Origin of the sequence: Limosilactobacillus reuteri subsp. reuteri (genome assembly GCF_000016825.1) — a bacterium.
Lineage (GTDB): Bacteria > Bacillota > Bacilli > Lactobacillales > Lactobacillaceae > Limosilactobacillus > Limosilactobacillus reuteri.
Window position 1 is genome coordinate 1,430,172 of sequence record NC_009513.1, and the last position, 57,671, is coordinate 1,487,842.

The window sequence follows — 57,671 nt, forward strand, 5'->3', positions numbered from 1 at the left end:
TAGTTTTTCAGCAAGTTCTTTACACTGACTCTCATCTTCTCCGCCACCATAAACATCCAATACAACAGATGAATTAGTCAAGCTAACGGCACGAAGTAACTCTTCTAAATTCTTTTGGCCTGTTAATTGGACCCGGCCAACATATAATAAATGCTTTTTACTACTATTCTCTTGAATATCTAATAATTGATGATGTTCTGCAGGATTATAAATTAAAAAAATTCTTTGAGAAGCAATTCCTAAATCAATCATCTGTTGTTTTATCGGAGAACTAATTGCTAAATGATAATCCGCAAACACAATATTATGTGGATCATAATCCATCTGATTAGCTATTGAAAAATGAAACCATGAAATTAACTTACAATTTTTATGAGTTACTTTTCTTAACTTAGCAAATAACTTAATAATGTTAGGACTAAGAATTATATAATTAGTATCTTTAGGACTCATTAAAAAAATCTTTATAAAGTAAGCTAAGCGATTTAGTCGACTACTATTCTTTGGATAAATTACTTTTATACTAGGATTTAATTTATGCAGCCATTCTTTATCTGGCGTCATATTCGATAAAACTAATCGGATGTCATTACCATTTTCAACTAAATTATTTAGTACTTTAACTAAAACTGTTTCTGTCCCACCACGACCAGTTATTTTATTGGTTATAAACGTTAACTTCATAATTAAGCTCTCTTTACTATTTTTTTATTAAAGCCTTGGCTTGCTTTAAGATTGGTGCTTTTAGCATGAATAAACAGATTACATACACAAAAATTCCTAATGCAACTTGAAGTGCTAAATTAATAATCGTCATACTCATGATTAGGTTTATTCGAGAAACAATAATGTACATAAAAAGTCCACTCAGTAGATACCGCCATATAGGAGCAAAAAGTGCCCGACGTCGAATTGTTCCTTTAATATAAAATAGCTGAACTGCTGTCACTGCAAACTCCGAAATAACTGTTGCAATTGCCGCACCATTAGCTCCATACAAAGAAATCAAGAATATATTGGCAACTATATTAACTACTGCTCCAATTGTTACTGAAATTGTATATTCATGTTCATGATGAATTGGCATTAGATACTGGGTACCAGTAACATTACTCCATGCAATCATCAGAATGGCTGGAGCTTCCCAAAAGATAACACCACCAGTCGGGCCATATTCACTACCTAAAAACCATGGAGCAAACTTATAGGCAATCGCCATCAGTCCAAACATCATTGGAGTTGAAATAGCTGTTACAAAGTCAAATGATTTATACAGGCTCTCACGGACTCCTTTTACATCACCAGAAGCAAACTTATTTGCAATATGTGGCAACATAACCGTCCCAGTTGCAGTAACAACCGCCAATACTAGTTTTACAATGTTATCTCCAAAATTAAATTGCGAAACTGCAGCTTGCGGAGCCATTCTCCCTAACATAATCCGATTCACAACTAAATAAATTTGTGTTGTAATCGTGGGAATAAATAATAACAATGCTGGATAAAAATGTTTAAGTGGGTGCCATTCACGAATGCTTACCCACTGAATATTATTTTTGAGATATGGCCATAGGGTAAAACTTCCAGCTAATTGGGCAAAACCTAATAAGAAAATATATTTAGCAAGGTCACTTTGATTACGCACTAATACAAAAATCAAGGCAATTGTTATCAGTTTGACGATTGTGTTTCGCGAAACAGTCTTTTTAAAATCCTCCATCCCCATAAAATACCAAGAAATATCAATTCCATAAGCAATTATCCATAATGCTTGTAGTAAAAAATAAGTCTTAAATGCACTACTAAATAAAAATACTGCTAATAAATAAGTAATTAAAACTATTGAACTAGTAGCTACTTGAAGTGAAATTATTCCCCAAAAAGTTTTTGATCTTTTAAATTTATCGTTTCGTTGGTAAGCTATTTCCCTATTACCATATAGAGAAATGCCAAGTTGACCTGCTAAATAGAAAAATGTTACCCATCCATTTGTATATGTATTGATTCCATTATTATTGGCACCAAGAACTCGAGATACATAAGGAGTTGTAATTACAGGAGCTAGCATTAACAATATTTGATAGCCTGCATTATACAAATAATTTTTGATAACCTTCATGTAACAACCTCATTTGACTTTTCTTAAACTAAAGTTTTATTTTACCACTGTATTTTACCAAACAAAAGACAGCCATGTTACACTTTAGTTTCTGATAAAATGTGCTACTTACTTTGATATATTATTTTATAGTTAAACTAGTATCTAAATAAGTAGCTTATACTAATGTTAAAGTACAAGCTACTTATCAAAATGCTTCATTCTATTTTTTAGCTTTTAAATAAACCCACGTAGTAGCCGAGAAAGATAGGATAAAACCTAATAAAAATCCAACAGCTGCTCCTAATAAAGTAAGCTTTTTAATTGACGGAGAACTATCACTTTTGGCTTCATCAGCCACAGCCTTAGAGAATAGGGAAATTTTATTTGCTGAGGTTACTCTTTGAGGAATCTTTTTAGCTGCTGCCTCAGCAACGGCATTTACAACAGCCGCAGAATCGTGTGCAGTATTAGCCTTCGCACTTACTCTAACAATTGTAGTTTGCATTATCGGTTCTGCATTTACCATTGATGAGATTTGTTCTGCATTGTATTTCTTTCGTAAGTCTTTTGATAAATACTTACGAGCAGCAGCAGCAGTATCATTACTTTCTATTATTTTTGCATATGTATTTCCGAGATTCATATCAGCTTGAAGTTCTTCATTTGCATTAGCACCATCATATGCTCTACTAGTCATAATATTTCTAACGGATTCATAGGTTGTATGCTGTTTATGCTTTGCATATAAATTGCCCCCTAATCCAAATATTATTGTTGTAATAAGGATAATGAATACGTTTTTCCAAACAACTTTTGAAATATTCTTTACGTTGAAATTTTTCTCACTCATTTATGCTTCTCCTCCTGAGTATTATAAAAATTAGGTATAGCGAATAATGCTAATAGAAATGGGTTGTAAATAATCTTAATTATATCTGGTTCAAACATAAAATTTAATGCTGCAACTAAAATAATTGCCGTTAAAATAAATGTTTGCCGAAATGTTGATCTTATCGCAATGTAGGTCATGCACCCAATTATAAGTACAAACGATAATATTCCCCATAATAAAATCATCCGAACATATGAGGAATCTATAAAGAAGTAATGGCTCACACCATCTATTTGATTAGCTAATTTCAGCCCTTTACTTCCACCATATGTATGCTCTACGATTGTCTGACCTAAAAGCTTAACATCGTAATTACTAAAAGCTTGATATCCCAAGCTCAATCTACCAGAAGTAATATCATTGATTTTTCTCATTATATGATTAGATGCATCATAGAAATAAGAAGTAAAAATTATTATAGAAGCTGAAATTGGTACTGCCATCCACCAAAAAGAGGCTAGTATCTCCGATAATTTATGGCCTCTAAATGCTCGCTGTGCAATAATCATTACAGGTATTACAATCATAGTAGCTATAAAGTCTAACTTAGTATTTGTAATCATCATAAAAATAACATCACCAACAAAGATAAAAAGATAATCAAACCATCTTAATTTATTAAATCTAAGATAACAATACGCTAATACCAAATAGAAATAGTGAGTTGCAAGGCTTGATGTATAAATTAAACCTAACGAATATCTCGGTGGTCTGGGTGCAGCACGATATATTAAATTCGGTATTACCCCTAATAGTGAGAAAATTGCCATTGCCAGCAACAACATTACGTTTAAATATAGATACCAAGTTATAATATCCTTAAAATTAACATTTTTTGCTCCAATAACAAAAGGCACTATTGTTAATAGCTGTAATTCATGCGCCATTCGCCAATTTATCATGCCTAATAGTATTAATATAGTAATTATAACTAATTCTTTTTTACTCCACCTATCCAGAACGTATATTTTAAATAAAAGTAATGGAAGTGCGAGATACGAACATAATCTTAAAAAACGGCCATTTAATGCTTCCGCTAGAGTTGTGTCTTGAATAAATGAAGACACAAAAAAAATCACAAAAGCAATAAAAAATATCTGACTACCGTTAATAGGAAAATTGTAGATATTTTGAGTATTTCTTTTAAGCAATTTATTATTTCCCTTCTTGAATGTAATAAAGCTATATCTATGTATTTTATTACATTGCAGTATTAAATCCTTACCAGACTAGGAATATTGCATGATACCGGTAATAGAACGTTTAATAAACGTTGCGTAATTCACTAAAAATGGCAATTCTACCAATCTTCTACGGATTAAAATTATTTAATATCAGTTAATAAAAGATACAATTCTTATAAATGCTCTAGCTAAATTCCTTATTAACAGCTGTCAATGCTGCATGTAATACTTGATCCATGTTGTAATAACGGTATTGTCCTAAGCGACCACCAAAAATAACATTATCAGCCTTTTCGTCAGCTAACTTGGTATATTGCTTGTAAAGATCGTTATTCCGTTGATTGTTAATCGGATAGTATGGTTCATCACCACGGTGCCAGTCAGCAGGGTATTCACGAGTGATGATCGTTTTATCCTTGTCACCCTTACCGAACTCAAAGTGTTTATGTTCAATAATCCGTGTGTATGGTGTTTCAGCATCGGTATAGTTAATTACCGCATTACCTTGATAGTTACCAACATTCTTTTCTTCAGTCTCAAAACGTAAACTTCGGTACTGTAACTCACCTAATTGATAATCAAAGAACAGATCAATCATACCGGTAAATACTATTTTCGGATAATCTTCAAGGTACTTAGCCTTTTGATTAAAGAAGTCAACACCAGTCTCAACATCAATTAAGTCGCTATCAAGCATCTTCTCAACGATCTGGGTGTAACCACCAATTGGAATTCCTTGGTAGGTGTCATTAAAGTAGTTATTGTCATATACCAAACGCACTGGGAGACGCCGAATAATAAAAGCAGGTAATTCCGTTGCTTTTTGTCCCCACTGTTTTTCAGTATAGCCTTTGATCAACTTTTCATAGATATCGCGACCAATAAGTGAAATAGCTTGTTCTTCAAGGTTCTTTGGTTCTTTACCAGCCATTTCTTGCCGTTGCTCATTAATCTTCGCCATTGCTTCTTCAGGTGTACGAACTCCCCACATCTCACTGAATGTATTCATATTAAATGGGAGGTTATACATTTCGCCCTTGTAATTAGCTACTGGGCTATTCGTATACCGATTGAATTCTGCAAACTGGTTTACATAATCCCACACTTCCTTATTAGACGTATGGAAAATATGGGCCCCATATTGATGCACTTGAATGCCATCTACCTCCTTAGTGTAGATATTACCAGCAATATGGTCTCGCTTTTCAATCACTTTCACACGCTTACCACGTTTAGCAGCTTCATAGGCAAAAGTTGCCCCAAAAAGGCCCGCGCCTACTACTAAATAATCATATTTTTGCATAACTATCTCCTTATTAACTAACTTTCTAATATGCACCCTCACTCTTAAAGATACTAATAATATTCTTAAACATTATCTTCATATCAAATCCGAGTGAAGCCTCATCAACATATTCCAATTCAACATCACAACGTTCGGGATAAGGAATATTACTGCGACCACTTGATTGCCATAGTCCCATTGCTCCTGGCTTTACTGACAAAAACTTATCAACTCGGTCACCATACTCAGCCAACTCTGCCTTAACAACTGGTCGGGGCCCAATAATACTCATATCGCCACGCAAGATATTGATAAACTGTGGAATTTCATCAATTGATGTCTTGCGCAGCCATTCTCCCAAACGCGTAATTCGGGGGTCTTCTTCTGGTTCTAACTTATAGTTATTTGCCACATATTTAGCATAAAGTTCAGGATCATTTTCCAAAATTTTATCTGCATTCTCAACCATAGACCGGAATTTGTAGATTTTAAATGGCTTCCCATGCCAGCCGATCCGTTCCTGCTTATAAAACAGTGGTCCCTTATTATCACCAAAACGGTTCATTATAAAAACAGCTAAAAACACTGGGCTAAAGCAAACTAATGCTCCTGATGATAGCACAACATCAAAGAACCTCTTCCAGAAAAGGTAGCTCTTAGATTGTTGTTTAATTTTTACCTTCTCACTCATGATTCTCAACCCTACTTTTTCTCTTTAATAATATATATCGGTCGTTTCTTTGTCTGCATATATATCCGACCAATGTAGCGACCTACTATTCCGAGGCAAAGTAACTGGATACCGCCGAGGAATAAAATAATACAAACCATTGACGCCCAGCCAAAAGCACTACTAGCAGGCTCAATAATCTTTCTTATTATAACAATAATCATCCCGATAATGGAGATGAATGCCGTTAATCCACCAGCCCAGGTCGCAATTGCCAAGGGAGCTTCAGAAAAATCAGTAATCCCGTCAATCGCATACTTAAATAACTTCCAGGTCGACCAATCTGTTGTCCCAGCAACTCGTTCAACATTTTTATAGGGAAGATACTTAGTTTTAAAACCAACCCAGTTAAAAATACCTTTTGAGAACCGGTTATATTCAGTTAACGATAACACTGCATCCACCATCTGGCGCGTCATCATCCGGTAGTCCCGGGCTCCAGAGACAATTTTAGTATCAGAAATCTTATTGATAACATTATAGAATTGGTTAGAAAGGAAAGACTTAAACTTCGCCTCACCCTTTCGATCTGTCCGCCGCATCCCCACACAATCATATTCACCAGTGGAAATAGCCTTATACATCTCTGGTAAATATTCTGGTGGATCCTGTAAATCAGCGTCCATCACAACGACATAATCACCCGTTGCGGCCTGTAATCCCGCGTAAAGCCCTGCTTCTTTACCAAAATTCCGTGAAAAAGAAACATAATGAACCTGTTCTGGATCCTGTTCATGAAGCTTCCGTAGTTCTGCTAAAGTCCCATCACTTGATCCATCATTGACAAACCAATACTCAGTGTCCACTGGCATCTGCTTAACCACTTTTTCAACTGCCGGGTAAAAAAGCGGAATAGTTTCTTCCTCATTATAACAAGGAACAACTATTGACAATTTTGGCATTCTTGTCTCTCCAATCGTTAATGCTCACCATGACCGGTAACTTTACGTTTTAAGAACTTCACAATCTTTAATGGCCAGTTTTGCTTTTCAAGAAATACCCGGTTAACTTCCACTGTCTTGTATTGCGGATTAGTCAACAACCAAGTATCTAGTAAAAGCTCACTTAAAAAGCCAAAGACCCGTTGCTCATATGGTGTATAGTCAGAATAATCAACTTTTTTATCAACTTCGCCTAAAACATCAAACAGCCAGGTACAATATTCATCCAACGGCTGCTTCTTCATAATCATCATGTTGAAATAATGAGCCGATGTCTGTTTCATTACTTTTTCAAAAGCGGGTAAGTACTGAGGATATTTCTCCTTTAACACCTGCCGCGTAATTTCAAGCGGCTCGTGCTCATGAACATGGAGGTAATGTGATTCATTTGTTTCAATGTAGTAATGCCGCTTCTTTGGCAAGATTACATCGGCATCTGTCAATAACTCTTCAACCTGTTCATGATTGAGGATGGTCGAAAGATCCTTTGAGTGCCCCATCGTTAAGTAACGACGGTAGTGGACTAATCCTAACGCATCCACATCAAGATTTTTCCATCCCCAGTACAGAGCTGTTAACTCATTGTAGTGCGGATTCTTTTTTGAAATATTATCTCCGGTGTTATCACCCTGAAATGTACGATTAACAGTCGGGTGAATCTCTTTACCAACAAAAACTGGTAAATACATTGGATCATCTGGCATCCGATAATTTTTATGGACAGCCACTAAGATTTTAATATTCACTATTGTACTCCTAATTATTGTTTTTAAACATAATCATTAAAATAATACCAGTAATTCCCAATCTTGGAAAGTTATTATTGGAAATCCTGCGCATCTAACCAGCTTTGGACATCATCAAGATCAAAGCCTTTCCGATACATCGCCTGCTTAAAATGCTGCTCACGCTCGTATCCTTGATAACAACGAACACGACGCCATTGCTTTGCTGCTTCTTTTGCTAAAAGGTCGTTCTCTTGCTCCAGATCAGGTTGTGGAACAACTTCATCCTTAATCATTTCATACACACTACTAGAGAAGCCTTTTGTCATGAGTCCTTGTTGTACTTTTTGTTCTCGTCGCCGCTCTGGCTGGTTTCGATAACGGCGAAATAACTTTTCAGCTAACTTTTTTGCCAATTCTGCTTGAACTTCGGGAGTAAATTGCGTTAAAGCATCATCAATATCGTTTTCGCCAATCCCTTTTTGTCGTAAGTGTTGACGAATTACCCCAGGTCCCTTCAAGTCCGTATTAATCATCGTGCGGACATAAGAAGCCGCATAGGCATGATCATCAATTAACTGTTGCCCGCGCAGCTTTTTTAAGATTGACTCAACAAACTCTTCTGGCGTGTCAATTTCTTTTAGCTTCTTAACGATGTCGCTTTCCGTCCGCATCTGGTAAGAAAGGTAGTCAAGCATTCGTGAATAAGCCTTCGCTTGCTGGTCAGCAGTCGCAATGGCCGCAATTTGCTTTTCATCTAGCTCGGTTCCCTTCATCAAACGGAACTGAATCAAAACACTTTCTGCAACCGGAAAAGCATACTTACCATCAAGGTATATATTATATCGACCCTTCCGTTTTTGCGCCTCAATTTTCGAAATTTTTGCCATTTTTAAATTTCTCCTTAACACTCTCAATTTTTAATCGTTTATAAAGGTGTAAGCAGTGGCCACTACTTAACAAATCAAATTAAACAAAGGAAGTTTTTATCATGCAAATGGTTCGTAATTTCAAGTCCGCTAAAATTCAGCTTACCCTCACTAACAGTGAACATCCCAAGGGCGTTAAACATCCCTTTAACAACATTATTGAGGATGTCACTAATGAGCAGGTAGCACAATTTAGTGCGGCAATTGAAATGCTTACTGCTGAAAAATGCCTTGATACAGATATTATCGTTACTAGTCAAGTTGCAATGAACAACTAATCTCAAGGAGGAAATTAACTTATGCGTACATTAAGCTTAACTTTCAAAGGTAGTCTTGGTAAAAAGCATTCATTAAAGTTGAACTATGCCAGTGGTGATCTTGATGCCGAAACCGTTCGGAAGGCAATGCAAGAGATTGCACAAACCCACCTCTTCACTAAGGAAGGCGAAGATATTTATCAGCAACCTCTTTCTGCGAAATACGTTGATACTGTTTCTACCGTTATCTTTAACGATGAACAAAAGTAATTAAATATCAAGTTCTAAAGATCTTCAACATTTGGAGGCTAGGAAATTTCCTAGCCTCCATTTTTGTTTTTTCTTTCTACCAGTTGCCAAAAGTGTTTCTTGGCATGCAATTCACCTTCATGACATTCTTGCAAAGCAGCATTTAGCGCCGCCCCCAGCATGATAATATAGCCAGAAAAGTCAAGCCATACCATCATTGCAATAAAAGCTCCAATTGTCTTGTAGGAAATTACCCCGTGACCAAATAATAAGGTATAGAACGAGAATAAACGTGATAATCCCATCCAAAGCAATGAAGCCAAGAATGAACCAGCAAGTGCATAGCGCAACCGGACCTTCGCATTAGGAACAAAGTAATACAAGAGTGTAAGAGCAATAAACAAGACGCCAAATGTTACCGGCCACCTTAATGAGCTAAAGATAGCAATGTAATCACGCCGGAAATTAAAAATTGGCTGAATACTCTTAAGAACCTGCTCCCCAAAACCGTATAAAATAATGATGATAAAGATAATTACTAAGAGGACAATCATCCAAACAAATGAGACGATTCGGTTCATCACCGGATTCTGATTTTCCGCAATCCCATAGGCATGGTTAACGCTGCGTTGAAAAGCGGCAATTCCCTGACTGGTCGACCAGAGAGCAATCAAGGCCCCGGTTGTCAGAACACCACCACTCCCCCGTCGTAAGAAATCATAGATCAACGGCTGGATAAAATCATAGACCGATTCAGGAATTGCAGTTGAGAGGTAGGCTAAAATCGTCTTAGCGTCAATTCCAATCATCGGCAATAAATTTCCTACTACCATCACGGCAGGAAAAATAGATAGCAAGGTATAGTAAGCTAGAACAGCAGCAGAACTTGAAATCTGGGCCATTGTAATATGTTGAATTAATAACGCAATAAAAGTCTTGCCCTTGCCCGATTCCTTGTCCATAATAACCTCCGAAAATATTTTATAGGTTTAATTATAACAAACTGCACACAGGACAAATATTACATTAAAGTAAAAAAGAAACGGACATAAGCAGATTCCTTGTCCATAATAACCTCCGAAAATATTTTATAGGTTTAATTATAACAAACTGCACACAGGACAAATATTACATTAAAGTAAAAAAGAAACGGACATAAGCAGATTCCTTTCATAAAAAACAGATAATACAGTATAACAATAAGCCTCCAGCGCTGGTAAAACCAAATGCTGGAGGCTTATTGTTGCTTACAGGAACTCGAAAACAAAGTCACACGCTTCCTTTTCACTTCCCTTATTCAGCAATATTATGACGCTTTGCGGAGATTTGATAGAAAACCAATGCAACGATTGCAAAGAAGATTGGTCCCGCAAGTGTCCAGAAAGCTGTTTGATAATCTTTTTGTAATAGTGGTTGAACAAACGTAAAGACGATTCCGACAATTAAAATCAATTCAACGAAACATACTAATACATCTGTCCAGAAACGGTTCTTAAAGACAACGAATGGCCGGTCAAGGTTCTTCTTCGCCTTAAAGAATGGGAAAGCCCCGATCAAGAAAATATATGGGAAACAAGTTGAAACGTTCGCCATATCAGTCAAAATCAAGTAGAACTGTTGAGCAGCATTGCCACCAAAGGCAACCAAGAAAACAATAATTGAAACAATAATTGCTTGAAGCCACATTGCATTCGCAGGCATCCCCGCCTTATTAAGTTTCGTAAGCTTCTTTGGCCATAAGTCTGGATTAGATCCAAGAATGAAGGCCTTGATTGGGGAGTAAAGCAGGATAAACAATGCACCCAAGAAACCAAGAGTCTGTGCAAAGGCAACGATCCGCGTCATAATAAGTCCAAAAGTAAGGGCAGCACCGTGCGACCATCCAAGTGCATCCCCCATGGTAACCCCTAATTGATTAAAGACAACATAGGTAACATTACCAAGGTTAACGCTGCTCTTAGTCAAAGTTTGTTGATAATTTACTGACCAACCAAGCATAAAAATCATTAAAACATAAGTACCAATCGTAAAGATACTTGCAATGATCAATCCACGAGGGAAAGTCTTTTCAGGATTTTTCATACTATCAGTAACGGACCCTAATGATTCCATCCCACCGTAAGCAAAAATAGCATAAACAACAAATGAAATAATAGCAATTGGTGTCTGGAATTGTGGATTAGGCGATGTAATGAAAGTTGAAGCCCCATGAATTGATTGCTTTAAGATTCCCTTATCGGCGACTAAAACAATAACGCTGACAATAACAAAGATAATGTTAACAACAATTGTAAAAATACCACCAAGTGAACCAACTTTAGCAATGGCGGTCATTCCCCGTGAACTACACCAAGTTGTCCCAAGAATCAATAGAATTCCAAGGACCCCAATCAATTGAGTCGAGGTCAGACCAAATGCGTGCCATTGTTGGGTAGTATCCTTACCAAAAAGCAAGGCAGAAAAAGTAATCCAAATCCGTGATGCCGTTGATACCATCCATACAATCCAAGATGCTAACCATACGAAAGTACCGACAAAAGCGACTCGTTCACCAACTGAGCCGGCAAGCCAGGAATAAATTCCCCCTTTAGCATCCTTAAATGTGGAACCGTACTCTGCCATCATCAAGCCACAAGGAAAGAAGAAACAAATCCCTGCTAATGCGTACCAAATAATACTACCGTAACCCATTTGTAAGTAGGCGTTTGAAACATTCCCAAAACCAAAAATGGCGGTAATGATCATCGTCACTAGTCCAAAGGTAGTAATCATCTTTTTATTACTACTCTGTTCGTCCAAAATAATGCCTCCAAAGCTTTAGAATTCTTAAATAAAAATAAGAAATTATTTAATAATTATTAGTATAGTCGTCTTTTAAAAAAATAAAAGTCTTTTACAGAATTTCACATTACTTTTATACTATTTTTCGTATTTTTATACCAACTTAGTAATCTTTATTCGTTTGTTTGTATATTTTGGTATAAGTGATGTATACTATTTTCATTACTTAATAATTGTTTTCACATTTAATCTTAATGCTATGGATAGCGTTTTCCGACGTTGCTATAATTGAGTTAAGAAAATTTATGTGATTTTCACTCTAAGATATAAGATCGTGAGGTGGAGTAAATGAGTGAGAAAAAAGGTATTAATACTACAGAACTAACCCTTTTAATTGTGGGGTCGACAATTGGTTCAGGAGTATTTGGCATTACCAGTGATTTAGCTACTGCGGCGGCTCCTGGTCCAGCAATCATTGCCTGGATTATAGTAGGGATCGGCGTCTTGACTTTAGTCCTCTCCCTAACTAATCTTTCGCAAAAACGGCCAGACCTTGATTCAGGAATTTTCAGTTATGCGGCGGCTGCTTTTGGTCCGCTGGGCGAATTTATTTCTGGTTGGGCATATTGGCTTTCCGCCTGGCTCGGTAATATTGCTTTTGCGACGATTATGATGAGCGCTCTTGGAACGTTTTTCCCAAGCTTATTTGCTAATGGTCAAAACTTATTCTCAATTATTGTTGCAATTATTTTAACCTGGGTTTTGACATTCTTAGTAAATCGAGGGATCGAATCAGCGGCCTTTATTAATTCGATTGGGACGATCTGCAAGATTATTCCATTAGTCGTCTTTGTTATCTGTGTGATTCTTAGTTTTAAGGCTAAGATCTTTACTGCTGATTTCTGGGGCAATGTAACACAGAACCTTAGTTCAAAAATCGAAACCGGTTCAATCTATGACCAAGTAAAGGCCTCAATTATGGTAATGATGTGGCTATTTGTCGGTGTTGAAGGGGCCTCTGTCCTTTCTAGTCGTGCCAAAACGCGGACAGATGCTGAACGTGCTTCTATCTTCGGCTTAGTAAGTTTGCTTGTTATCTACATCGTGGTTTCCATTTTGCCATACGGGGTCATGACCCGGGCCCAGTTAGCAGCTGGTGGTCAACCGGCGCTCGGTGCTATCATGCAACACCTGGTTGGAACGTGGGGTGCCGCCCTGATCAGCATTGGATTAATCGTCTCAGTTTTAGTTTCATGGCTCTCGTGGACAATGCTCCCAGCCGAATCATTAATGCTAATGGCTGATGATGAAACCCTTCCAACATCATGGGGCAAGCTAAATGAAAAAAAAGCGCCAACACGGGCATTAGTAATTACTGGGATTCTTCAATCGATCTTCCTCTTCTCTTTGCTTTTCACTACCTATGCCTACAACTTTGCATATACGCTTTGTACGGCTGCGATTTTGATCTGTTACCTCCTTGTTGGTATTTACCAAATGATGTACAGTTGGCAGCACCAAGAATGGGGACAATTTGTTATTGGACTAATTGCCACCCTCTTTGAACTGATGGCGATGGTTCTCTCTGGCTGGAAAGAAATAATGGTTGTTTCAGTCGGTTTTATTCCCGGATTATTCTTCTATGTCCAAGCATGCAAGGAATTCCATCACCCAATCACAGTAAAGGAAAAATGGGCAATGGGGATTATCGCTGTCTTTGCGGTTATTTCCTTAGTATTAGTAATCAACGGAACAATTTCAATTAATTAAAGGAGGAAAAAGATTATGGTAGAAATAGCACATTTTGGTGTCGAAGCATGGCTAAATAAGTGGGAAAAGAGCGCAACTTATGATATTTCGCAGAGTACAATCGCTTCTTTGAGTATGCACGATCTCTTAAATTTAGATGGTAACAATGGCAAAGAGTTTTATGAGATGCTTGATAAGCAGCAAATGAACTACGGATGGATTGAAGGATCACCTGAGTTTAAAGAAGAAGTTGCTAAACTGTATCACCATGTTGATCCAGAAAATATCTTGCAAACAAATGGCGCCACTGGGGCAAACATTTTAGCCCTCTATGCCCTAATTAATCCCGGCGACCATGTAATTGCCGAATATCCTTCTTACCAACAACTCTACGATATTCCTAAATCATTAGGTGCAGATGTTGATTACTGGCATATTCATGAAGAAGACGATTGGTACCCACGAATTGATGACCTAAAAGCGATGGTTAAACCTAATACTAAAATGATTTGTCTAAACAACGCGAATAATCCAACGGGAACAGTTCTGGATAAAGAATTTCTCGAACAAGTTGTTGAAATTGCTAAGTCAGTCGATGCCTATGTTCTTGTTGATGAAGTCTACCTGCCCCTCGATCACCCCGAAAAGTTTGCCCAGATTATTGACCTTTATGATAAGGGAATCTCTACTAATTCTCTTTCAAAGACTTATTCGGTGCCAGGGGCTCGGATCGGTTGGACCGCGACTAACGCTGAAGTTGCCGATGTCTTCCGTAAATTCCGTGATTACACCATGATCTGTGGAGGAGTCTTTAACGACCAGCTAGCTACCTATGTCTTACGTCACCGTGATCAGGTTCTCGCCCGGAACCGGAAGTTAGTTCTTGGGAACCTCGCTGTTTATAAGGATTGGATTGACCATGAAGACCGAGCAAGTGTTATCATGCCACAAGCAGTCTCCACTTCCTTCCCAAAGCTTGATGTGCCGGTTGATATCCATACTTTCTGTGAAAACTTGCTTCATGACGAAGGAGTTCTCCTCGTGCCCGGCGATGCTTTTGATACTCCGGGTCACGTTCGCCTCGGCTACTGTGCACCAGAGGCAACCCTAAAAGAAGGCTTAAAGCGGCTTTCAAAGTATATGCATCAATATGATTAGCGTTAAAAAAAGGATGTTTGAAACATGCAAAAGTTTTCTAACATCCTTTTTACTGCTAGCGATTAATTTTCAAACTGCTTAGCAACCTTTTCTGCGATCTCACGGTAATGTTCCAAGTACTTAGCATAATTATCATCGTACATGTAATCAGCATCTGCTTCTGGATCTTGAGATGTCAAAATCTTCGGACCATCATTCGTAATAACTAAGGTATGCTCATATTGGCAACTCCAACCACCATCAGCAGTCTTGGCAAGCCAACCACTTGGATCACTGGTATCAGCTTCCCACGTACCGGTGTTAATCATTGGTTCAACAGTAATGGTCATCCCATTACGAAGACGGATTCCTTGACCGTGTTCGCCATAGTGAGGCACCATTGGATCTTCATGCATTGTTGGCTGAATACCATGACCAACAAATTCACGGACATCCCCATAGCCATTCTCATCTTCTGTGTAGTGTTGAATAACTGCCCCAATATCACCAATCCGGTTACCAGGAACACATTGGTCAATTCCCATAAACAGTGACTTCTTAGTAACATCCATTAACTTTTGGATTTCAGGAGAAACTTCTCCTACCGCATAGCTCCAGCAAGAATCACTGAAAGCACCGTCAACACTGACAACCGTATCAACCTTTACTAAATCGCCCTTCTTTAAGATTAACTTCTTACGAGGGAATCCGTGACAAATTTCATCATTCACACTAACACAGGTAGCATACTTGTATCCTTCAAAGCCAATTTGTTCAGCTTTAGCTCCAGCAGCCTTGAAGTACTTCCGAGCGAATTCTTCAATCTTCCAACTTGAGATGCCCGGCTTAATAATTTTACGAAGGCCAAGGTGCATTGCCGCTAAGGCTGCCCCGGCCTTTTCCATTGCATCGATTTCTCGAGGTGATTTTAAACTAATCATTTTCGCGATCTCCTTATTTACAATCTAACATAAATAGTATACCACTTGTCTGCCCTGATATCGCAAACCGTGCTATACTATATGAACGTTATAGATTTAATGGAGGTTATAAAATGGCAAAAGCACTTGTAGTATACGCAACCATTACCGGTAATAATGAAGACGTTGCGGATATCATTACTGACGCTCTTGAAGATTTAGGAGTAGAAGTCGATGAAGTTGAAATGACAATGGCTGATCCAGCTGACTTTGAAGAAGCTGATATTTGTGTGATCTGTCCTTATACTTACGATGAGGGAGCTCTTCCAGAAGAAGGAATTGACTTTTATGAAGACTTGCAAGAAGAACAACTAGCAGGCAAAGTTTATGGAGTTGCCGGCTCTGGTGATACTTTCTATGGGGATGACTTCTGTGTTGCCGTTGATAAATTTGGGGATGCTCTTGCCAGGACAGGGGCAACTAAGGGCGCTGAAAATGTTAAAATCAACCTCGCACCAGATGAAGAAGACATTCAAAAGCTCGATGCCTTCGCTAAGCAATTAGTAGAAAAGGCGGCTAAACTGAATGATTAAGGATCTGTGGGTAAAATATAAGTCAATCATCGCCTACCTTTTTTGGGGCGTTGTCACAACGGTGGTTAACTTAGCAGTATTCCAGATTTTGAGTTCTGGGATTCATTGGAATTATCAAGTAGCTAATGTTATTGCCTGGTTTCTATCGGTTTTAGTAGCTTACTTCACTAATAAAGTCTGGGTATTCGGATCACATTACACTACTGTTAGTGACTTTATTGTTGAGTTTCTTCGGTTCTATTTCTACCGAGGCCTCACACTTGTATTAGATATAATTATTATGTATGTTGGGGTTTCTTTATTAGGATTCAATGATCCTCTCCAACAATTTATCGTTAAATTTATTGATAATGTCATTGTGGTAATTGCTAATTATATTTTCTCAAAGTGGTTAATCTTCAAAGATAATCGCGATATTGCAGATAAATAAATGATAGGATTCGGACTGTAAACTTACAGTGCGAATTTTTTATTTATTTTGAGAATCCCAACTATAATAAATATTAAGAAGGGACTGACCTAAAATGATGAAAAAATTCCCACCAATTGAAAAAATACTAGAAGCTTATACAGCAATTGCTGACGGTCACGTTAAACTTGAAAACGATCAAGCACTCATAACCTCCTCTAATGAAGCGAAAACTTATACCGTCACCTTTCACGACAATACCTATACTTCAAATGACAATGCCTCATACTGGCAAGGCTATCTTGGATATCCCGGAATTGCTGTCCTAATGCTTCAAGGAAAGTTACCATATAATAAGGAATTAGCTCAACAATTTGCCGGGGTTGATTGGAATAAAATCAATCAAGAATATAAGCGTAATTATGCGTAAGCTGCTGATGCTGTTATGACTGCTAAAGGAATTGATAAGAAGAAAGCAGAGACGGAACTTCATCATGTTTACGATGCCCTAAAGCAATTACCAATTACCAATTATCGTTAAACGTGGAGCATTACGACCACCTAAAGCAAACTAAAGGTGAATAAGAGACTACTCTTTTACATAAAAAGCTCTCTTATTCACCTTTTTTATTGTTGTGATAAGTATTTTTCAACAATTTTAAGAATCTTTTCGCTTGCGTGCCCATCTCCAAATGGTACTTCCGCTAGTTCCATTTGCCGATACTTCTTCTCATCATTTAACAATTCAAAAACCGCTTGTTGAATCGTTGTCGGATCAGTACCAACAATTTTTACGCCCCCTAGGCTGACCGCTTCTTGACGTTCTGTTTCATCACGTAAAAGCAAAAGAGGGCGATGCAATGCTGGAGCTTCTTCCTGCAAACCGCCTGAATCAGTTAACAGAATCGAACTCCGGGCAGCAATATTTAAGAAATCATGATGATTTAATGGTGTAATAAGATGAATCCGGTCATGATCTCCTAAAATATCATTAGCCAGTGATTCTTCTTCTGGATGAGGATAGACAGGAAATATCAGGTCAAGATTGTTGTTAGTTTCCACAATATCACGCATTGTATGGAAAACACGCTTCATGGGGGCGCCAAGGTTATCTTTGCGCCGCATTGTCATTAATAAAATCCGATTATCTGCTGGGATGGACTGCAGTAAAGGATGCGTAAAATCTTCTTGTAAATTATGCTTCACGCTATCAATTGAAGTATTTCCAGTAACATAGATTCGTTTTGCTGGATGGTGCTCTTGCAACAAATTATCGCGGGCACTTGTCGTTGGCGCAAAATAAAGGTCTGCTAGATTATCTGTAAGGCGCCGATGCATTTCATCAGGGAATGGTGAATACCGTTCATAAGTACGCAAACCAGCTTCGACATGGCCGAGTGAAATATGATGATAAAAGCTAATTAAACTGGCAGCCAAACTTGTAGTAGCATCACCAGCGACAAGGATCATATCTGGTTGTCCAGCATTAATCACATTATTTAAGTTATGCAACAGTTGGCTCAATAGTTCAACTTCATTTGTGCTTGTTACGTTCGATGAATCAACACTGAAATCAATTTGAAAATCCAGATATGCCAACGTGTCGTTTAATAATTGGGAATTTCCCGTTGCAACAAGAACTGGTTGCCAGGTTGCTGGATTTTGTTGCATCAATCTAATGATCGGCGCCAGCTTCAAAACCTCAGCCCGTGTACCAAACAAAAACATAATCTTATATGGTGACTGCATTAATGATTCTCCCTTCAGCTTCTAATAAAAAAGACGTAATCACTAAACAAAGCAATCACGTCGACAGCGCATTATCAAATGGTCCCATCCGGATTTGAACCGGAATCGACCGCTTAGGAGGCGGATGTACTATCCAATTATACTATAGGACCAAACTAAAGAATATTATCGCATTTACGAAGGATTTCGTAAAGACGATAATTATTCTTTTTTAATTTTCGTTGTTTTTACGCCGATGTTTCAAACGAATTCCTTTATTTTTACGATTCTTTTTCTTTCGCCGTTTCTTGGGCTTAGAGAATCCACTGAGGGTTTGATTCATCTTTTTGTGGGTTTCACCACTTAATTGTTCTTTTTGTAAGTGACGACTAGCCTGCTTTTTAATTGGAACCACCCGTTGACCTTCTTCCGGTTTCTGATTGGTTAATTTATTATCACCAATGTAGAGCTTAGTTAGTTCATAATCACTGTCAGCAAGCAACTTCTTAAGGTCACGAATGTCATGATCATCACCTAAACTAAGTGCCAGTCCTGGTTCTCCTTGGCGTCCGGTACGGCCAACCCGGTGAATGTAGGTATTAAGCGATGTTGGCAAGTCAAAGTTAATAACGACAGGCAATTTAGGAATATCAATCCCCCGGGCTGCCAAATCCGTTGTCAATAATAACTTAATTTGCCGTTTCCGAAACATCCGCATTGCTTTTTCACGTTGTACTTGTTTCTGTCTACCACCCAAAGTATCTACCGCAACATGTTCGTGCCGCAACCGACTTGCAGCATAGTTAAGGGTGCGGGTACTGTTGAAGAAGACAAGCGCCCGAAAATCTTTAATACTCGTCAGCCGGCGTAAAGTTGCTGTTTTTTGCGCATTGGTTCGTGCACTTAAGTAACCATGTTCTACCGGTCCCTGAGAAGTATCCTCATCCCGCACATCAATAGTTTCAATATCGCGACCAAACATCACATTCAATTCATCCAGAACAGGAGATTTTGTAGCAGAAAAGAATGCTAGTTGAGTAGATAACGGGGTTGCACGCTCAATATCTTCTACGACAGCTAAAGTATCGTCCTGAAGCATGTCATCAGCTTCATCAATAACCATTGTCATTAGATGGCCGAGCTTTAAGTGGTGGTTATCAAGCATATGGAGTACCCGTCCAGGTGTCCCTACCACGACATCAGGGTGTTGGTGCAAATTCATAACTTGTCGCCGTAAATTTGCCCCTCCTGTCAGTGATTGAACGCTAACACCAATTAAGGTTGCCCATTCACGGATTACCTTGGTTGTTTGAATTGCCAATTCTTGTGAAGGTGCGAGAACCAATAATTGAGTCCCCTCGCCTGGCATAATCTTAGGCAAGAGTGGCAACGTAAAAGCTAGAGTCTTTCCAGAGCCAGTCGGTGCTATTCCAAGGACAGATTGGTCAGTTTTTAATGCCGGCGCAACTGCTTTTTGGATTGCTGTTGGTTGCTTGTATTTTTCATCAAAGTGTTTTTGAAATTGTTCGATCAAATTAAATCATCCTATTCTTGATCGTTATCAGATGGGAAAACTAGTTGAGCAGATTGACGAAGGGAGTACATAACTGAGTTGACCGTCTTAGATAATTCTAACCAATGCTTGTACTTCTTCATTTCCTCTTCATCATCAGGATTGTTAAAGAGGTCTGCGAAATCATTCATTTCATCAGTCATTGAATTTTCTTCAACTGGTGCTTCAATTGGGTGCGCATTTTGGTCAGCATCATAGTAAGTAACCTTTCGCGTATCAAAAATACTATCAAAGACTAAGGTATCCTTCAAGCCGTAAACTTCAGAATAGAGGTGAGAGTTGGCAGTCTTACCGAAGTTTAAAGTGACAGTAAATTTATCATAGTTAAGGATTGCAACCCCTTTACCATCAACCCCAGTTTTAGTAAGCGTTGGGAAGTAAACTACAGATTCTGGTTCACCATAAATAGTAACGGCACCATAAACAGCATATACACCGAGGTCCATTAATGCTCCCCCTGCATACTTAAGGGTAAAGATATTTGGATATGGTTCACTGCCATTAAGAACTTTGTCAAAACGCGATGAATATTTCATTACAGTGATGGTTGCGCCTTGAACGTAATGTTCCTTCATCTCATCAACTTTCTTCAAGGCAGCTTGATAAATCTTGGTATGGATATGACGGGCTGCTTCAACCAAACGAGCCTTAGGGTGGGCTGCTAATAATGATTCAATTGCACTGTATTCACTTGGATTTACGAAGGCTGGTTTTTCAACAATAATAAATTTATCATTTTCAATTGCTTTCCGTGCTTGTTGATAGTGCAAACTATTTGGTGAAGCAATATAAACAACATCAAAGTCGCCCTCTTCAAAGAACTTATCAATGTCATCATAAAATTCAGTTGCTCCATATGGCTTACCAAACTTCTCAGCATGCTCTAATGTTCGAGAATAGACAGCAGTCAATTCATATTTTCCAGTTGCCTTGGCCGCATCTAGCATCTGATCAGTAATAATATTTGTTCCAATAACACCAAGTTTTAGCATAAAATCAACTCTTCCTTTTCAAATATTTCTTTGCTTATATTTAATTTTAACAATTATTGCGCGTTTTTAACAGAAATGAAATCTTCTGATAATAGAAATGTGTGTATAATTAGTTATGTTATAAAATGACTTATCACTTAATTGAGGAGACTGATAAAATATGAGAAAAAAAGGAATGTTACTTTTCGGCGCGGGACTAATGGCTGGACTCACCAGTACTTTAGGGTTCAGTCGTGCGAAGAAAAGCAATAATACGATCTCGTTACCCATCTTTTATGCGGGCACATGGCAATATTATGATAAAGAACGAGATCGCTCTCATAAAATAACCATCTCTCCTGAATTAAAGCTCAGTATCGATAACCAAATCATTCCGGCAACGGTTCAACAAATCAAACCTGATAAGTTAGTTTTCCTTGATCGGTTTGGTTATCACATTACTATCCAGGCGAATGAGCAACGGCCAATTTCATTAACCGATGAAGCTGATGACCAAGTTTATACTATTCAACCATTAAAATAATGTTGGCGCTGCAAGACAGCGTTTTTTATTTTTAAATTATTTTTGAGTGCTGAGTGTACTGACGATGTGCCGGTGCCTTATAGTTTTGCATAAATGCCAAAATCTGGTCAAACTGGTCACTAAAACAGATACTATTTAGATAAGGATCTTCCACAAAGCCCGCCTTATTCATTTGCTTAAATAAATCGTTTAACGAATCATAAAAGCCATTAAAGTTGTAAAAAGCAACTGGCTTATGATTATCCCCAACTGTTGTCCATGAAGCGGCCTCGGTAATTTCCTCTAATGTCCCAAAGCCGCCGGGAAAAGCTAACAATCCATCCGCAAGATCCATCATCGTTTGCTTGCGAATATCCATATTAGGGACAATTCTTACATCTTTTAATTCGTTATAAATGGCTCCACGTTCAGCTAGCTCAGTAGTTATTACCCCGTGAACAACGCCGCCATTTTTTAAGACTGTCCGAGCAAGGGTTCCCATCAAGCCAAACGCACCAGCACCATAAACTAATTCAATATCGCGTTGGACCAGCCATTCACCAAATCGTTGTGCTTCATAATTAAATGCTGGATCATTTCCGTCACGCGCACCACAATAAACTGCAATTCGTTTAATCATACAACTACTCCCCTTTAATATTTTTTAGAGAATCTAATTGATGCTTAATTGTTGCTGCCGCACTCTTAATCTCCTCTTCTTCCAATGGGTAAAGCTTTAAGAGGAGGAGGTTGCCAATCCCTTGCCGACCAATTAACGCTGGAAAACTGATGTAAGTTGAATACTGCGGCTGATAAATTGCAACCGGCAACGCTAATTGTTCATCCGCAAAAATTGCCGTAATAATTCGGAGAGTCCAAGCAGTAACAGCACTAACATTATACCCTAATCCATCGAGAGTGTACCAATTACTAAGGTTCGCCTTAATTTTAAGCTGACTTTGATCTAAGTGATGACCATTGATTGCCGCAGTTAAGGGTTGTCCATTCACACGAACAGTTGACCAAGCAAATACCTGGTGACCATCGTGTTGACCATAGACAAAGCCAGTTACATTGGCAGCAGCGACCTTTGCGGCTTCTGCAATTGCCCGATAAAGGCGCGCAGTTTCAACAACCGTGCCAATCCCAATTACTTGCTTTTGCGGCAAGCCAACTTTTTGCTGGAGAACAGCAGTAATTGCCTCATTAGGATTAGTAAGGTTAATTAAGATCCCACTAAAATCACTCTTAAAAATCTTATTACCAACTTGTAAGGCCTGCTGATAGCTAGTCTCAAGCTCAGCCATTGGTTGTTGCTTCATCAAAGCACTCTTTCCAAAGGCGGTAATAAGGATATCCGCATCGGCTAAGGCAGCGTAATCTTGAATAATTATTTTTGTGTGGGTCGCTAAAACCGTTTGGGCATCATTTAAATCGGCCTGAATTGCAATAGCTAGTTGATCTTTTTCATCAATCAAAACTAATTCATCAACTTTTCCGTTCATTACTAATTGGTTGGCTAGCATTTCACCCACATGACCGAGGCCAATAATTCCAATCTTTCTCATTTTTAGCGCTTCTTTCTATTTCCCGGGAAATAACGAAAGTGAAAACAAGGTTATTACCCTACTTTAAAAAGATAGAGACTAGGAAATAATCTCCTCAGTCTCTTTTTTATTTTTCCTGAAAATCCTGAACTTCTGGGAAATCACTAAGAATTACATCACGGGCACCCTTTGAGAAATCAAAAGTTGCTTGAGCATTATAACTTTCTTGATGATCTCCTACATATAATACTACTTGCGTTGGTTGCAAGTCTATTTGGACACCTAACTCAATGGCAGCTTTAACCAATTGTTGAACATCGTCTGAGTAAACATCGCTGATTGCTTGCAATGGATGTTGGAAATTAATATTTTTCGTGTAACGATCATTGGCAATTTTTAACCCAAATGATAATAAATCACCATTTTCAAGTTGATCTGCTAACTGACCGCTAAGAGTTAGTGAAGGATCATCCACTCGTCGTTGTACAAACTTCAAAGCAAGCTGGTATTCTCGCGGAGCATTAAACTCAACAATAAAGTTTTGCAACTCTGCGATTAACTGCATTGCTTCTTCATGCATCCACGGCAATTGTTCCTTTGGCTTTTGTAAGGCCACTTCATTATTCCGCTTTTTTGCTTCCGCTAATCGTTCCTCCAAGTTATCAGGTAATGGTGAAAGAATACTATTTAAAAGCATTAATTCAAGGAAGTTAATCGTATCATCACTAATTCCTGTTCGCGACAACGGGTCAAGGTCAAAATTACGAAATTCAAGATAATCAATTCCTTTATGTAAAGCCCCATCAATATCATGCATATCATGGTTATGCCGCCGTAATCGTACTGGGCCAAAGAATTCCTTCATACTATAGTAAGTGCCATTGTCCATGAAGTGCTTTAGTTCTGCAAAATGCTGGTCGTATGAAGTATAGGTAACTTGCTCATTGGTAAAGTTATCATCCCCATAATCACTACAACGCAAACTTCGAACTGGCAGCTCCAAATCCTCTGGAATACTATGTGGCATATCTTCAGAAACCGGACTTGCTCCATATAAGTACGTAAATAACCATTGATAAAGGTAGAATTTTTGCGCTAATTTAAAGTAAAGATGATTTTGAAAATCAATGCGGTTTGGATACCGGTCTGCATAAAAGCGGTGATAAATCTCGTTGATTAATTCACCATCCAAACTAAAATTAACATGGACATCCCCTAAAATTTCTTGAACAATACCATATTTCTTTCCTAGGTAATCATGAGTCTCTTGGTCCCATTTCTTAGTAAATGCAGTTTGTAAATATTCAAGGTCATGCTGATAAGTCGGTCCTGGCGCCATACTTAACGGCCATAATCGTTCATCACTCCGTAAATGTGAGATAACAATCTGCTCTAACATTTTTAGTTGCCGAACTGCATTTTTAGCTCCAACAACTGGACCCGTTTCAAAGTCCATCATGTCATCCGTATAGCCTGAGTTCAAATAAATATTATATTGCCGCGAACGCAGATTTTCAGGATATGGATAACGACTTGCCCGCCCATTGGTCAAAATTCGGTGCTTCTTTGCCTCTAAACCAAACTGTGAAGAAAAAAGTTTGGCATTTAATGACGGTTCTTTTAAAGCTGCTTTAAGTTGATCATAATCGGTTCCCATCCAAGAATCCCTCCAATCAATCATTTTAATTTTATTCAAATTCAACCATAACACTTTTGAAACATAATAGACAATAATAACTTAATTATTTTACTGGATAATCACTTCAAAATAGATTAACGCTTTCTGTCCTTAATTATATCAATCTCCGCCACCAAGGAACACTAAATTGCTGATACGCTTTATTCTTAGCAAAGAAATGATTAATTCCGCTATTTTTACACTGATGTTCTTTTAATGAATTGACATAATCAGCATAAACCTTTATTCGTTGCGAATCCGGAACACCCCGCCACGCGATAACATCCTGCATATTTTTTACTAAGTCAGCATAATTACCGCCATCATCATAATCAATAGGTGCCTGCCAATATTTTTTAGCGATCCTTCGAAGCTGACTATCGGTCGGTTGAGTAATATCAAGACGCTGATGAGTATGCCGATATTTACCAGTTACATAATACTCTCCATAAGGAATTCCATAATTAAAAGATTCTGTATCAGCAATTTGCCGTAATTGATTGGTCGAATAATGCGTGGGATCTGAATCAACCCTTCCTTGGTTATCAAAGCGATAAATATTCCATTGACTAATAAACTTTCCTGTTTCGATATCAACAATAAATTCAATCATTCGGGCTGGATTAGCATACCGACGATACGAATTACGAACTAATTGAACTTTCATATTAGAGGGATAAGTAAATTTATGATGGTAACGATTATGATAATTAGCACCAGTCTTAAAGTCTAATTTAAAGTGATTATCGTGGGCATAGGAAAGCAATCGTTGAAAATCTGTCGCTTCTGATGAAAGAGAGGGACGCTGATATCGGCGAATAAAAGCGATGTTTTGCCGATCAAGATAACTGCGAAATAAATGAATTTTGCGTCCTAATAAATCTGCTTTTAGCCCTTTCTTCCCTGAATAAGCCGTCACAACTAAATCACGAAAATAAGGATAGAAAAAACTGGTGGGGGCTAACTGAGGTGAAAATTGATATACAGTTGGTGAAAATTGAAGAAATCCATAGTTATCAATATAAGCTTTTAAATGGTGATTAATAATTAAATCAAGCTGTTCACGAGCGTTGAGACCGCTTTGTTTCAAGGCTCTTATATAGTTAACGGAACCAATTTGATTTACTTCTATCATGTTATTTGTCATAAATATCGTTTAACGGTTCATGAACCATCGTAACATGCTCGCGCTCGGCTTCTATAAAATGGTCACCAACAGATGCAAAACCATATTTTTTATAAAAATCTTCAACATAGGCTTGAGCATGAATAATTATCTTAAAGTTGGGGAAATTCACTTTGATTCCACTTAATAAATGTTCAATAATCTTTCCACCTAAACCAATCCCGCGTGCTTGTGGAGCCACAACTACGCGGCCAAAAGTTACAACATCATTCTGAATAAAATAACGTGCATAAGCAACTACTTCACCATTAGTAGTCGCAAAAACATGGTGCGCAAGTGAGTCGCTATCATCCGGATCAGGATAGGAACTCTGTTGTTCTCCATTAAAAACTTGTGCTCGTAACTTAAGAATGGCAAAAAGTTCATTAACTGTTAGTTCAGTAAACTGTTTATCAAACCATTGCATAATTTATCCCTCCTATAATTTTATATATTATACAAAAACTAGTAAGTTAGCATAATTTTCCCGCAAAACAATTTTATTATTAAATTTATGGAATATAATAAAGGTAATGATTTATTTGTGAAGGGAGCGTTCAATAATGGATAATTTTTCACCAAATCGTCGAAACGTTGTTGATATTACCGACTTAAATAAGTTTTTAACAAAAATGTATGGTTTAATGACCCTAGCAGTATTGCTTTCTGCCTTAACTGCTTGGCTCGTAATGACTGTTTTCGCTCAGCAATTTACTGCTTTTATGGTCAATAACCGCTGGGGAATGTGGTTAATTATCCTCTTGCCAATCATCCTGACGTTGGGGATTAATTTTAATGCTACTCGCAGCCCTGGCCTTTGTCTGTTCCTATTAATTTTAACAGCAATCGTCTACGGAATTACCTTTGCTTTTATTGCAGGTGCTTATGCTGGCACTGATATTGCAACAGCTTTCGTTTCCTCAGCGAGTGTATTCTTAACAATGGCGATTATTGGTACTTTTTCTCATCGTGATTTTACGCGAATTGGTTCTTATGCCAGTGCAGCCTTAATTGGCTTGATCATCGCCATGCTGGTTAACTTTTTTGTCCAAAGCCCAATGATTAATTATCTGCTTTCGATCGTTGCCGTAATCATTTTTACAGCGTTAACTGCTTGGGATGCACAACGAATGAAAAATATCTATATCGAATGCAATGGTCAAGTCTCATCCAATGGACTGGCTGTTCTTGGCGCTTTACAGCTTTACCTTGATTTTATTAATCTCTTTATTAGCTTCTTAGACATTTTTGGATCAAGCAATGACAGATAAAAACATTAAATAACAAAAATGGTCAGTGAAAAAATGCTAGTTTTTTCCTGACTATTTTTTCTTAGTATATTTTTTCCACACTAATGCCTCTTTAATACACGGATAGTGACGAATAAGGATTAATGTATATGTACCAGTTGTAACCGTAAGTAATAGCCAAATTACCCAACCATTATCTGGCAAAAACTTAAAACGTTCTCGTAAGACTTCATCTAATAAGTCAAATAATAGTCCTTTAAATGTCATCTTTAGCCCTAAAAGGTGGTCTGTTGCAATTTCAACCATAAATACGAGGGCAAATCCATATAAATAGGCCCAACCACGCCGATATTTAAATATATGGTTACCATATTTATCTTTTTTCGCTGTTTTTACAATGCGAACACTAAAGGTTTGGAACCAGCCAAGCATGATGCCAATTAAAATTAGAACAATTGTAACTAGCAAATGCCATTCCTGTTGCTCCGTAAAGATCGAAATAATGGTCATGACTAATGCATAAATCGGAATAATTATAAAACTAGTCTTAGTCACAGTTTCGAATTGAAATGTTCCTTTAATGAAATTATATAAAATTAATAGGCAAAAAATTATTAAGAGAGTCATTAAACATCCCTCCTAATATAAATATAAGATAGATTTTAATAACTCTCCACTATTACACTTTTAATCGTCTAAAGTAATTCTTTTTTCAAAGCGAAACATTTCATTATTAGTATCATTCTGAGTTTCATAGTTAAGATCTGGATGGCTTTGGTTATAAAATTCTACAGCAGCAAAGCCACAACGGTTGATATAAAAATGAATATTTCGTTTATCAAAATACGGGGTACATGTCTCCCAAAGAACTGTTTGTGGATATTTCTGCTCTAATGCAGTCCAAATTTTATAACCAATTCCTTTATTTTGGTGTGCAGTATCAACGTATAAAAAGTCTAAATGATTGTGATGTGTTTGATCATCGATTTGTACAATTGCGCCACCCACAATCTCATGATCTACAACCGCTTTAAATCCGTGGGCATTATCACAAGTAAGAGATGCATAAATATCTTCAGTCGGTAATACATCTTCTAAGGAGCTATCCTGTACTTGAGCTGCTTGATTAAACGAATCTTTCATCGCAGGAACAAAAATTGGTAAATCTTTTTCATTAAGTGGCATAAGCTTAAAATCCATCGTTTTACCTCCTAAAATACATAAAACTAAACGACCAATAATTTAAGAAATCTTACCATTTGCTGTAAATTTTTGACCACTTATTACATATACAATATAAGCGGTGACAAATATAATATACTTAGATTAGAAAGGAAGTGGGAACTATGAAAGTAAACTGTCATATCGACCCTAATATTGAAGAGGAACATCTCGATTTATTTGTCCGTGAAATGAATCCCCAAATTAGCAACCTCCTAAAAAGTTTTACAAGTACCGAACCAGTATTATGGTGTTATGACGCAGATCAAATCATCCCCATTAAATTCTCGGATATCTTTGAATTAACTGTCGCTAAGACCGGTACTAAAATTTCAACAAAAGATCATACCTACTTTTATCGTGAACGGTTATCCCACTTCAAAAGCAATCTTCCGAATGACTTTATTGAAGCATCTTGCAGCACTATTTTTAATTATCATTACCTTGATCACCTTGAGTTATTAGATAATGGCTTGATAGATGCAATTTTAACGAATGGTAGCCATATTCAGATTTCACGACGAAAAATCAAAAATTTGAAAGCGAGGTTAGGACTATGAAAAAATATGTCAAATATACGATTGGTTTCTCAGGAATCGGGGTTCTAATTGGTCTAGCAATCTCTTTAGTCTTCAACTATCTTGATGGCAGTACCATCTACTACCCATCATCCCCTAATTTTGTTAACCAATTCGCTCATCCCCTTAACAGCGTAACTGTTTCTGTTATTTTATGGATGCTAATTGGCTGTGTTTTTGGGTTTGGCAGTTTAATTTTTGAACTTAAAAATTGGTCACTGCTAAAGAAAACGATCATTAATTTTTGTGCTTACTATGCTGGCTTTGCGCCATTAGCAATCCTATGTGGTTGGTTCCCGCTGACTTGGATTAATTTTGCTATTTTCACGCTTATTTTTATTGTAATTTATGCCATAATTTGGAGTCTTAATTGGTATTCGATAAAAAAAGAGATTCGCTCAATTAATCAGCAAATCAAAAAATAGATTTTTACTCACATTTGATTGTAATAAGCCTGGACTAATTCAACAAAGTTATTAATATTATAAGTTGTTCCAAATAACTTACGAGCCGCTGTCGACCAATAAGAAATCGGGTCTTCGTGATCAGTCCCACCAAGATAGTTTGAAATCATTGCATGGGTCCAAACAGTTCCCCCACCATCTTTGGTTCCCTTCGTCACAGGCAAATTATTCTGTTTTAAGATATAGGCTGTATAATAAGCAGCGTTGCCAAGCTGGTTCGCAAAAGATGCTGCGGTATATTCATGAGGCATTTCAAACTGGACAAAGTATGGATTAGCATATGGTCCTGCTCCTTCTGCCATATATTTTGTATCCGCAATATTAATAATTTGTTGATTATCAATAAATGTATGAACAAACACTCTAGTTGAACTATAATTTTGCTTCATGTAAGATACTTCACTACTAATCGTTGAATTTTCATTCCCAGTATCGTGAATTACGACCCCACGAGGATTTCCAGATGAAGTACTGTACCCGCGTTGTTCAAATATACTTAAAATTTGTTTAGTAATTTTAGCGTGTGGAAGACCAGATTGAGTAAGATAACTATTGATTTCGTTGTTCATTTTCAGCTCAATATCGGTGGCCCGAACAAAATAATTTTTTCCATTATAGTTAATCTGTGCGTAAGTATCATCGTTATCATTAGAAGTCAGATAGTAGCGATTGACCTTAACTAAGGCTTGATCAGGCAGGTTGACGCGTTGAATTGCTGAAAGTGAATTATATATTCTTGCGCTACTGCTTAACGTAGCCGTTTCACTAACAGCATATGAATTACTAACCTCCCGCGTATGATGAGAATAAAACCAACTCCCACCGATTATTGCCGCGACAATTATAATAAGTGATAGATATATTAAATTTTGTTTTTTCTTTCTCTTTGCCATACTAGTTATTGTAACGAATAAATTTGAATTTTGTAGGAAAAAACTAATTATTTATAAGTAAAGTTAAAAATCCCTTGCCGTCATCAATACTGAAAGCAAGGGATCATTTTTTATTTACCATCCATTAAGCAGCATCACTACAAAACATGCCATTTACGTGATTAACACCTATGCAAGTGGTATTGTTAAATAAAAATATTTATGACATTATATACTTACAAAAAATAAGCAAGAGGAAGGAGTGACTAATTATGAATGTCGAATTAGGAATCTCAACATTTGGTGAAACGACCCCACTCGAAAAAACAGACAAGGCAATTAGCCATGATGAACGGATTAGAAATCTTATTGAAGAAGTAGAATTGGCCGACCAAGTAGGAATTGATGCATATGCTATCGGTGAACATCACCGCAAAGACTTTGCAGTTTCAGCACCTGAAATCATTATAGCGATAGCAGCTGCAAAAACAAAACAGATTCATCTTTCAAGTGCCACTACTAATTTACCAACGATTGATCCAATTTGGGTTTTTGAGCAATATGCCACAATTGATGCAATGGCTCCTGGAAGAATTGAAATTATGGCTGGCCGCGGATCATTTACTGAAGCATTTGATTTATTTGGTTATGATCTTGATAATTATGATGAACTATGTCAACCACCACTGACTAAAATTAGTGGCTTGTGAGCTGAAAATCCTCGTGGATTTCAGACCACAATTTGCGTAGATAGGGACAACTTGCTTGACCAGCCGAGGCTGTAATCAAGTAGTGGTCGTCTAATTACCAACGCCTTTTATGTCCCCAGGTTGCCATAGGGACAGATAAGCTAGGCTAGTTTAGCTATTCCCTTATCAAGAATATTTTTAGCTGCGTTCCAGTCACGAATATGGTGAGTACCACAGTTAGGACAAGTCCATTTGCGGTCAGCTAACGTTAGTTTGTCCGTGCCATTAGTACCCATCACAAAGCCACAATTGTGACATGTTTGGGTAGTATTTCTTGGGCTGATTGTGATAAATTGCCGACCATACAGATCTGCTTTATATGCTAACATGCCAAGAAAGGAACGCCAGCCAACGTCAGAGATACTAAGCGCTAAAGCATGATTTTTGAGCATATTCTTACTACGCAACTCCTCAGCTACTACTAAATCGTGGTTCTTGATTAGTGCAGTAGAGATTTGTTGAAGAAAATTATGTCTTTGGTTCATTACTTTGGCATGAAGCTTAGCAACTAACAAGCGTTGCTTTTGGTAATTTTTACTGTCTCGTAAAGAACGATGTTCTTTTTTTGCACGCCATTGCCGTCTAGATAAAATACGCTGCTCTTTGGCTAATTTGTCTTTAATAGTGCGATAATATTGTGGATTAGGAACTGTGTTACCTTCACTATCGGTTAAGAAATTATCAGTATTAAGATCAATTCCAATATGTCCGTGATTAGTTTTGGACTCTTTAACGAAAGGTTTATCTGAAGCTAGTTGCATTGATAGAAAGAAGTGATCCGCCGGATCTTTAGTCAACGTCACAGTACCAATTCTAGTCTCACACATTCTCTTCAAAAGACGTGCTTGAGAACCGGCAACACGTAACAGTCCGATTTTAGCTCCTTACGGAGCTTGATAGGGCCTTCCATCCCATGACTAAAGTCACGGGATTTCCGGCTGAATATCATTAAAATGATGGAATTGCTTGGCTTAAAGCGTTTCTACCTCCACTTGCCAATTGCCTCAATGCCCCATAAAGATGTATTAAAAGCAATTGAAATTTATGGAAAAGAAGTTGTACCAAAAGTCAAAAAATATTTTAAGGATAAAAGCAAATTGAATGATTTTTCAATTAAATGGAAAGCATAAAAAGATAGACGTGAGTGGAAAAAACACTTTTTTCTCACCCACGTCTTTTTATTACTAGAGCTTAATATTCTCAATTGCTAACAATTTCTTTTTGCGTTCAAGGCCACCGCTATAGCCCGTTAATTTACCATTTTGTCCAAGAATACGATGACATGGGATAAACAGTAAAATTGGATTTTTACCAACAGCATTCCCTACTGCCCGTGGACTACTATTAAGTCTCTGAGCTAGTTGCCCATAAGTCACCGTTGTCCCATAAGGAATCTGTCTTAATTGTTGCCAAACTCTTTGTTGAAAGTCTGTACCGTTCAAATGGAACTGGGGATATGTTAAAGGAACATTTCCCAGGAAATAATCATCTAACCATCTAACGGCATCTTTAATTGCCGGATAATTAGGATTAAGATTGTCCCTTTCAGATTGATCAACAAATTTTACTTCAGTGATCCCAATCGCATCTGCTTGAATCTTAATTATTCCTAAAGGCGAAAAGTAATTAAATCTGGCAATCATTATACTCTTCCTCTTTAGTTAAAATGTAAAATTTCATTTACAGGACGACGCTCTGAATGGTAGCTATTAATTGTCGTATCAGCCGAATATCCAAGCGAGATACCAACAATAAACCGTTCATCGTCTGGCACATCTAAAGTTTGATGAAGAATAGCTGGGAAACGAACACTGTTATAGGTTGGAATCGTTCCTAAACCATAAGCAGTTGCTGCTAACATGATGTTTTCAGCAAATAAGCCCGCATCAAAAATCGACCAATCTGGTGAAGCTTTAGGAATAGTAATATAAAGAATTACTGGCGAATCATATAAAGTATTGCTGGCATTTGTCATCTTTTCATGTGCCTCATCGAAATTAGCAAAATGATGAACAATTCCATGCCGCCATTGCTTCATATTATCTTGGGTTTGCGGTGCCCAATCTTCACGGCTCATCACTGGCAAATCTGAATTCCCTTGGTTACCTGCAATATCTTGATCACGATAAGCATTCTTAATTTCTTGTAATGTATCGCCCATCGCACAATATACTTGCCAAGGTTGAGAGTTTACCCATGATGGAGCACGTTGAGCTAATTCAACAATTTTAGTAATCATTTTCTTTTCAACGGGTTTGTCCGTAAATTGACGAATTGAATGGCGTTGATTAATTGCATCTTGTAATTCCATTAGATGACTCCTCCTAAATCACATACTCTTACTAAAGTTTAGCATATTTAGGTTTACTTTAATAAGATCTTGTATTGGTCACTTTATTTCTTTCGCCGCACTGCTTCTCTAATCTTGGGATAGCGAACCATTAAGCAGGCCCCATAAGTAAAACTAGTTGCGACATTTAACACCCAGATGAACCAGGCGTTGTGACTACGGAAAAATGCGATTGTGGATAAGTCTTTAAGAACCTCTTCAAACAGTTCATGTGATATTTCCGTAGCATTAATATGGGCCCCATAAAATACCTCAACACTGATGCCAATTGCAAATGAAACAAGCCAGCCCACAAGATACGGCCAATTCCTTTTAACCTTCAAAATTGGTCGTTGATGGGAATCTAGTTTATTGGTGTCTTTAATCTGCGTTTTGCTTGCCTGTAGAAAGCCAATCGAAGCTCCTAAGATTAGAAGAATAATTGTAAGTCCAGCGGCCGTTAAAGATCTGACGTTTTCTAAACTCAAGACCATCATAATTGCAGAATACACGGGGATAATTATTAGCTCAAATCGTGTTACCTTTTCATATTCAAATGTGCCTTTAATGAATTTATAGATTAATAGAATTACAAATATAGTCATTGATAATACCCTAACTTTTAAGTTTGTATTTGTATTGTACTATATGACTAAGATAGTGAAACGGCCAATTTCAGGAATAATAATCTGAGATAGCTAATGTTAGCACCAACATGTCCCGTAACAATAGACCATTTTCGTGAATAGGTTGTACGTAATTTTTAACAAAAAAGTTCCTTTTAATCTCAGTAACGCGAAAACCTATTTTCTGGTAAAGGTATAACTGCTTAAAGCTCGTACTCCCAGTACCAATTTGCAATTGTTGATAATGATGTACCTTTGCAAAGTGAACGGCATCCTGCAATAGCCTGGTTGCTATTCCTTGATTTTCAAGCCGTGGATCAACAGCAATATTCTTTATTTCTAATTTATCCGATGTAAGTTCTTGCAAAACCATTACAGCAATAGGATGACCATCTTTAGACTGTACGAAAAGCATCCCTGATTGCAGATAATTTTGAACTAATTTCTTACTTGGATCAGCACTGAGAAGCAAATCCCAATGTTCAGGAGTTACTGTCGTTACTAATTCTATCCTTGTATCGTTATTAGTCATTCGACAATCCCTCATCCATACTATTGATAGTTAGAAACTGCTGATGAAGCTGTTTTGAAAATTTCATTACTCAAACTCCTTTTTTCCATTAAGACTGTTTGCACACATTTTCTTATTAAGGAGACTAATTCCCACTTACATTACTTAAGGCAACAACCCAGCAACCTTATCACCTAACGTTGGATAAATCGCCATTACTTTTTGGCGATACTCATCCCCATTAATCTTCAAACCAATAATTGGCAAGAAGTTATTAATATCATCAGCCGCATAATCGCCAATTTCACTTGCCCCTACCAATTGCTGATCTTTAAAGACTAAAGTAAGGGTACTGATTTGATCGTTTTGGCCCGCGTAAAGACTACCATATTTTAGTGAAACTGTCTTAACTTGATATTGTGAGTCACCAGTGACATCATCTGGATTAACACCGGCACGGGCAACCTCTGGGAAGGTAAAGGCTGCTTGACCAATTGTCGGGTAAACAATATCTTGATCCGTTTTACCTGTTAAATAGTCAAAAAGATATTGACCCTCAAATTCAGCGACCGGTGTTAATTTAGGTTGTTTCCGATTAACAACATCCCCAATTGCGTACACCCCGTCAACCGTTGTCATCAAGTGATCGTCGACATTAATACCATGACGATCATATTCAATATCAGTATTTTCAAGCGCTAATTTTTCGATATTTGGATGACGACCAGTTGCATCAAGTACATAGTCAGCTTGTACTTCACCATGATTAGTTATAACGAGCAAGCCATCTTTCCTTTGACTTACTTTTTGGGTATCAGTATTAAAGCTAAATTTTATTCCCCGTTGCTTCATCGCATTAACTAGCACTTCATCTTCCGCCTTTGTAAATTCACGAAGGACGCGGTCAGAATGAACAACGATTGTTACTTCAGCGCCAGCAGCTGCTACAAGGGTTGCTAACTCTAAGCCCACAAAGCCAGCACCGATTATCGTAATCCGTTGTGGAAGTTCTTTTAACGAGAGGAGGTCATAACTGGTATAAAGATATTCTTTACCAGGAATATCCAGAATATTTGGTGTTTGCCCCGTCGCAATAATAATATGATCAGCCCGGTATTGGTGACCATTTACAGTAATAGTATGGTTATCAACGAAACTTGCGTAGCCGTCTTCAATATCATAACTTTTCTTAATAATATCGCGAGTTTCACCTGGCCATGGATCAAACCGCTTAAGCTTAGTCTGCATTAATGCTTCCCAATCTAATTTTGCTGGTTGACTAATGCCTCGACCAAGAAGTTGCTGAGATTGGAGGACAGTCCGGGCTGCTCCCTCCAGAAAAATTTTGGGCTCGCATCCATAATTAGGACAAGTGCCCCCATATTCGAAGCCCTCGATTACCAATACTTTACGGTCGGTTTTAGCCAAAAGATTAGCCATTTTATAGGCTGCTGGTCCTGATCCGATCAGAATATCATCATACTTTTTCATGTTCATCCCTCCAGATTCTTACATTATTGAATCAAGTGTAACTTAAGTAATGAAAAGAGTACAAACGTTTTGTTTCGTCGTATAAAAATATTAATCAAAACTCAATTAATACTTATCCTCTTTCATCATGAAAACGAATTCAACTAATGATTTAACAGTATTTTGTCTAACCTATTGTATGATCCATTCAAGAATGATAGATTAGCCTTTAATTATTAGGAGGTGGTCTACATGTTAAAAGTTAATACATTATTTATCATGACCGCCAGTATTCTCGTGTTATTGATGACACCAGGACTGGCTTTTTTCTATGGTGGTCTAGTCAATCGGCGCCACGCTAATAACATGTTGCTAACTGTTTTTATGATGTGTGGCTTAGCCGTGATTCTCTGGATTACAGTAGGCTATTCTCTTTCATTTTCCGGCAACCATTGGGGAATAGTCGGAAATTTAAATAATATATTAATGATTCATGTGCCAATCGATGCTATCACTAAAACCGGTATTCCAATTGGTGATTATGCAATGTTTATGATGATGTTTGCAATTATTACCCCGGCAATCTTTTGTGGATCGGTCGTCGGTCACGGACGCTTTAATTTTTTAGTAATGTTTACCATTTGCTGGTCTATCTTTGTTTACTACCCCCTTGTCCATATGGTTTGGGCACCACATGGACTATTAGCAAGATTAGGGGCAGTTGACTTTGCTGGTGGATTAGTTGTTCATGTAAATGCGGGGATAACGGCCTTAATCCTTTCAGCCTGGGTTGGTCGACGGAAAGATGTTCGTTCTCAACGCAATAATTTATCGTGGGTATTAATTGGAACAGCCCTTTTATGGATTGGTTGGTACGGCTTTAACGCTGGTTCGGCCCTCGCCGTTAATGATACGGCCGTGCAAGCCATGTTAACAACGACCATCTCATGTTCAAGTGCAATGGTAACATGGATGTTATTGGATCGTTATCAGTTTAATCATGTTACCCTAGCTGGTGTCTGTAACGGTGCAATTACCGGTTTAGTAGCAATCACTCCTGGAGCAGGTTACGTTACACTAGGTGGTTCAATGATTATTGGAATAGTCGGTGCAATCGTTAGCCAATACTTTATTACTAAGATCAAACCACAACTGCCAATTGATGATGTTGTTGATGCATTCGGTTGCCATGGAGTTAGTGGTATCTGGGGAAGTATTGCAACTGGTATTTTTGCTAGCCATCAGATCAGTCATCTAGTACCTAATGGGCTTTTATTTGGTGGCGGTTTGCACCTTTTGCTTGTTCAAATCTTCGTTACCTTATTGACAATTATATTTATCGGTGTGATGGATATTATCTTAATAAAACTGCTCTCAATTATTTTACCGGTTTCGATTGATAATGAAAAACTGGCGGCAATTCAAAGTAAGTGAGCTTAAATTTTTGCTGCAAAATTAGATTATTTACGTATATATTCCTTTAGAAGCAAAAATAACATACCAGCACGCTTGCGTTATTACCAAGAACAGGTTGATCATGAGCTATTAAGACCTGGAGATAATTACTCAGTACTCAATAATTACCCTACTTATATTATTATGTTTTGTAATTTTGACTATTTTAAGCAGGGATGGGCACGATATGAATTTAATCTTACTTGTACTAGAGACCATAATCTAAAATTTGGTGATAATCGGACAGTCGTTATCTTCAATGCTCTTGCTAAAAAATTTGATAAAAATGATGAACCGATTAAGAACTTCCTTGCTTTAATGTGCAATCAAGGCGACAATAAGAATAGATTTATTGCACAGATTCAAGACGAAATTGATAAAGTCAAACAAGATCCAGAAAGGAGAAATGGCTTTATGAAGTACGAATTAAACTTAATGGACGCTAAAATGGAAGTTCGCGAGGAAGACATAAAAAAGTTAATTGACTCTCTCTATGAACTCAATATTAAACCAGAGATCATTAAACAAAAAGTTATGGAAAAATATAATTTAACTGATGATGAATATGATAAATTTCTCGAATAATAAAAAGAGTGTATACAAATGAACTTTTTGTATAGCACTCTTATTTTATTGATGTATCTGATATCCAGCTGCCCAGGCATCAGCTAATGAATCTTTTCAGGGGCAATTCCAGGATCTGGATATTGTCCTGGCAAGTAACAATACATTGTAGAACTATCTTTCCCTTTGTCCTTAGATTCTTTTGTCGACTTTTTCTTCTTATCTAATTCTTTGGTTGCTTTAGCGACTGAATCCTCGTGAGTTTTCTGTGCCTGATTATGGTTACTAATAAACCATCCACCACCAACTAGTAATAGGGCAACTACTATTTATAGCCATGGGCGGCAGTAAAATGGTTTCTAATGTTGTTTCCTGTTCATAACTAACCTCCCTTATATCTGGACTTTCTATTTTGTATCAATTATTTTCTGCTTTTATTATATAGAATTCATATGTGAACAAGATACTGCATTTGGAAAAGATTAATGCGGTTAATTAATCTTTAGGAGATTAGTTATAGGATATTCATAAATAGATAAAATTGTTAACTATAATTAACTAAATACTGGCCATCATCAAGTAAAAATTGCTTAAATAATGGCAGCGTAAATTTTAGTTTTCCATATCCTGCCGGTGTTATTAGTTGACTATCCATTAACCGCCGACGATACATTCCAATATAACCAGGCTTTCTCTTTAACTTTGTTCTTAAGTAACTAGTTGAAACAGGATACTCAGAAGCTTTAGCCATAGTCATAACAAATTGCTGATCCATAATAGATAATTCTTCAAGCATCTTACTGTAAGCATTTCGACTTAATTGGGCTTGATACTCTGTTTGAATACTATCTATGGTTTTCATCGTAATATGTTTATCCGGTGATTCCCATAAAAGATAAACAAGCAATTGAAAGGCATATGCATATGCGTCCGAAAGAAGAGCGGCGCGGCGAACCACTGCTGGCGAAATTTCCGGATCTCGTACTTTCAATGCTTGTTGATATTGCGCTCTGATATCATAGTAATTTAGTGGGGAAAGACTTATTCTTCCGCTACGTAATTAGAATGTTAATACATGATTATTTTGCAAGTCTTGAACATTTTTGGGTAATCCAGTCATGATTATTGAGATGGGTAGCCCCTCACTAATCATGACTTGATATACTGATGCTAATTCAACCATTCCCGTTACTTCTTGAGCTTCATCAATCATTACCAATACTTTCTGATTATTTTTTTCTAATATTTTTAACATTTTCTTTAATACAAGTTGATAATTTGATGTTTGTTTATCATTAAGAGTGAATTTTAAGCCTAATCCACCAATTTCAAAATTAATATCGGAGAGTTGGTCAAATATTTTTTTAATTTTATTTGTTGATTGTTGGTAAATCATTTCAGCCAAACGCCCCACCATATTATCTCCAATAATTAAATGAATAGTTATCCACGTCGGATCTTGATCAATCTGTTTGCCAACAGAATTCATAAAAACTGTTTTTCCAACTCCACGATTTCCATAAATCAAAGTAGTTCGATAAGGAGTATCAAGCGCTTTAATGTCTTTAACCAATTTTGATTGTACTTCTTCGCGATCTAATAACACAGTTGGTTGAATACCAAAACTTGGATTAAACGGATTTCTCATATTCTTTTCCCCTATTTTATATTTCTAATATAATTTTATATCTTTACTCAAGTTTTATATCTGTTTATATCTTAAATTTTATATGTAAAAAGCCAGGTAACTCCCTTCTCTAAAAAAGTTAGGAATTACTTGGCTTTTTATCAATCTAATTTTCTACTCTAATAAAAGTAATACTCATTTCATCATATTTGATATTTAGAACTAGTAATCTTTTTAGCTAATTCAGTATTTACTAATCGAATAGCTGATGAATTCTTATAAGAATTTCCCCCAAAGTTTAAATCACCATACCAACAAATTTTTTGATCAAAAACACAAATATTATTACCAATTTTTTCTTTTAACTTAAAATCGACTTTATTTGATAAAAGTTTATAGTCACAATTTCTCTGCTTTTTATCCAAAGTAAGGGAAATCTGACTAAATTTTACCATTTCATTCAACATTTCAATTTGTTTTTGATTAATCCTTTTTAAACAGATAAAAACTTTCTTAGCATTAGCAAGATCTTGTCTCCATACTGGCAAATAGTCATCTTTAGTATAGTAAGCAGTTGAATAACTATTCCATTGCTTACTATGAACAAAACTATATCCTTGTTGCTTATAGACTCTTACCCTCTTCCGATACATCTTTGCAAATGTCTCATCAGCAATATCAACATAATCATATACACGTAATTCGTCTTTTTTATCTAGGTTTCGTTCTAATCGACCAAGATATTGCTTTGTATTACCTTTCCAAGAAAAAGGTAACGTTAAAAATAATGTATCTAAACTTGGTAAATCAAATCCTTCTCCCACATATTTGCCAGTTGACAAAAGAATATATGGGTCTTTAATTTTTGATAACTTAATGGATAATTTTTGTGTTCCAGTAGTCAAATATACTTTGCTAGTTTTCTGCTTTAGTTTTGCGTAAAGTTCATTAAGATGTTTAATTCGTTCACTCAACAATAAAATATGTCTTCCTTCAGACAATGCTTGGAGTGCATCTTTTACTATTTGTTCATTACGGTCATTATTTTCAGCAATCAACCTTATCTTTTGCGCATAAGTATCACGTTCTAATTTACTTTTAGTTTCAAGAAAACTATTATAACGCGGATATATATAACGAGAAATCAAATATTCTTTTTCACTATCTTGAGCTTGGTAGAGAATATTTCCACAACGATAATACATAAAATTTTCTAATCCATCTTTTCTTTCGGGCGTTGCTGTTAACCCCAGAACATATCGTGTGTTTGCTTCTATTAAAGTTTTTTCGAAGGTTACCGCAGAAATATGATGACATTCATCAACAATTATTTGTTCATAGTCTTGAAATAGTTTTGTACGCTCAGTAGCTGATAAATGAATTAATTTACGAATATTAATAATATCGACTAATTTTGAAGGATGATTACGAGTTCCAGAAATAATTTCAATTTGTTTTTTCTTAACAGATCGTCCAGTCTTAGTTAATTCTTTATATGGCACATCCTTAATTTTCAAAAATCTTAAAGCAGCATCTCGCCATTGATTAGCAATGTTAACAGTAGACACAATAATCAATGTTCTTGCTTTACGCCTTGCAATTAGCGCACATCCAACAACCGTTTTTCCAAATCCAGTATGAGCACACAGCATCCCCAATTTATTTTTATCAATTTTATTTACTGCTTCTTCTTGTTGCGGCCGCAGGGTACCTGTAAATTCAACATTCAACGCTTTGGACAGAGTAAATTGTTCTTTTAAATAACTATGACAATTATCTTTTAATGACGACTCTACTCCTCGTGGCAATCGTAAATATTTACCATCAATTTTTGCTGCTGTTAAAATTGAAGGAACATCCCACACAGGCATACGCATTCTTTGTCTCTTAATATATTCTGGGTTACTAAAAGTAGCTAAGTTTAATAATGATAATTGCTCTTGACGCGTTAAATTTTGACGATTAATAAATATTTCCCCAGCAATAAAGCCTTCAACTTTTTTAGGAAAATTTTGCAAAAACGGGATAATTAATCTAGAGTTTTCGCCTTTTAGAATTTTCAGATCTTTAGTAATTCGACTAATGAAATTTTTTACTTCTTCTTCACTATACTTTTTTGTGCTTTCTAATTGGTCAAATAACTGTGACAGTGCTAAAGGCTGAAGATTATTATCAGTAAAAATAGACTTTTTCTCTTTTACATCACTCCATTTTAATGGCAAAGCAATCAAATTTCCAAATCCTTTTTCAGGTAATCGATCTTGATTAGGAATCATACGATCAAATGATGACAAATCAAGACTTTCACTAGTAATCATCGACTCTACTAAAATCAATTTACCAAGAAATCTAGCTGTACTTGCCGCAATTGGTTGACTAAAAAATATCCATAGATGATAACTATTACCAGATGATGATATTTCAGGAAGACAGTTAAGATCATATTTTTGGCAAGTCCTAATTACCGCCTTAGTCATTTTATAAGGTTCAGCGGCTGATTGATGTTTATCAAAATCAAAAACTAATAGCTTTGTTTTATCATCTTTTAATAAAGGATAGATCCCGTAACGATGATATTTATCTGAAGAAGAAATCTGCTCATAAATCACTTTCCTAGTATAAGGAAGATATTGTTTCTTCAGTTTTGACAATGCTTCTTTATTATTTCGCAATTGATAAAAGATTCGCCAATTTTTTAATGCTGGACTATACCCTTTACCATTACTCCACTTTTGAGCAAATACATCAGGACGACCTGCAAAATAATCAGCATATAATGCTAACTTTTCACTAGTTGTTCTTTTCTTAGCTATAAGACTTAATAATTCCTGTTCACTAACAATCCAATCCGTCCCTTTATCAGTGGTAATTGAGTAAAATTTTTCTTTAGTTTCGTAATGCCAATATACTTGAGTAACGGTAATGATATCACCGTTATTTAACGCGTATTCTTTACCTATTTCCATGTAGTTTAACTCCATTTAGCTAGCTACTATTATTACCCATCAAGATTCTCGAAATTTTAGATTAGCCAAATCATTTAACAACATCATTAATCATATCTCTTAATTCTTCGCTAAAGCCATTTAAATCTTCATCTGTAATTACTTTCTCTGATATTAACTGCAATAAAATCTGAAACATGGATCTCCTCGATGCTTCAACAATAACCCCCGGCGATTTTCGATCTGCTTTTATTCGTTTTTCCAACTTCCAAAATTTATTTGCTGCCGAACCATCACCATCTAATATTCTTTTGTATTCTTGGTTAAGTCGATTCATATATCTTTCTTGCCATTCTGGAAGCAGCTTGTTGAATAATTGCCAGTCACTTTTAGAGATATTATTCATTTCTCCTTACCTCGCTTTTACTTTAATTATACGATTAAATTGCTTTATAAAATTCGACTTTTTGCGCCTTATACTAACACCAAAGCCTACTCCACCCCAACATGGAATTCACATTCAAAGATGGTATTAAAGTTTACATAGCACTCCGCTCTTCGAATTTGGATGCTATTTTTAGTTAATCATAATTGCATTTCATATTCATATATTAACCACTTATCTTTCTATCAATCACAAATATTGTTTTTACTGATATATTCACACTATCAAATATATCAGGAGGCATTCTAATCATGTTAATTAAGGCAAATAATCTTACTAAAAGATACGGAACAAAATTAGCTCTAGATAACGTAAATTTACAGATCGATCGCGGTCAATTAATTGCTTACCTAGGTACTAATGGTGCAGGAAAATCAACTACTATCAATCTTCTTACTGGTTTAATGACGCCAACCTCCGGGATGATCGCACGCCGTCAAGGAATAAAAATTGGCGTTGTCTTCCAAGATAGCATTCTTGATAAAGAGCTTTCAGTTAAAGATAATCTTAACTTTAGATCAAACTTATATCATGAAGATCATACTGAATGGGTTCACCATTTAATTAACTTAATGGGTCTCACTCACTTTCTAAATCAGCGCTATGGAACATTATCTGGGGGACAGCGACGAAGAGTTGACATCACTCGTGCCTTGATTACTGACCCAGATATTCTTTTCCTTGATGAACCGACAACTGGATTGGATTTACAAACGCGACTTGTTATTTGGAACCTCCTTCAAAGGCTACAAAAGGAACATGGTCTAACTATTTTTCTAACAACTCATTACTTAGAAGAAGCCGAAAATGCCGATCAAATGTATATCTTAGAAAACGGCAAAATTTTAGTTTCTGGCTTAGCAACCGATATTAAACAACATTATGCACCAACTAAATTAGTGGTTACAACAAATGGACATAAGCTACAAACTAACTACTCTGAGAAACAATTAACATCTCAAAAATTTTCTTTTGATGGTCTTAATTGTTCAGAAGTTATTACATTACTACATAGCAATCAAGAATATATCATTAACTTCTCATATACCCCCGGTTCAATTAACGATGCTTTTGTCAAAATTACCGGAAAGGAGCTTCAATAATATGATCGCGTTAATTAAAAGAAACTTAAAGATTTACTTTGCTAATAAGATTGGTGTCTTGATGTCTTGCCTTGGTGCTTTAATTTCATTCTTTATTTATATTGGTTTTTTGCAGCAAAACCTGATATCTTCATGGCAATCATTGCCTCATGCAAAGGAAATGTTAGATTTATGGATGATTAGTGGAATTGTCGCCATCGCTGGCATTACCACTTCGTTTCAAGCTCTTGGTCAATTAGTCAAAGATCGAGAAAGTCGAACATGGGATGATTTAAGCCTAACTGATTTGACACCGTTCCAAATTAATTGTAGCTATTTAACTGCAACAATATTTATTAGCACACTAATGCAGATTATTACATTCTTCATCATGGCAGTTTACTTTATTTTAGTAGATAGTATTACTATTCCAACTACTGCATTGCTTCCTGGATTAGTTTTTATTGTTTTAGGTGCAATTGGCGCAAGTGCTGTTAATTTAATTATTGTTGATCTAATCCATTCTTCTACGACTTTTAGCCGCCTTTCTGCCATAATTGGCGCAGCTTCCGGATTTATGATTGCTACTTATATGCCCTATGGAACATTATCCAAATCAGCACAATTTGTAGTAAAATTATTTCCAAGTAGTTATGAGGCTGCTAGTTTGCGAAGCCTTCTGCTAAATAAACTAAGCAAAAAATTTTTACCGCCATCCAGTCGGTACCAAATGATTGAATATCTGGGTATCCACTTCAAGATTCATGGTTATCAGTTAAATAATTATAGTAATGCATTAATGATTGTGGGAATGTCTATAGTTTTAATAGGTCTTGGAGCTGTTTTGGCAAATCGATATCAGAGGAAGAGTTAATTGTGCAAATTCATTTTCAGTCAGATCCATTACTAGGTCCTGACGATCTTAATGTTACTGTGAACGCTGTTGCTAAAAACGACAAAGTTATTAAGCTGCTTAATTATTTAGATAAGTATAATCAAAAAAGTAGCTCCTTAATCCCAATAAAAACAGAAGACAGGATTTTAACTATAAAGCAAACAGAGCTTATCAAGGTAGAGGTAACCAAAAACATTCTCTCTTTTTATACAAAAAGTGATGTAATTCAAACAAACGGACGACTATATCAGGTATTAACAAGGCTTAACGAAAATTTTGTTCAAGTATCAAAACACGCCATTATTAATTTAAATCATTTACTTTCCTTAGAAGCTGGATTTACTGGTAACATGATTGCTAAATTAAATTTTGATCAACGTGCCGATGTTTCACGGAAATATCTACCAGAGTTAGAAAGAAGATTGGGACTATAAAATGATAAATTTAAAAAGGGGTATCCGTTACTTTATTCGCGGGATGGGTTATGGATCTATTACTTATCTCGCAATTATTGCATTTCTCACACATAATATGACTGTTTCTACTACTAGTGTCATTACAGTGTTCATTATTAGTGGATTGATCGGGGAATTAAGTTTTGTCTTTCAAACAGAACTACCGTATTCGATCGCTCTCGTTATTCACCTAATCGGGACCTTTATTCTATATTCTGTAATGATGCTAATCAATCACTGGCCTCTTAATTGGCAAACCATTGTAATTTTCATTATCGTCTATATCGCTATTTGGCTTTTTATTCGTTTGTTAGAAGAGCAACATATTAATCGAATTAATAAGCAAATTAGAAACAGGCAAAAATAAATTTTGTATCGCAATCATCGCTTCGTTACTAAAATGAGGTGATGATTTTTGTATAGGTTAATGTCCATACAATCAGACGTTTGATAACTTCTTAGTTTCACATTTGCTTGTCGATCTGTCATTTCGTTGCCTCCCTTAACACTTTTCTTTTATATAAAACGTTAAGTACACGGTTACCCTACAAACGCCTACTTGACTATCGAAATAGAACATAGAATACTCGACTAGTTAGTTCAAAATAAAAAGAATCACCATCTTTCAACGTTACATAAAGTTCACGTTCAAAGATGGTGAAGTGGTTAATTTAACTATTTAAGGTTGAGTTTTCAATGCAATGATCGCCATTATTATCTCATTGAAGGCTGACAAAGATTTCCGTATATCCGTTACCTTACACCTCTTACAAAAATAGTGAGACGAATCATTTAATTAACTGGTTTAATTCGTTGATGTCCACAGCGTTAAGGTCAATTGCTTCTCCACCTAACCAGTCTAAAAGGTCCGGATCAACTTGCCCTTTTTGGTAATCATCATAATACTGCTCTAAAGCACCGACACCACCAATATCTTCAATAATACCGTAACCACGGGCTTTTTGAACATGTGGTAGCTCCTCATTAGTAACTGGTTGAATTTTTTGGACATGAAGTTTAAACTCCCAGCCGTCCCCATAGTCATAATGAATAGTTAATTTATCTTTTTCATTTAATAATGAGACCGTTGCTAGATCAAGCTTAACTTTTGTCATCCCTCCTGGCACAAAATCCTCTGACTGAGTATAAAATTCCTCAGTCTGTTCATTAATTGCATCATACAAGTGTGCCAAGTCGCCATGAAACATCAAAATCACTGTTTCAGCAAGTTCCTCAATTGTACTACTACCCTTAATCACGAACGTACGGCTTGCTAGCGGTTTGAAATCAGCTAATTTAGCAGTAATTACATACGCTTGGTCATAGTTTTCCGGATTAATCAATTGACGGTTACCAACATTCGCTGACGTATCTGCTTGTGCCGGAGATAGTTCATCAAGTAACTGCTGAATAAAGGAATCTTGATAGTCATCTTCTGGCGCAGCTAATTCCGGTTCTCCATTGATAATATCGTAGCTTGTATCTAGATAGTCTACAACATCCCTAGAAGCTGATTGGCTCACGATCCCTGTGTGACTTAGAAAAACATAAAAATTGGATAACGTAGCAGAAAGAAGATCCTCATCAATTTGATCTAACGTTCCGGCAAAAAAGATGTTTGGCGCAGCTAGGTTAGTAGTGACCGTGCAAATTTTATTTTTTAACATGAAATGGTTCAAAAATTGATCCAAGATACGACGAGCAGTCTTATCATCCCCCATTAACTGACCATCAGCACTGGCGATAAACTGGTCAATCATTTGCTGGTTGTTTTGGCTAATCGCTTGAACTGTTGCTGGATTATCTACTGAGGCTTTTCCTTCGTCATCCGCTTTACCGGATATTCTTTATTAACCAATTGGCAAAATTTCATTAATACTTCCTGATCATTTCCAGATAGAGCTAACAATAAGTAGACAAGATCATTGAAATCCTCAGTTGATGAAAAATCATCATTATCGTTAAGGGTTTCCTTAAATTCTGCTTGGTGGCTAGCAATTATCTGCAAATAATTTTTAAGCTTTTTGTTTTCAGCAGATGGGATTGGCCGGTATAGATTAAATGAAAAAACATTTTGCATTAACCAAGTACGTTGCGGATCAACCAAAAAGGGCATTTCATTTAGAAAGTTAATGGTAACTTGACCAAACTTACCCTCGCCTAATTTGTCAGTAAAGACTGGCAAACCAGTTTCCTCTTCTACATATAGGTAGTATGTTTTATTATCAATCTTTACCGGACTAAGCTGCCACCGTCGTAAAGGTTTTTGGCTAATCTTACCAGTATTATGAGGTAGCCGATCAGCCAAATCAGGACTATAAAATAACTGCGCCATGATGATTGCTCCTTTATTTTTGAATGTGTGAGAAATGAATTTTATTCGCTGTCTATAAAAGAAAGCGAAGGGAATATCACTTATAGTTTACAGTTGTAAGAATGTCCAAGCAAGTTATGATCCCTGAACATTAATCCACAGTTTTAGCAAATTTTTGATAGTAGTAACCATTTTACTTAAACTGATATTGGGCGATTTTTTGCAAATAACTTTGGCGGCGTTGCGGGGATGACCAGGAAATCCCGCCAAAGTTAAGCCATTTCCGATGCTCAAAGCCAAGTTGTTTCAGGGTCGTATTAACAAATACCCGCTGAATAGCATTCCCACAGAAAAACCGCAAGTACCAAGTTGGCGAAGTTGAAGTAGTTAATACATAGCAATGCTGGACGTTCGTCAGTAGCCCTTTAATTCCGGTCCTGGTTACCGTATGGGAGAGATCGGCTCCCTCTTTCATCACCTTATCAATAAACCCCTTTAACATTCCGGGAATACTATTCTACCAGCAAGGAGTTCTAAAAATTACTGTCCAACACGATTTTAAAAGTTCTAAATATTTGCGCACCAAGGGATCAACTGTCCCTCCTTGATGATACAATGAAAGTTCTTCCGCAGAATAAGTAGGATCAAAATGTTCCGCATAAAGGTCAATTAATTGAACCAATTAGTCGAAAAAAGTTAGAAATTAACACTTGACCATCGAGTTCATGTTGGATTTGAGTTATACTTTTTATTGTGCAAGACCCCTTTATACTTTGTTTTTAGTTATTTGTTTTTAGTTATTTAAAGTATAGTCCAAAGGGGCTTGCTTTTTTAATTTTTCATAAAAAAAACTGATAACCTCGCCTGTTTGACATGGTTATCAGCTTTCAAGTTTCAGTTATAAATGAATAATTTGGATCGTTCGCAAATGACGCGTGAGTTTACTATCCGCTTCCAATTGGGCAAGCGTCCGCGATAATGTTTCGGGGGTTGTCCCAAGGTATGAAGAAAGGTCCTTGAGTTTCAAGGGTAGCTTAACTTTCGAACTCTGTTGATCAACCATCAATTGTTTCAGATAAGTCACTACCCGTTCTTCAATGTTTGGTAGTCCCATTAGCCGTGTTTGCTGACGAAGACTTTCAATCATTGCTGCCTGTCCTGCCATTAGTTTTAAGGCAATTTCGCTTTGGTGGTGAATCAACTGGATAAAGTCTTGCCGATTAAGAATACAGATATCACTGTCTGTAGTCATTTCTACATAACTACTATGGTTGGCAACCCCCAGGAGCCAGGTTTCACCAACATAATCACCTGTCTTCAGCATTCGTTGCACCCGTTCTTCACCATCTTCACTTAGTTGGTACATTCGACCATGGCCACTTTTTACAATCATTAACCGGTCATCCATGTCTGGACTCACAACAATTGTTCCGCGCTTAATACGCTGGTGATGAACCAGCTGTTCCACTTGGCGCTGGCGTTCTAAACTTAACTGATTAAAGAGCGGAACCAGGTGAACACAAAGTTCTTCTTTCATTAGAGTATCCTCCATCATTTAATGTTAGAAGTCATCATCATCTTCTTCAGTATACAACCCCATCCGTAAATCATGCCCCAAGAAGCGCTGGGTTAAAGCAATTTGCTTTTTGATCCATGACAATAATTCAGTTAAATCTACTGCTAATTCGGGCCATTCTTCTTTATTGCCAAGAGCAATGGCCTTCGTGATAAAGAGAATCTGCGTGTCAAAATCCTTTACCAAGGCAAATAATTGGTCATCCCCTGGTAAATACTTATCAGCACCACTTTCTTCTAGCATGGTAAATTCACGAAACTGATCCGTCGTCGTTGGGATACTCTCACCATTCTGAACTAGCAGCTGATTCAGGTGATTAAATGCTTCCTGTTCATGCGCAATCCAATCATCGCCATATTGGGATAAAAACAATGCCGCATTCCCTTTCGTAAACAGCTTTGCCTGACTAATCTTTAGTGAATGAATTAATAAGTTAGCAATGATATGACCCGTCATCGCCCCTGCCGTTGGTGTATGGTGATCAATATCGCTCTGTTTTAGTTCCTGTTGATACTGTTCTTCACTAGTCATCTGATAGCTCCTTTACCTTAATTCCCTGAACCGTGTATCCCATTTTTTCAATATTTGCTTGAACATCATCGGGTGAAGCTTTGGCCAAATCTAGTGTAAATTTAACCTTTCCCGCATTGAACAGTACCTTCACGTCATCGGTCCCGTCAATGGTTTCAACACTTTTTTGAATCTTAGTTAGGCATGATGGACAAGTTAAACCATCAAGTTTCATCATTACTTTTTCCATGGTTATCACTCCTTTGTTATTTTCATTGTAGTTTAGCCACCGTAAATAAAAATTGATTATCATCAATTTTGAGAAATTCGTTTCATCAACCGCATACTGTTCAAAATAACAATCAGAATACTAAGCTCATGAATCAGCATTCCTGATGCCATTTCGATATAACCAACAAAAAGTCCAATAAACAATAGCACTACCGTCAGTAAGGCAATCAAGATGTTTTCATTCATATTGGTGATGGTTCGCCGTGCCAAGCGAAAACTGGTGACTAGACTATTCAGATCTGATTTCACAAGTACTAGGTCGGCTACATCCATTGCAACATCAGTACCGGAACCCATTGCCACTGCAACATCAGCTGCGGAGAGTGCCGGACTATCATTAATCCCGTCACCAATAAATGCGATCCGGTGACCGTCAGCCTGTTGCTGTTTGAGATAGTCAGCTTTCCCTTGAGGAAGCATCGCTGCGTGAACTTCATCGATTGGCAGGTTAGCTGCGATCTGATGAGCGGTTCCTTCATTATCGCCAGTCAACATTATGAGTCGTTTGACCCCTAACGCTTTTAATTGTCGTAACGCCGATTGTGCCTGTGATCGTAACTGATCTTTGATACCAAAGATTGCCAATTCATGGTGATCCATGCTGGCAAAAATAACAATCGAATTTCCATCACTCGTCAGTTGATCAATGAGTTGGTCGAGAGTTGAACTGTACCTAATAAGTCTTTAATCAGGGTTGGATTACCTAATAAGTACTCACCTTCACCAATTTGCGCTCGGATTCCCTGTCCCTTAATCGTTTGAATATCGGTTGGTTGATAATCGTGCTTCCTATCTAGCTTGCCAATTGCTTGTGCCAACGGGTGGTCCGATCGTTGTTCAACTGCTACCGCTTGATCAATAATCGTCTGTCGGTCTCCGTTCAGAACATTGACACTAGTAACAACCGGCTTCCCGATAGTTAAGGTACCCGTCTTATCAAAGGCAATCGTGTCAATATGCTTCATTCGGTCCATGACATCGGAACCCTTAAAGAGAATCCCCTGACGAGCACCATTACCGATTCCAGCAACAGTAGATGCAGGGACACCAATCACAAGCGCACCTGGACAGCCAAGAACCATTACGGTAATTGCTAACCGCACGTCTCGTGTAATCAAGCCAACCATAATTGCTACCAATAGCACAACTGGCGTGTAATAACGGGCGAAGCGATCAATAAAGCGTTGCGTCTTCGTTTGCGAATCCTGAGCTTCTTCCACTAGTTCAATAATTTTACCGAACGTAGTATCTTCGCCTGCCGCGGTAGTATTCACCGTCACCGTCCCATTCTCCAAAATGGTTCCCGCAAAAACTGCATCTCCAGGATGTTTCTTAACTAACCGGGACTCCCCAGTAATACTGGCTTCATTTAGAACGGCAGTCCCAGTCTTGATCGTGCCATCGACTGGAACCTGATTTCCAGTCTTAATTAAGACCATGTCCCCTGGATCAATGAAGTCCACATCCTCATCACTGGTATTGCCATCTTCATCAATCACCACCGCGGTTCGAGGAGCAAGTTCGGTTAGCTGCTTAATTGCCGACCGTGTCTTCCTTAAAGTAGCGTTTTCTAATACCTCACCAACCATAAAAAGCCAGGTAACAATCGCCGCTTCGTTATATTCGCCAATGATAAAAGCACCGATCACCGCAATACTGACGAGAACATCAATCGATATCAGCCGTACCTCTAATGATGAGATGGCTGTGAACAAAATCGGCAATAGACCGATGACCCCTGCAGTGGCCATTAGGATCTGATACATTAAGTTATTTGAGCTGATAAAGCGAAAAGCTTCTGCCAGAATTAATAAAACGGTCAAGCCGATCACCAATGCTTGTCGTTGCTCAGTCAGGAATCGTTGTACTTTGACCATATCGGCACCTCCTTTTACTGTCCTTAGTATAAGAAAAGAAGCCAGTAAGTTACTTGACCGTCATCAAGTTTGGTAATTTAAAAAGCCTCATAATTGGATTAACCAAATATAAGGCTTGATACGTGTTTCTACTTATTTAATTTGCTAATGATTTCATTAATTGAATATTTGATTTAGTTTGAATCAGTCCAGCAAGATATTTACCATCATCAATACTCATTGTGGATCGATGATTCAGCCAAAAGATCGGTGAAGGTTGCCAACTGTTCGGTAGCACTGTTTGATAGACGAACACCAATTTTATCCTTAATCAGGCGGATACAGGCAGTGTCAGCACTTTCATCCCGCCACAATAGGGTTTTTGGTAAAGCCCAGTGGCCCTCAAATGGCGGATAAGCCCGTTTGACCAGCAGGACTTGTGGTAAATGGGTCAGGGGATTAAAACTCCAAATAATATTTGCAATCGTAATTAGCGGATGCGCAACAACTTTGTCAGCCATCTCTTTCACCTCACAAAATATTATAGCGCAATCAAGAATCACAATTATCGACCTCTCACACCACCGTACGTACGGTTCCGTATACGGCAGTTCGACAACTTAATCACTTTGAATTGACTGGAGCGTCTTGGACATATTCATAAGTCCGAGTTGTTCCAGTTTTCTATTTGTTAGAGAATAGCTCAAGGTCTTACTGTGTGCAGTTCGCCAGTAGCCCTTGCGGGTACTAGCGAAGACATATGCATCACGCTGGGACAGCCCCAGCTTCTGTAAGTTAGTTACCTTAGTTTTAAGTTTCTTCCATTGCTTCCAGATATACTGTCTTATTCGGGCCCTCAACCACTTGTCAAGGCGTTGAATAAAGTCAGTTAGTTTCCCAATTGAGTAGTACTGAAGCCATCCACGCATTTTTCGCTGAATTTCTTCAAACATTCTTGTCAGAGATATTCCACGATTACGTTTAGTTAATAACTTCAATGCTTTCTTTATTCTTTGTTGCGATTGTTTTGCTGGACGGGCGTAGGCTCCATTGTGGTCTACACCCAACGAAAAGCCAAGAAACTTCAACCGTAGTGGGCTACCGACTTTGGTTTTATCTGAGTTCACTTTAACTTTCAATCGCTTTTCAAGAAACTGGGTAATGCTTCGCATTACTCGTTCTCCGGCTCGTTGACTTTTAACATAAATGTTACAATCATCCGCATAGCGCACAAAGTGGTGACCACGTCTAGTCAACTCTTTGTCCAACTCATTTAGATAGATGTTCGCCAGTAGTGGTGACAATGGCCCTCCTTGTGGGGTTCCTTTTTCACTCTTAGCGAAAAGCCCATGGTCTAAGACTCCGCTAGTTAGAAACTTACGAATGAGTCTTAGTGTCCATGGGTCATCAATATATTGTTGGAGATACTTAATCATCAAGTCATGATTAACGTTATCAAAATAGGCTTTTAGGTCTAAGTCGACAACTCTTCGATAACCTTGATTATAAAGATCTACTACTTTTGCAATAGCGTCGTGAGCCCCACGGTGAGGGCGGAAGCCAAAACTATTATCAGAGAAAACACGCTCAAAGATAGGTGTAAGAATTTGGGCCACAGCTTGTTGAACCATTCGGTCCACCACTGTTGGTATTCCGAGTTTTCTTACTCCACCATTAGGCTTCGGAATTTCTACCCGTTTGACTGGTGCTGGTTTATACTTGCCCTCACGCAAACTAGCGATCAATTCCGTCTTATTTTCTCTGAGATATGGCAGAAGGTCATTGACTGTCATATCGTCAATGCCTGCTGCCCCTTTATTTCTCTTAACTCGCAAATAAGCTTGATTAAGGTTATTGCGGTCCAAGACTAAGTCTTGGATAGTGACACTCATACCTTTACCTTCACCATAATCGGTACTACGCGCCCTTGTGTACTTTCGGTTTTCCAAACCTATCCTCGACAAGCGGTCAGCTTGTTGTTCTGTTTTCTGCGATTGTCGCACCTGATTACACCTCCGATATAAGTTACAAGTTATTGTCGTTCAGTCCTTCATCTGATTACTCAGACTACTATGACCTCAGCTGACTTCTGGCTTACTCAACGCTACATCACTGCACCGCTTGTTTCTGTGGAATTAAACTTATTCCTCTTGTCGGAAACGTGTAGGCCAGCTCTCCCCGGGTAAGGATATTAACTTTCGTACCATGTCACCGGTAGCTTTACTGAAAGTAACTTCGAGTAGTATTGGACTTCAACTTGTCATGCAGTCTTATCCAGTTAGTTCCAGCCTTATAGCTACTTCTTGTTCATCGGTGCAGTACTTTGCCTTAGACTTCCTTCAGATTCCACCTCACAGTGGACACCCTTGTCCTCAGCTCATGTTTCCGACTACTACGGTCCATAGCGGACTCTCACCGCCTAGCTAATACCCATGCCGGGCGCACATGTAAAGAAAATCATCATTTTAGAATACAACATCGAATTCAAAAATGATGACTTTCAAAATATGAATGTTCACTTCAAATCAAATAAATGTAAGAAACCTATTATTCCAAATATTTTCAAAAAAATTGATAGTATCTTCAGCTGTCATATATTTATTATCAAATGTACTGCTAGCATTGTGTTGCATTATTACTTGATATCCTAATCCATGTGCCATTTTAATTGTTGCATCAACACAGTATTCAGTCTGAGCTCCACAAATTTCTAAATTATTAATACCTAAGTTTTCTAAAATTTTCTTTAGATTGGTTTGATAAAAAGAATTAGGATGCTTTTTACTCAGTAAAATATCGTTTTTCTTATAATGCAAATCGGACACAAGCTGCCAAGCAATAGAATTTTTTTGAAGGAAATTATCTTCGTGCTGGATAAAGATAATTGGAAAATTCTGGCTCCGATAGTAATCAATACGTCTATTTATTTTTGATATTAAATTTTCATAGTTAAAAATAACTTGATCTGATTTACAAACACCATTTTGTAAATCTATTATTATAAGAGCTGACTTAGTCATATAGTCTCCTTATTAATAATTAATGGTTCAAAAAAATCCCGTAACGTTAAAATGTGGATCTTTCTACTTATATTCTTTACTTTCCCTGTCATACTTCTTTAGCAAAGTGTGATGACAGATTTTGCTTTTTATTACGTACTAGCACTATGAGCGTTTCATTAGATAAGATTATTGATCTTACGTATCCATATCTATGAAGTTCATCATTATTATTCTCTAAAATACTTAAGCTACGCCAACTCCAGCATTACTATTAATTTCATCAATTGCTCTTTTTACTTTGAACCAAATATTTTTATCTGATTCAAAGAGTTCTGAAATTGATCCTTGATTTGTAAATGGAGATTCCTGTAAAACATGCATATCAGTTAATGTACCATTTTTAACAATATACTCTATAATTTCATTTATAAAATATATCTGCTGTTTATTAAGTGAAACTGTATCTAAATATTTATTAAAAGCTTCTTTGGCAGCTTTCATATCTAAACCAACAATACTACGAACAAATTCACCAGGAGTTTTATTTCCTATTTCTTTTTGATACTCTTCTTTACTTCCAAGTTTTTGCCATAGAATATTCTCGAGCTCTTTTATATCACTGCTATTTAAAGGTGCATTATCTTTAATTTTACACATTATATTTTCACTTTGATGTTGCTTAATATAAAATTCTGCTTCTGCTTTGTAGTTTTTCAAAGTAGAAGTTTCAAGTTCAGCTTCATGAACAGTTGAATCTAATATACTATCAGTGAAATTTGTATAATACACTACTCCCTTTTTTGGAAGATATTGAATTAAGTCCCGTATATTTTGACGGATATGCTCTAAATCTTGAACATTTGCAGATTCAACATATTCTGACTCTGACATAACTTTAATTAAGTCGGCTTTTGCTTTAATCTGTGGGATAGTCATTAAATCAGATAATTTAGAAATTTTATTACAGAGATCTACTTTTAATCGTCCATAGGATTCTTGTGACATTTTTGCCAGTTCCATTTTATAGACTAAAGCATCAAAGCGTAGGGCATTTGGTTCATCATTATCCGGAAGAATTAGAGGTGCTAACTCTTTTTGAACATTTACAATGTCCTCATAAGTTAAGTTATTGTAATTATCTATTTGAGAAAATTTATCAACATAGGCAAGATGTTGTTTAACAGCAAAATTTTTTCTATTTAATTCTTTAACTTTTTTAGATAAATCTTCAACTAAAAAGTTTCGATACTGCTTAAAATCTTCTGTTTGATATGGGGCTTCTTGTAATTTCCGTACTAATTTCATTTTCAAATTGAATAAAGCACTTTGTAACGTTTCTTGGGCCCCCGCTTCACGTCCCTTTTTCATACGGAAAAATTGAAAGTTATCGCAAAAATCAAAAATGTAAAATTCTTCTTTATCTTTTCCATCTAACAAATTTGGACATAAACGTGTTCCTCTTCCAATCATCTGGAAGAATTTCGCCTTACTCATTACTTTTTTGAAAAATACTAAATTTAAACATTCTGGTACATCAATTCCTGTGTCCAACATATCCACGGAAATAGCAATTTGTGGTAATTTATTTGGATCTGAAAATTCATCAATTGCACTTTGTGCGTAATTAGTATAATTATCAATTACGGTTGCATAAGGTTGACCATTTTTACAAAACTGAGGATATTCTTCATTAAAAACTTTCAGAATTTCCTCAGCATGGCGATGATTCTTAGCAAAGATAATAGTTTTACCTATTCTTTCGCCATAATTAATCTTTAGTCCCTGACTCATTAAAATATTCAAAGCTTTGCGAATAGTGTCTTTATTAAATAACCACTTATTCAACTTTCTTGATTCAATCTTCTTTGGCAGCTCACCATCTTCATCTGTGAAAGTTTCCTCATATTCTTCCTTTTCTTGATCAGTTAAATCGTCATAATTAATACCCTTTTCCATAAATTTTAAGCGGGTCTCTATTGATCTGTAGGGTACTAAACACTTATCTTTAACAGCTTCTGCTAGATCATACCCATAAGTGGGCACTCCATCTTCCAAGTTAAAAATAGAATAGGTATTTTTATCAATATCATCTTTAGGGGTAGCAGTTAGCCCAACTAATGGTGCATCAAAGTAAGTAAAGATATTTCTATATTTATTATAGATTGATCGGTGAGCCTCATCGACAATAATTAAGTCAAAATGTCCTGCTGTATACAGTTTTTGCTTTTCGTCATCTATTGCTGTATCAATGACATTCATCATTGTTGCATAGGTAGAAAAAACACATCGAGCGTTATAATTTTTCTTATCTTCAACTAAATTAGTTACGGAAAGATCAGGTAGTAAATTGACAAAGCTCCTTTTAGCCTGTGTCACTAAAGCATCTCTATCGGCTAAAAATAAAATATGTTTAATCCAACCAGCGTTTAAAAGAACTTTAACTAATCCAACTGCAGTTCTTGTTTTACCGGATCCTGTCGCCATGACTAATAAAGCTTTACGTCTATTTTCTTTTGA

General features: G+C 36.9%; 57 protein-coding genes, 1 tRNA gene and 6 pseudogenes (2 of these 64 cut by a window edge). 19 read left to right on the top strand and 45 right to left on the bottom strand.

What is annotated here, in order from left to right:
• The 9 genes from waaB to recX all read right to left on the bottom strand — a co-directional run.
• A protein-coding gene (gene waaB, locus LREU_RS07210) for a lipopolysaccharide 1,6-galactosyltransferase (RefSeq protein ID WP_003668658.1) crosses the window boundary here: on the bottom strand, nt 1–684 show its 5' portion. It extends 366 nt beyond the left edge of the window; only the first 684 of its 1,050 coding nucleotides appear in the window; its start codon is at nt 682–684; the stop codon falls past the left edge of the window.
• Nucleotides 685–700: 16 nt separating this feature from the next.
• Complete coding sequence (locus LREU_RS07215; protein WP_003668659.1) at nt 701–2,119, bottom strand: flippase; 1,419 nt, start codon at nt 2,117–2,119, stop codon at nt 701–703.
• Nucleotides 2,120–2,321: 202 nt separating this feature from the next.
• Nucleotides 2,322–2,951, bottom strand: coding sequence for a Wzz/FepE/Etk N-terminal domain-containing protein (locus LREU_RS07220; protein ID WP_003668660.1), 630 nt, complete (start codon nt 2,949–2,951; stop codon nt 2,322–2,324).
• A complete protein-coding gene (locus LREU_RS07225; RefSeq protein WP_003668663.1) occupies nt 2,948–4,144 on the bottom strand; it encodes a hypothetical protein in 1,197 nt (398 codons plus the stop codon). Before LREU_RS07225 ends, LREU_RS07220 begins: the two co-directional genes overlap by 4 nt.
• Before the next feature lie 217 nt (nt 4,145–4,361).
• Nucleotides 4,362–5,480, bottom strand: a complete 1,119-nt coding sequence (glf, locus tag LREU_RS07230) for a UDP-galactopyranose mutase (protein WP_011953527.1) — start codon at nt 5,478–5,480, stop codon at nt 4,362–4,364.
• Nucleotides 5,481–5,505: 25 nt separating this feature from the next.
• On the bottom strand, nt 5,506–6,153 hold the full coding sequence (locus tag LREU_RS07235; RefSeq protein WP_003668666.1) for a sugar transferase: 648 nt from the start codon (nt 6,151–6,153) through the stop codon (nt 5,506–5,508).
• Nucleotides 6,154–6,164: 11 nt separating this feature from the next.
• Nucleotides 6,165–7,094 carry a glycosyltransferase family 2 protein gene (locus tag LREU_RS07240; protein ID WP_003668667.1) on the bottom strand — a complete coding sequence of 310 codons (930 nt, stop codon included), beginning with the start codon at nt 7,092–7,094 and terminating at the stop codon, nt 6,165–6,167.
• A 17-nt stretch (nt 7,095–7,111) separates the two neighbouring features.
• Nucleotides 7,112–7,879, bottom strand: a complete 768-nt coding sequence (locus LREU_RS07245; protein WP_003668668.1) for a DUF4422 domain-containing protein — start codon at nt 7,877–7,879, stop codon at nt 7,112–7,114.
• Between the two features lie 74 nt (nt 7,880–7,953).
• Nucleotides 7,954–8,748, bottom strand: coding sequence for a recombination regulator RecX (gene recX, locus LREU_RS07250; RefSeq protein WP_003668670.1), 795 nt, complete (start codon nt 8,746–8,748; stop codon nt 7,954–7,956).
• Nucleotides 8,749–8,849: 101 nt separating this feature from the next.
• On the opposite strand from recX, the gene LREU_RS07255 reads away from it, so the two are divergent.
• Together LREU_RS07255 and LREU_RS07260 are read left to right on the top strand one after the other, a co-directional pair.
• The gene (locus tag LREU_RS07255; RefSeq protein WP_003668673.1) at nt 8,850–9,065 is read left to right on the top strand and encodes a DUF1659 domain-containing protein; all 216 of its coding nucleotides are present in this window, start codon (nt 8,850–8,852) and stop codon (nt 9,063–9,065) included.
• A gap of 21 nt (nt 9,066–9,086) precedes the next feature.
• Complete coding sequence (locus LREU_RS07260) at nt 9,087–9,314, top strand: DUF2922 domain-containing protein (RefSeq protein WP_003668675.1); 228 nt, start codon at nt 9,087–9,089, stop codon at nt 9,312–9,314.
• A gap of 50 nt (nt 9,315–9,364) precedes the next feature.
• Here the strand turns inward: LREU_RS07260 and LREU_RS07265 are convergent, their stop codons facing one another.
• The gene (locus LREU_RS07265; protein ID WP_003668676.1) at nt 9,365–10,255 is read right to left on the bottom strand and encodes a YihY/virulence factor BrkB family protein; all 891 of its coding nucleotides are present in this window, start codon (nt 10,253–10,255) and stop codon (nt 9,365–9,367) included.
• A 331-nt stretch (nt 10,256–10,586) separates the two neighbouring features.
• Nucleotides 10,587–12,092 carry a glutamate/gamma-aminobutyrate family transporter YjeM gene (gene yjeM, locus LREU_RS07270; protein WP_003668678.1) on the bottom strand — a complete coding sequence of 502 codons (1,506 nt, stop codon included), beginning with the start codon at nt 12,090–12,092 and terminating at the stop codon, nt 10,587–10,589.
• A 330-nt stretch (nt 12,093–12,422) separates the two neighbouring features.
• Here yjeM and LREU_RS07275 point away from each other — a divergent pair, with 330 nt between their 5' ends.
• On the top strand, nt 12,423–13,844 hold the full coding sequence (locus LREU_RS07275; RefSeq protein ID WP_003668679.1) for a basic amino acid/polyamine antiporter: 1,422 nt from the start codon (nt 12,423–12,425) through the stop codon (nt 13,842–13,844).
• 15 nt (nt 13,845–13,859) lie between these two features.
• A complete protein-coding gene (locus LREU_RS07280; protein WP_003668681.1) occupies nt 13,860–14,981 on the top strand; it encodes an aminotransferase in 1,122 nt (373 codons plus the stop codon).
• Between the two features lie 62 nt (nt 14,982–15,043).
• Here LREU_RS07280 and map read toward each other — a convergent pair whose 3' ends face one another.
• Nucleotides 15,044–15,901, bottom strand: a complete 858-nt coding sequence (gene map, locus LREU_RS07285; protein WP_003668684.1) for a type I methionyl aminopeptidase — start codon at nt 15,899–15,901, stop codon at nt 15,044–15,046.
• 113 nt (nt 15,902–16,014) lie between these two features.
• Between map and LREU_RS07290 the strand changes: the two genes are divergently transcribed.
• The 3 genes from LREU_RS07290 to LREU_RS07300 all read left to right on the top strand — a co-directional run bounded on the left by LREU_RS07290 (nt 16,015) and on the right by LREU_RS07300 (nt 17,312).
• Entirely contained in the window at nt 16,015–16,473 is a 459-nt protein-coding gene (locus LREU_RS07290) for a flavodoxin (RefSeq protein ID WP_003668685.1), read from the top strand.
• The gene (locus LREU_RS07295; RefSeq protein ID WP_003664422.1) at nt 16,466–16,903 is read left to right on the top strand and encodes a GtrA family protein; all 438 of its coding nucleotides are present in this window, start codon (nt 16,466–16,468) and stop codon (nt 16,901–16,903) included. The genes LREU_RS07290 and LREU_RS07295 overlap by 8 nt, the downstream gene beginning before the upstream one ends.
• Before the next feature lie 94 nt (nt 16,904–16,997).
• Nucleotides 16,998–17,312, top strand: coding sequence for a UCP014422 family protein (locus tag LREU_RS07300; RefSeq protein ID WP_003668687.1), 315 nt, complete (start codon nt 16,998–17,000; stop codon nt 17,310–17,312).
• A 197-nt stretch (nt 17,313–17,509) separates the two neighbouring features.
• Here LREU_RS07300 and wecB read toward each other — a convergent pair whose 3' ends face one another.
• The 4 genes from wecB to LREU_RS07320 all read right to left on the bottom strand — a co-directional run bounded on the left by wecB (nt 17,510) and on the right by LREU_RS07320 (nt 21,175).
• The gene (gene wecB, locus LREU_RS07305; protein WP_003668689.1) at nt 17,510–18,631 is read right to left on the bottom strand and encodes a non-hydrolyzing UDP-N-acetylglucosamine 2-epimerase; all 1,122 of its coding nucleotides are present in this window, start codon (nt 18,629–18,631) and stop codon (nt 17,510–17,512) included.
• Between the two features lie 79 nt (nt 18,632–18,710).
• Nucleotides 18,711–18,783: transfer RNA gene (locus tag LREU_RS07310), tRNA-Arg, on the bottom strand.
• 59 nt (nt 18,784–18,842) lie between these two features.
• Nucleotides 18,843–20,144 (bottom strand): DEAD/DEAH box helicase, encoded by a 1,302-nt coding sequence (locus LREU_RS07315; RefSeq protein ID WP_003668691.1) that lies wholly within the window; start codon nt 20,142–20,144, stop codon nt 18,843–18,845.
• 11 nt (nt 20,145–20,155) lie between these two features.
• The gene (locus tag LREU_RS07320; RefSeq protein WP_003668692.1) at nt 20,156–21,175 is read right to left on the bottom strand and encodes a Gfo/Idh/MocA family protein; all 1,020 of its coding nucleotides are present in this window, start codon (nt 21,173–21,175) and stop codon (nt 20,156–20,158) included.
• Between the two features lie 160 nt (nt 21,176–21,335).
• Here LREU_RS07320 and LREU_RS07325 point away from each other — a divergent pair, with 160 nt between their 5' ends.
• The gene (locus LREU_RS07325; protein WP_003668693.1) at nt 21,336–21,698 is read left to right on the top strand and encodes a DUF4828 domain-containing protein; all 363 of its coding nucleotides are present in this window, start codon (nt 21,336–21,338) and stop codon (nt 21,696–21,698) included.
• Nucleotides 21,699–21,729: 31 nt separating this feature from the next.
• Here the strand turns inward: LREU_RS07325 and LREU_RS07330 are convergent, their stop codons facing one another.
• From LREU_RS07330 to LREU_RS07350, 5 genes are all read right to left on the bottom strand, one after another.
• Nucleotides 21,730–22,317 carry an LOG family protein gene (locus tag LREU_RS07330; RefSeq protein ID WP_003668694.1) on the bottom strand — a complete coding sequence of 196 codons (588 nt, stop codon included), beginning with the start codon at nt 22,315–22,317 and terminating at the stop codon, nt 21,730–21,732.
• 4 nt (nt 22,318–22,321) lie between these two features.
• Entirely contained in the window at nt 22,322–23,245 is a 924-nt protein-coding gene (locus LREU_RS07335; protein ID WP_003668695.1) for a lactate/malate family dehydrogenase, read from the bottom strand.
• Between the two features lie 106 nt (nt 23,246–23,351).
• Nucleotides 23,352–24,881, bottom strand: a complete 1,530-nt coding sequence (locus LREU_RS07340) for a glutamate--cysteine ligase (protein WP_011953528.1) — start codon at nt 24,879–24,881, stop codon at nt 23,352–23,354.
• A gap of 136 nt (nt 24,882–25,017) precedes the next feature.
• The gene (locus LREU_RS07345) at nt 25,018–26,049 is read right to left on the bottom strand and encodes a DUF3114 domain-containing protein (protein WP_003668697.1); all 1,032 of its coding nucleotides are present in this window, start codon (nt 26,047–26,049) and stop codon (nt 25,018–25,020) included.
• A complete protein-coding gene (locus LREU_RS07350) occupies nt 26,039–26,494 on the bottom strand; it encodes a GNAT family N-acetyltransferase (protein ID WP_003668698.1) in 456 nt (151 codons plus the stop codon). The genes LREU_RS07345 and LREU_RS07350 overlap by 11 nt, the downstream gene beginning before the upstream one ends.
• Nucleotides 26,495–26,630: 136 nt before the next feature.
• Between LREU_RS07350 and LREU_RS07355 the strand changes: the two genes are divergently transcribed.
• Complete coding sequence (locus tag LREU_RS07355) at nt 26,631–27,338, top strand: Bax inhibitor-1/YccA family protein (protein WP_003668699.1); 708 nt, start codon at nt 26,631–26,633, stop codon at nt 27,336–27,338.
• A gap of 51 nt (nt 27,339–27,389) precedes the next feature.
• On the opposite strand, the gene LREU_RS07360 is transcribed toward LREU_RS07355, so the two are convergent.
• Nucleotides 27,390–27,944, bottom strand: coding sequence for a hypothetical protein (locus LREU_RS07360; RefSeq protein ID WP_003664436.1), 555 nt, complete (start codon nt 27,942–27,944; stop codon nt 27,390–27,392).
• 60 nt (nt 27,945–28,004) lie between these two features.
• Nucleotides 28,005–28,517 (bottom strand): GNAT family N-acetyltransferase, encoded by a 513-nt coding sequence (locus tag LREU_RS07365; RefSeq protein WP_003668700.1) that lies wholly within the window; start codon nt 28,515–28,517, stop codon nt 28,005–28,007.
• Nucleotides 28,518–28,663: 146 nt separating this feature from the next.
• Between LREU_RS07365 and LREU_RS07370 the strand changes: the two genes are divergently transcribed.
• A complete protein-coding gene (locus LREU_RS07370; protein WP_003668701.1) occupies nt 28,664–29,098 on the top strand; it encodes a LytTR family DNA-binding domain-containing protein in 435 nt (144 codons plus the stop codon).
• Nucleotides 29,095–29,541 (top strand): DUF3021 domain-containing protein, encoded by a 447-nt coding sequence (locus LREU_RS07375; RefSeq protein ID WP_003668702.1) that lies wholly within the window; start codon nt 29,095–29,097, stop codon nt 29,539–29,541. Before LREU_RS07370 ends, LREU_RS07375 begins: the two co-directional genes overlap by 4 nt.
• Before the next feature lie 8 nt (nt 29,542–29,549).
• Here LREU_RS07375 and LREU_RS07380 read toward each other — a convergent pair whose 3' ends face one another.
• Nucleotides 29,550–30,473: a peptidoglycan recognition protein family protein gene (locus LREU_RS07380; RefSeq protein WP_003668703.1), complete on the bottom strand. Its 924-nt coding sequence runs from the start codon at nt 30,471–30,473 to the stop codon at nt 29,550–29,552.
• Nucleotides 30,474–30,724: 251 nt separating this feature from the next.
• On the opposite strand from LREU_RS07380, the pseudogene LREU_RS07385 reads away from it, so the two are divergent.
• Nucleotides 30,725–31,126 (top strand): annotated as a pseudogene (locus LREU_RS07385) (LLM class flavin-dependent oxidoreductase); the annotation flags it as partial.
• A 176-nt stretch (nt 31,127–31,302) separates the two neighbouring features.
• On the opposite strand, the pseudogene LREU_RS07390 reads toward LREU_RS07385, so the two are convergent.
• Nucleotides 31,303–32,079 (bottom strand): annotated as a pseudogene (locus tag LREU_RS07390) (RNA-guided endonuclease InsQ/TnpB family protein); the annotation flags it as partial.
• 66 nt (nt 32,080–32,145) lie between these two features.
• On the opposite strand from LREU_RS07390, the pseudogene LREU_RS10275 reads away from it, so the two are divergent.
• Nucleotides 32,146–32,331: pseudogene (locus tag LREU_RS10275) on the top strand (LLM class flavin-dependent oxidoreductase); the annotation flags it as partial.
• A 54-nt stretch (nt 32,332–32,385) separates the two neighbouring features.
• On the opposite strand, the gene LREU_RS07395 reads toward LREU_RS10275, so the two are convergent.
• From LREU_RS07395 to LREU_RS07415, 5 genes are all read right to left on the bottom strand, one after another.
• Complete coding sequence (locus tag LREU_RS07395) at nt 32,386–32,844, bottom strand: methylated-DNA--[protein]-cysteine S-methyltransferase (protein ID WP_003668708.1); 459 nt, start codon at nt 32,842–32,844, stop codon at nt 32,386–32,388.
• Between the two features lie 14 nt (nt 32,845–32,858).
• Nucleotides 32,859–33,512: a nitroreductase gene (locus LREU_RS07400; RefSeq protein WP_003668710.1), complete on the bottom strand. Its 654-nt coding sequence runs from the start codon at nt 33,510–33,512 to the stop codon at nt 32,859–32,861.
• Nucleotides 33,513–33,595: 83 nt separating this feature from the next.
• Nucleotides 33,596–34,135 carry a hypothetical protein gene (locus tag LREU_RS07405; protein WP_003664443.1) on the bottom strand — a complete coding sequence of 180 codons (540 nt, stop codon included), beginning with the start codon at nt 34,133–34,135 and terminating at the stop codon, nt 33,596–33,598.
• A gap of 70 nt (nt 34,136–34,205) precedes the next feature.
• Nucleotides 34,206–34,688 (bottom strand): GNAT family N-acetyltransferase, encoded by a 483-nt coding sequence (locus LREU_RS07410; RefSeq protein ID WP_003668712.1) that lies wholly within the window; start codon nt 34,686–34,688, stop codon nt 34,206–34,208.
• Nucleotides 34,689–34,832: 144 nt separating this feature from the next.
• Complete coding sequence (locus tag LREU_RS07415) at nt 34,833–36,164, bottom strand: dihydrolipoyl dehydrogenase family protein (RefSeq protein ID WP_003668713.1); 1,332 nt, start codon at nt 36,162–36,164, stop codon at nt 34,833–34,835.
• 225 nt (nt 36,165–36,389) lie between these two features.
• Between LREU_RS07415 and LREU_RS07420 the strand changes: the two genes are divergently transcribed.
• Both LREU_RS07420 and LREU_RS07425 read left to right on the top strand, forming a co-directional pair.
• Nucleotides 36,390–37,571, top strand: a complete 1,182-nt coding sequence (locus tag LREU_RS07420; RefSeq protein WP_003668715.1) for an ammonium transporter — start codon at nt 36,390–36,392, stop codon at nt 37,569–37,571.
• A 75-nt stretch (nt 37,572–37,646) separates the two neighbouring features.
• The gene (locus LREU_RS07425) at nt 37,647–38,177 is read left to right on the top strand and encodes a hypothetical protein (RefSeq protein ID WP_225355116.1); all 531 of its coding nucleotides are present in this window, start codon (nt 37,647–37,649) and stop codon (nt 38,175–38,177) included.
• Nucleotides 38,178–38,700: 523 nt separating this feature from the next.
• On the opposite strand, the gene LREU_RS07430 is transcribed toward LREU_RS07425, so the two are convergent.
• From LREU_RS07430 to LREU_RS07445, 4 genes are all read right to left on the bottom strand, one after another.
• Complete coding sequence (locus tag LREU_RS07430; RefSeq protein WP_229281113.1) at nt 38,701–39,018, bottom strand: DUF8462 domain-containing protein; 318 nt, start codon at nt 39,016–39,018, stop codon at nt 38,701–38,703.
• A gap of 198 nt (nt 39,019–39,216) precedes the next feature.
• Nucleotides 39,217–39,804 carry an AAA family ATPase gene (locus tag LREU_RS07435; RefSeq protein ID WP_003668721.1) on the bottom strand — a complete coding sequence of 196 codons (588 nt, stop codon included), beginning with the start codon at nt 39,802–39,804 and terminating at the stop codon, nt 39,217–39,219.
• Nucleotides 39,805–39,986: 182 nt separating this feature from the next.
• On the bottom strand, nt 39,987–42,749 hold the full coding sequence (locus tag LREU_RS07440) for a TOTE conflict system archaeo-eukaryotic primase domain-containing protein (protein ID WP_011953530.1): 2,763 nt from the start codon (nt 42,747–42,749) through the stop codon (nt 39,987–39,989).
• 70 nt (nt 42,750–42,819) lie between these two features.
• The gene (locus tag LREU_RS07445) at nt 42,820–43,134 is read right to left on the bottom strand and encodes a hypothetical protein (RefSeq protein WP_003664448.1); all 315 of its coding nucleotides are present in this window, start codon (nt 43,132–43,134) and stop codon (nt 42,820–42,822) included.
• 290 nt (nt 43,135–43,424) lie between these two features.
• On the opposite strand from LREU_RS07445, the gene LREU_RS07450 reads away from it, so the two are divergent.
• The 4 genes from LREU_RS07450 to LREU_RS07465 are packed head-to-tail and all read left to right on the top strand — an operon-like array spanning nt 43,425 to nt 45,972.
• Nucleotides 43,425–44,276 (top strand): ABC transporter ATP-binding protein, encoded by an 852-nt coding sequence (locus LREU_RS07450; protein ID WP_003668724.1) that lies wholly within the window; start codon nt 43,425–43,427, stop codon nt 44,274–44,276.
• Nucleotide 44,277: 1 nt separating this feature from the next.
• Entirely contained in the window at nt 44,278–45,129 is an 852-nt protein-coding gene (locus LREU_RS07455) for an ABC transporter permease (RefSeq protein ID WP_003668726.1), read from the top strand.
• A 2-nt stretch (nt 45,130–45,131) separates the two neighbouring features.
• Nucleotides 45,132–45,584, top strand: coding sequence for a LytTR family DNA-binding domain-containing protein (locus tag LREU_RS07460; protein ID WP_003664454.1), 453 nt, complete (start codon nt 45,132–45,134; stop codon nt 45,582–45,584).
• A gap of 1 nt (nt 45,585) precedes the next feature.
• On the top strand, nt 45,586–45,972 hold the full coding sequence (locus LREU_RS07465; protein ID WP_003664455.1) for a DUF3021 domain-containing protein: 387 nt from the start codon (nt 45,586–45,588) through the stop codon (nt 45,970–45,972).
• Between the two features lie 421 nt (nt 45,973–46,393).
• Here LREU_RS07465 and LREU_RS07470 read toward each other — a convergent pair whose 3' ends face one another.
• From LREU_RS07470 to LREU_RS07520, 11 genes and pseudogenes are all read right to left on the bottom strand, one after another.
• Nucleotides 46,394–47,365 carry a plasmid pRiA4b ORF-3 family protein gene (locus LREU_RS07470; protein ID WP_003668728.1) on the bottom strand — a complete coding sequence of 324 codons (972 nt, stop codon included), beginning with the start codon at nt 47,363–47,365 and terminating at the stop codon, nt 46,394–46,396.
• Between the two features lie 44 nt (nt 47,366–47,409).
• Nucleotides 47,410–47,940 (bottom strand): hypothetical protein, encoded by a 531-nt coding sequence (locus LREU_RS07475; protein WP_003668730.1) that lies wholly within the window; start codon nt 47,938–47,940, stop codon nt 47,410–47,412.
• A 172-nt stretch (nt 47,941–48,112) separates the two neighbouring features.
• Nucleotides 48,113–48,595: pseudogene (locus LREU_RS10400) on the bottom strand (NAD(P)H-dependent oxidoreductase); the annotation flags it as partial.
• A 222-nt stretch (nt 48,596–48,817) separates the two neighbouring features.
• Nucleotides 48,818–49,456: a Crp/Fnr family transcriptional regulator gene (locus LREU_RS07485; RefSeq protein ID WP_011953531.1), complete on the bottom strand. Its 639-nt coding sequence runs from the start codon at nt 49,454–49,456 to the stop codon at nt 48,818–48,820.
• Between the two features lie 24 nt (nt 49,457–49,480).
• Nucleotides 49,481–50,026, bottom strand: coding sequence for a hypothetical protein (locus tag LREU_RS07490; RefSeq protein ID WP_003668736.1), 546 nt, complete (start codon nt 50,024–50,026; stop codon nt 49,481–49,483).
• Nucleotides 50,019–50,255, bottom strand: coding sequence for a heavy-metal-associated domain-containing protein (locus LREU_RS07495; protein WP_003664466.1), 237 nt, complete (start codon nt 50,253–50,255; stop codon nt 50,019–50,021). The genes LREU_RS07490 and LREU_RS07495 overlap by 8 nt, the downstream gene beginning before the upstream one ends.
• Nucleotides 50,256–50,317: 62 nt before the next feature.
• A pseudogene (locus tag LREU_RS07500) lies at nt 50,318–52,173 on the bottom strand (heavy metal translocating P-type ATPase).
• A gap of 245 nt (nt 52,174–52,418) precedes the next feature.
• Nucleotides 52,419–52,673, bottom strand: a pseudogene (locus LREU_RS07505) (NUDIX domain-containing protein); the annotation flags it as partial.
• A gap of 99 nt (nt 52,674–52,772) precedes the next feature.
• Nucleotides 52,773–54,155, bottom strand: coding sequence for a group II intron reverse transcriptase/maturase (gene ltrA / locus LREU_RS07510; RefSeq protein ID WP_003665289.1), 1,383 nt, complete (start codon nt 54,153–54,155; stop codon nt 52,773–52,775).
• Between the two features lie 522 nt (nt 54,156–54,677).
• Nucleotides 54,678–55,172: a cysteine hydrolase family protein gene (locus LREU_RS07515; protein ID WP_003668742.1), complete on the bottom strand. Its 495-nt coding sequence runs from the start codon at nt 55,170–55,172 to the stop codon at nt 54,678–54,680.
• 225 nt (nt 55,173–55,397) lie between these two features.
• Nucleotides 55,398–57,671 carry the 3' portion of a DEAD/DEAH box helicase family protein gene (locus tag LREU_RS07520; RefSeq protein WP_003668743.1) on the bottom strand. The gene runs 1,062 nt beyond the window's last position, so the window shows 2,274 of its 3,336 coding nt (coding positions 1,063–3,336); the start codon falls outside the window, past its right edge; its stop codon occupies nt 55,398–55,400.

Coding starts and splice junctions, on each gene's coding strand:
- LREU_RS07215 (WP_003668659.1), bottom strand. CDS start 2,119: ATGAAGGTTATCAAAAATTATTTGTATAATGCAGGCTATCAAATATTG.
- LREU_RS07220 (WP_003668660.1), bottom strand. CDS start 2,951: ATGAGTGAGAAAAATTTCAACGTAAAGAATATTTCAAAAGTTGTTTGG.
- glf (WP_011953527.1), bottom strand. CDS start 5,480: ATGCAAAAATATGATTATTTAGTAGTAGGCGCGGGCCTTTTTGGGGCA.
- LREU_RS07235 (WP_003668666.1), bottom strand. CDS start 6,153: ATGAGTGAGAAGGTAAAAATTAAACAACAATCTAAGAGCTACCTTTTC.
- LREU_RS07240 (WP_003668667.1), bottom strand. CDS start 7,094: ATGCCAAAATTGTCAATAGTTGTTCCTTGTTATAATGAGGAAGAAACT.
- recX (WP_003668670.1), bottom strand. CDS start 8,748: ATGGCAAAAATTTCGAAAATTGAGGCGCAAAAACGGAAGGGTCGATAT.
- LREU_RS07255 (WP_003668673.1), top strand. CDS start 8,850: ATGCAAATGGTTCGTAATTTCAAGTCCGCTAAAATTCAGCTTACCCTC.
- LREU_RS07260 (WP_003668675.1), top strand. CDS start 9,087: ATGCGTACATTAAGCTTAACTTTCAAAGGTAGTCTTGGTAAAAAGCAT.
- LREU_RS07265 (WP_003668676.1), bottom strand. CDS start 10,255: ATGGACAAGGAATCGGGCAAGGGCAAGACTTTTATTGCGTTATTAATT.
- LREU_RS07275 (WP_003668679.1), top strand. CDS start 12,423: ATGAGTGAGAAAAAAGGTATTAATACTACAGAACTAACCCTTTTAATT.
- LREU_RS07280 (WP_003668681.1), top strand. CDS start 13,860: ATGGTAGAAATAGCACATTTTGGTGTCGAAGCATGGCTAAATAAGTGG.
- map (WP_003668684.1), bottom strand. CDS start 15,901: ATGATTAGTTTAAAATCACCTCGAGAAATCGATGCAATGGAAAAGGCC.
- LREU_RS07290 (WP_003668685.1), top strand. CDS start 16,015: ATGGCAAAAGCACTTGTAGTATACGCAACCATTACCGGTAATAATGAA.
- LREU_RS07295 (WP_003664422.1), top strand. CDS start 16,466: ATGATTAAGGATCTGTGGGTAAAATATAAGTCAATCATCGCCTACCTT.
- LREU_RS07300 (WP_003668687.1), top strand. CDS start 16,998: ATGATGAAAAAATTCCCACCAATTGAAAAAATACTAGAAGCTTATACA.
- wecB (WP_003668689.1), bottom strand. CDS start 18,631: ATGCAGTCACCATATAAGATTATGTTTTTGTTTGGTACACGGGCTGAG.
- LREU_RS07320 (WP_003668692.1), bottom strand. CDS start 21,175: ATGCTAAAACTTGGTGTTATTGGAACAAATATTATTACTGATCAGATG.
- LREU_RS07325 (WP_003668693.1), top strand. CDS start 21,336: ATGAGAAAAAAAGGAATGTTACTTTTCGGCGCGGGACTAATGGCTGGA.
- LREU_RS07330 (WP_003668694.1), bottom strand. CDS start 22,317: ATGATTAAACGAATTGCAGTTTATTGTGGTGCGCGTGACGGAAATGAT.
- LREU_RS07335 (WP_003668695.1), bottom strand. CDS start 23,245: ATGAGAAAGATTGGAATTATTGGCCTCGGTCATGTGGGTGAAATGCTA.
- LREU_RS07340 (WP_011953528.1), bottom strand. CDS start 24,881: ATGGGAACCGATTATGATCAACTTAAAGCAGCTTTAAAAGAACCGTCA.
- LREU_RS07345 (WP_003668697.1), bottom strand. CDS start 26,049: ATGACAAATAACATGATAGAAGTAAATCAAATTGGTTCCGTTAACTAT.
- LREU_RS07350 (WP_003668698.1), bottom strand. CDS start 26,494: ATGCAATGGTTTGATAAACAGTTTACTGAACTAACAGTTAATGAACTT.
- LREU_RS07355 (WP_003668699.1), top strand. CDS start 26,631: ATGGATAATTTTTCACCAAATCGTCGAAACGTTGTTGATATTACCGAC.
- LREU_RS07360 (WP_003664436.1), bottom strand. CDS start 27,944: ATGACTCTCTTAATAATTTTTTGCCTATTAATTTTATATAATTTCATT.
- LREU_RS07365 (WP_003668700.1), bottom strand. CDS start 28,517: ATGGATTTTAAGCTTATGCCACTTAATGAAAAAGATTTACCAATTTTT.
- LREU_RS07370 (WP_003668701.1), top strand. CDS start 28,664: ATGAAAGTAAACTGTCATATCGACCCTAATATTGAAGAGGAACATCTC.
- LREU_RS07375 (WP_003668702.1), top strand. CDS start 29,095: ATGAAAAAATATGTCAAATATACGATTGGTTTCTCAGGAATCGGGGTT.
- LREU_RS07380 (WP_003668703.1), bottom strand. CDS start 30,473: ATGGCAAAGAGAAAGAAAAAACAAAATTTAATATATCTATCACTTATT.
- LREU_RS07395 (WP_003668708.1), bottom strand. CDS start 32,844: ATGATTGCCAGATTTAATTACTTTTCGCCTTTAGGAATAATTAAGATT.
- LREU_RS07400 (WP_003668710.1), bottom strand. CDS start 33,512: ATGGAATTACAAGATGCAATTAATCAACGCCATTCAATTCGTCAATTT.
- LREU_RS07405 (WP_003664443.1), bottom strand. CDS start 34,135: ATGACTATATTTGTAATTCTATTAATCTATAAATTCATTAAAGGCACA.
- LREU_RS07410 (WP_003668712.1), bottom strand. CDS start 34,688: ATGACTAATAACGATACAAGGATAGAATTAGTAACGACAGTAACTCCT.
- LREU_RS07415 (WP_003668713.1), bottom strand. CDS start 36,164: ATGAACATGAAAAAGTATGATGATATTCTGATCGGATCAGGACCAGCA.
- LREU_RS07420 (WP_003668715.1), top strand. CDS start 36,390: ATGTTAAAAGTTAATACATTATTTATCATGACCGCCAGTATTCTCGTG.
- LREU_RS07430 (WP_229281113.1), bottom strand. CDS start 39,018: ATGAAAACCATAGATAGTATTCAAACAGAGTATCAAGCCCAATTAAGT.
- LREU_RS07435 (WP_003668721.1), bottom strand. CDS start 39,804: ATGAGAAATCCGTTTAATCCAAGTTTTGGTATTCAACCAACTGTGTTA.
- LREU_RS07440 (WP_011953530.1), bottom strand. CDS start 42,749: ATGGAAATAGGTAAAGAATACGCGTTAAATAACGGTGATATCATTACC.
- LREU_RS07445 (WP_003664448.1), bottom strand. CDS start 43,134: ATGAATAATATCTCTAAAAGTGACTGGCAATTATTCAACAAGCTGCTT.
- LREU_RS07450 (WP_003668724.1), top strand. CDS start 43,425: ATGTTAATTAAGGCAAATAATCTTACTAAAAGATACGGAACAAAATTA.
- LREU_RS07455 (WP_003668726.1), top strand. CDS start 44,278: ATGATCGCGTTAATTAAAAGAAACTTAAAGATTTACTTTGCTAATAAG.
- LREU_RS07465 (WP_003664455.1), top strand. CDS start 45,586: ATGATAAATTTAAAAAGGGGTATCCGTTACTTTATTCGCGGGATGGGT.
- LREU_RS07470 (WP_003668728.1), bottom strand. CDS start 47,365: ATGATTGACCAGTTTATCGCCAGTGCTGATGGTCAGTTAATGGGGGAT.
- LREU_RS07475 (WP_003668730.1), bottom strand. CDS start 47,940: ATGGCGCAGTTATTTTATAGTCCTGATTTGGCTGATCGGCTACCTCAT.
- LREU_RS07485 (WP_011953531.1), bottom strand. CDS start 49,456: ATGAAAGAAGAACTTTGTGTTCACCTGGTTCCGCTCTTTAATCAGTTA.
- LREU_RS07490 (WP_003668736.1), bottom strand. CDS start 50,026: ATGACTAGTGAAGAACAGTATCAACAGGAACTAAAACAGAGCGATATT.
- LREU_RS07495 (WP_003664466.1), bottom strand. CDS start 50,255: ATGGAAAAAGTAATGATGAAACTTGATGGTTTAACTTGTCCATCATGC.
- LREU_RS07515 (WP_003668742.1), bottom strand. CDS start 55,172: ATGACTAAGTCAGCTCTTATAATAATAGATTTACAAAATGGTGTTTGT.